Here is a 55,688-nt window from a genome sequence, read left to right on the forward strand (position 1 = left end):
AGGGCTTCGAGCTGGAGGCCGACAACAACCTGACTTGGCGCCCGCTGACCTGGCGGCCTCTGCCGGTGGTTTTGGCGCACCCGGCCGATCCTTGGGGCTGCGGCAACTATCGGGTGATCAGGCCTTTGCGCGCGATGCAGCGCGACGCGCTAGTCGATGGCATGCTCTCCGAAGGCTTGTTGCAGGTGGTCGAACTGGAACGCTACAACCCTGACGTGATCGTGCTGCAGCGGCAGATCGGCGACGAGCGCCTGGAAGCGATGCGGCGCATCAAGCAGTTCTCCTCGGCCTTCACCGTCTATGAACTGGACGACTATCTGCCCAACCTGCCGATCAAGAGCGTGCACCGTGAGCACATGCCCAGGGATATTCTCAAGTCCCTGCGCCGTGGCCTGAGCTTCGTCGATCGCTTCGTCGTCTCCACCGCGCCGCTGGCTGAGGCCTTTGCCGGGCTGCATGACGACATACGCGTGGTGGAGAACCGTTTGCCGCTCGAGTGGTGGCAGGGCCTGCATGCCAAACGCAGGCGTGGTCGCAAGCCGCGTGTGGGTTGGGCCGGTGGTATAAGTCATACCGGAGATCTGGAACTGATCGCGGATGTGGTCAAGGAACTGGCAGAGGAGGTGGAGTGGGTCTTTTTCGGCATGTGCCCAGCCGCCATCCGCCCCTACGTGCATGAAGTGCATGCCGGGGTCGAGATCGACACCTACCCGGCCGCATTGGCGCGGCTGGATCTGGATCTGGCTGTAGCGCCGGTGGAGCAGAACCTGTTCAACGAGTGCAAGAGCAATCTGCGTCTGCTCGAGTACGGCGCCTGTGGTTTTCCGGTGGTCTGCAGTGATCTGGAGTGCTACAAGGGCGACCTGCCCGTGACCCGGGTGAAGAACCGTTTCCGCGATTGGGTCGAAGCCATCCGCATGCATATCAACGACCTCGACGCGACCGCCGAGGCGGGGGATCGTTTGCGTGCAGCAGTCCATCGCGACTGGATGCTCGAAGGTGCAGGCCTGCAGCGCTGGCGCGACGCCTGGATGCCGGACTGAGCGAGGGGGGTGAACGCCGTCGGGCCAGACCAATGGCTTGACGGATTTCAGTCAATAACCTTGGCAGGTCAGGTTTTTTGGGCTAAGTGCCTGAACGGGAAGAATAAAAAAAAGCTGAAAAAAGTCCCTAAAGCTCTCCAGGCAGACGCCGATAAAGAGATCGAATGCGAACTCTCTGGGCGTCTGAGCAAGCAGGCCCGAGCTCGCAAGCTCAGACAATCGGTACTCAAGGTCATCTGGAGGCAATACCATGGCCCTTACAGTCAACACTAACGTTGCGTCCCTCAACACTCAGCGTAACCTTAACGCCTCGGCCAAAGGCCTGGACACTTCCCTCCAGCGTCTGTCCACCGGTGCCCGTATCAACAGCGCCAAGGACGATGCGGCCGGTCTGCAGATCGCCAACCGTCTGACCAGCCAGATCAATGGCCTGGGCGTTGCGACCCGTAACGCTAACGATGGTATCTCCCTGGCGCAGACCGCTGAAGGTGCCCTGCAACAGTCCACCGGCATCCTGCAGCGTATGCGTGACCTGGCCCTGCAATCGGCCAACGGCTCCAACGGCGCTGTCGAGCGTGCCGCGCTGCAAGGCGAAGTGTCCCAGCTGCAGCAGGAATTGAACCGTATCTCCGAAACCACCAGCTTCGGTGGCCGCAAAATCCTCGATGGCAGCTTCGGTTCGCAAAGCTTCCAGGTCGGTGCCAACGCCTACGAGACCATCAGCGTTTCCATCGGCTCGGCAGCCACTGATCGTATCGGCGTCAACCGTGTCACCACTTCCGGTGGTGCAGCCGGCGCCATCACCAGTGGCGCCAGCGGCGCGGCAGCCTTCGGCACCACCGCCTACTCGGATGCGTCCTTCGAGATCGCTTCGAAGTTCACCACCAATGCTGCCAGCGGCAAGGTGACCATCACTGGTCCGGCCAGTGGTGCTGCCGCCAGCGAGATTGCCCGTGCCGTCAACGCCAAGAGCGACGAAACCGGTGTGACCGCCAACGCTCGTACCGTTGCCGAACTGGGCAGTATCTCGGCCAGTGGCACCATCTCCTTCGAGCTCTATGGCGCCAACAGCAGCACCAAGTCGACCGACAAGACCGTCATCTCCGCAGTTGTGACCGACACCACGCAACTGGGTGCACTGGCTGACGCCATCAACAAGGAAACCGGCAAGACGGGTATCTCGGCCGTCTCCAAAGGCGACAAGATCGAACTGGTCAGCTCCCGCGGCGATGCCATCGCCATCAAGAACTACCAGGGCGGCAGCGGTGCCACCGCTACCCTGCAGGCGAAGAACTTCGAGGGCGACGAGAACGTGGGGACTGCGGCTACCATCAACGGTGGTGCGGGTGCCCGTGCTGATGGTCAGGTTCAGCTCGAGGCAGCCGATGCCTTCGAGGTCACTGGCATGACCGCCGGTCTGGGTTCGGACAAGTTCAGTACTCTGGATTCGGTGAAGGACGTCGACATCAGTACAGCTGGGGGGGCACAGACCGCTCTGGGTATCATCAACGGCGCGATCTCCAACATCGACAGCCAGCGTGCCCAGCTCGGTGCCGTGCAGAACCGCTTCGATAACACCATCTCCAACCTGCAGAACATCTCGGAGAACTCCTCGGCTGCCCGTGGTCGGATTCGCGACACTGACTTCGCTGCCGAAACCTCGGAGCTGACCAAGAACCAGATTCTGCAGCAGGCTGGTACTGCTATCCTGGCCCAGGCCAACCAGTTGCCGCAGGCTGTGCTCAGTCTCCTGGGCTAAGGTCGAAGGCGCTAAACTACGGGGGGAAGGGCTTGGCTCTTCTCCCCGTTACCTCATTGTGAGGATTATTTTATGGACGTCGGTTCGGTCAAACCTACAGTAAATCCTTTGCTTGCGCGTGACGCTGGCTTGTCGGCTGCGACGGATCCGCGCCAGAAACCCGTCGGCAGCAGTGCAGGTATCGTTGCCCCGTCTACTCAGCGCGTGAATGAAACGACTCAGGTCGATGCGCGTATCGTCGAGCCCACTCAGGAAGCGAGTCGCGAAGAGGTCGAGGATGCGGTGGCTACCATCCAGGAGTTCGTGCAGTCGGTGCGACGCAGTATCAACTTCGCGGTCGACGACGGCTCTGGTCGTGTAGTGGTCAAGGTGACCGACGCCGGATCGGGTGACGTGATCCGACAGATTCCATCGGAAGAGGCGCTCAAACTGGCAGAGAACCTGTCGGAAGTGCGCAGCTTGCTGTTCAAGGCTGAGGCATAAGCAGTAAACCTTGGCATGGGTTTTGACTCTTACTCTTCCACTGGACGAGTGAAGTCGAATTATTGACGAGGTAACGTGAAATGGCGGGTATTTCAGGAATCAGTTCGGGCATCGACATTGACACAATCGTCAAGACGTTGGTTCAAGCCGAACAAGCCCCCAAGACCAACCAGCTCGATAAGCTCGAGAAGCAGACCACCACGCGCATCTCTGCCATCGGTACATTGACCGGGGCGCTGAATACCTTCAAGAGCGCCATAGATTCCCTGAACAAGACCTCCTTGTTCGAGTCGCGCACGGCCAGCGTTTCCAACAGCAGTATGGTCAAGGCCACGGCGACCTCTACCGCGCCTGCCGGCAGCTACAACCTACAGGTGCAGCAGTTGGCGAGCAGTAGCAAGGTGGCCCTGCAAGCCGTATCCGGTGGGACGAAAGCGACCTTCGGTGGCGGTACGCTGGAAATTTCTGCCGGTTCGAGCAGCATCAGCGTCGAAGTCACAGAGGCCAACAACACCCTGGCCGGCATTCGTGACTCGATCAACGAGGCCGGCAAGAGCAGCGGCATCAGTGCCACCATCATTACCGATGACTCCGGTTCGCGCCTGGTGCTGAGCTCTACCAAGACCGGGCAGGGCAACGACGTCAAAGTGACAGTGCCCACGGCGCCCGCTGGTGCCGTCAGTGGTGACAATGCGCTGTCTACTTTGGCCTTCACTGCAGCGGCCGATCCTGATAATGTCGGTGCCTTTCTCAAGCCTAACTCCAGTACGGGGGCTGGTGGGGTGATCACCCAGGCCAAGTCCGCCAAGCTGACCATAGACGGTCTGCAGTTGGAGCGAGACAGCAACACCATCAAGGATGCCTTGGAAGGGGTTACCCTCGATCTGCTCGCCGCGCAGAGCAGTGGTGATCTGACCGATGGTAAGACCATCAGCCTGACCGTAGGGGTCGACAAAGGCAGCGTGAAAAGCAGCCTGCAAAAGTTCGTCGATGCCTATAACACCTTGATTTCCACCACCTCCCAGCTCACTGCCTATGTCCCTGTCGATGGCTCGGCCCCGGTTACCGGCCCGCTGTTCGGCGATACCTCGGTACGCAGTCTGCTGTCCGGCCTGCGTAACGAGCTGGTGAACTCGTCAAGCGCTGATGGTGGCATCCAGGCTCTGGCCGAACTGGGCATTACCACGGGTAAGGATGGCAAGCTGTCTTTGAATGACAGCCAATTGACGGCGGCACTGGACAAAAATTTCGATCAAGTCGGCGCCTACCTCACCGGTGACAATGGGTTGATGGGGCGTCTATCGAGTTTCACCACCACGTATGTCGCCACAGATGGGGTGCTCAAGCAGCGCAACGATGCGTTGCAGGCCACCAAACTGGATGTCGACAAGCAGCGCAAGACGCTCAATCAGCGTATCGAGAGCCTGCAAACCCGCCTCTACTCACAGTACAACGCCATGGACTCACTGGTGGGGCAGCTAAAACGCACCAGCGATAGTCTCGGTGGCATGCTTGCCAACCTGCCTGGCTTTGTCAAAAAGGATTGAATCATGAGTAAAACCCCCATCGATGCCTACAAGCAGGTCAAGACCAGCCAGGAGGTATCGCCTTATCGCACCGTGCAACTCTTGCTCGAGGGCGCGCTGCAGCGTGTGATGCTTGCCAGGCAGGCGCAGGTCGAGGGCGATACGGAAATTCGTGGCCTGGCCGTGGGCAGCACCATCACCATTCTCGGCGTGCTTCAGGCGGCGCTGGACAAGGAGCTAGGTGGTGAAATCGCCGAGAACCTCGATGCTCTCTATGATTACATGACCCGTCGCTTGGCCGGGGTGGCTCTGGACAAGACCCCGCGCACCCTTGATGAGGTCGAATCCCTGCTGGGTCAGATCAAGGGCGCTTGGGACGCCATCGGCCCGGAAGTGGAGCCAACTGAGGTAGGCTGATTTTCGCTAAAGCTTTCAGTACCTTGGCCGATATCTGAAGTATCAGCCCACAGGTAGAGCGAGAGCGATTATGAATGCCATGGCGGCCCTCAAGCAGTACCAGACCGTCAATACTCAGGCCCAGGCCATCGAAGCCAGCCCTCATCGTCTGATCCAGATGTTGATGGAGGGTGGCCTGGCACGTATTGCCCAGGCGCGTGGCGCCATGGAGCGCGAGCAGACGGCGCTCAAGGGGGAGTTGATCGGCAAGAGCATTGCCATCATTTGCGGGTTGCGTGAGAGCCTGGATTATCAGCAAGGTGGCGAAGTGGCCAGTAATCTCGATAATCTCTACGAATACATGATCAACCGCCTGACCGAGGCGAACATCAGCAACGAGCCCGCTATTCTCGAAGAGGTTTCCGGTTTGCTGCGTAACGTCAAGGCAGGCTGGGATGCCATCGCTCAATAAGCCTGGTGTCGGAGGAGAAAGGCAATGAATTCATCCGTCCAGCGTTTGCAGGCCACAGGTGTGGCGCTACGCGATGCCCTGGCCAATCAGGACTGGAGCGCTATTGGCGAACTGGATCTGCAATGCCGCATGGCGGTGGATGCCGCCATGGTCGAGGGTGTGCAGGATGAAGAGCAATTGCGCTCTAATCTGCAGCAACTGCTCGATCTGTATCGTGAGCTGGTGAGTGTGTGTCAGGCCGAGCAGCAGCGTCTGGCTGGCGAGTTATTGCAACTCAACCATTCTCATCAGGGCGCCAAGGTCTATCAACTGTTCGGTTGATTGGCTATCGAGGAATCAGGGCTTGCCGACATTGTGAGCCCATCCTTTCTTCTGTGCTTCTACGGTGCTATGCGGTTTTTCATCGCTTTCCCTTTCCCGATAATGTAAACAGCTGCTTAGCTATTGTCAGATGCGGGCAAAAAAACACGCCATAAAATTGACTGCGTCCAAAATATTGACTTTACTAGTGGCCAATTGCTGGTTGCCGCTCGGTCTATGGCGGGCCATCCCCTTCACTCCTCGGGTCAGACATACACAAGATGTGGCGTGAAACCAAGATTCTCCTGATTGATGACAATGCCGCGCGCCGCCATGAGCTGGCGATCATTCTGAATTTTCTCGGGGAAGAACACCTCAGTTGCAGCAGCGAGGAGTGGAAGCAGACAGTTGCCCCGCTCGAGTCCAGCCGTGACGTACTCAGCGTTCTGCTGGGGGAAGTTCGTAGCAAGGGCGGCGCACTGGAGCTGACCAAGCAGATCGCTGCCTGGGACGAGTTTTTGCCGCTTTTGACCATCGGTGATGCTGCAGCTGCCAGCGAATGGCCGGAAGACCTGCGGCGTCGCGTGCTGGCCAGCCTGGAAATGCCGCTGAGCTACAACAAACTGCTCGACTCGCTACACCGTGCCCAGGTCTATCGAGAGATGTACGATCAGGCGCGCGATCGTGGCCGTCAGCGCGAGCCCAATCTGTTCCGCAGCCTGGTCGGTACCAGCCGCGCCATTGGGCAGGTTCGGCAGATGATGCAACAGGTGGCGGATACCGAAGCCAGTGTGTTGATCCTGGGGGAGTCGGGTACCGGTAAGGAGGTGGTGGCGCGCAACCTGCACTATCACTCCAAGCGCCGTGAAGCTCCTTTCGTGCCGGTCAACTGCGGTGCCATTCCTGCTGAGCTGCTGGAAAGCGAGCTGTTCGGTCACGAGAAGGGCGCCTTCACCGGTGCCATCACCAGCCGGGCAGGGCGCTTCGAGCTGGCCAACGGCGGCACGCTGTTCCTGGATGAAATCGGCGACATGCCGCTGCCGATGCAGGTCAAGTTGCTGCGTGTGCTGCAGGAGCGCACCTTCGAGCGCGTCGGCAGCAACAAGACGCAAACTGCCGACGTGCGCATCATTGCCGCCACGCACAAGAATCTGGAGAAGATGATCGAGGATGGCAGTTTCCGTGAGGATCTGTATTACCGCCTCAACGTCTTCCCGATTGAAATGGCGCCGCTGCGTGAGCGCATCGAAGACATTCCGCTGCTGATGAACGAGCTGATCTCGCGCATGGAGCACGAGAAGCGCGGCTCCATTCGTTTCAACTCTGCGGCCATCATGTCGCTGTGTCGCCATGACTGGGCAGGCAACGTGCGTGAGCTGGCCAACCTCGTCGAGCGCATGGCGATCATGCATCCCTATGGGGTGATCGGTGTGGGTGAGTTGCCGAAGAAGTTCCGCCATGTCGACGATGAGGACGAGCACCTCGCGGCAAGCCTGCGTGACGAAATGGAGGAGCGTGCAGCCATCATGGCCGGCCTGCCGGGCCTGGACACGCCGGCTATGTTGCCGCCTGAAGGGCTCGACCTGAAGGACTATCTGGGCAACCTGGAGCAAGGGCTGATTCAGCAGGCGCTGGATGATGCGGGTGGTGTGGTGGCGCGTGCCGCTGAGCGCTTGCGCATTCGCCGTACCACGCTCGTGGAGAAAATGCGCAAGTACGGCATGAGCCGCCGCGAGGAAGACGGTTCCGACGACGATTGATCGTCAACTCAACTGTTTTTCACGCGGTATCTCGTTGAAATGAAGCCGGGGCTTTGACGCAGCTACCGGCTTTATTTTTTAAGTGATTGAAAAATAAAGACAAAAAAGTAGGCATGGGGATTGCTAAGTCTCTTGCAACCGACCGTCTTCTGACGGTGCAGTGCGAGAGATGAAGATGAACGCAAGTGTCAGCCCCGGCGAAAATACCGAGCAGCCTTCCGCGCCGCTCGAGCAGGCCAGTCGTGCAGGTCTGGAACAGGCTTTCGCTCTGTTCAACCAGATGTCCAGTCAGCTCAGCGAGTCCTACAGCATGCTCGAGGCGCGCGTCAGCGAGCTGAAAGGGCAGTTGGCGCTGGTGAGCGCTCAGCGTATGCAGGAGCTGGCAGAGAAGGAGCGCCTGGCGCACCGCCTGCAAAGCCTGCTGGATCTGTTGCCTGGCGGGGTGATCGTCATCGATGGCCAGGGGGTGGTGCGTGAGGCCAACCCGGTGGCCAGGTCGATGCTGGGGCTGCCGCTGGTAGGCATGCTCTGGCGTCAGGTTATTGCACGTAACTTCGCGCCTCGCGAAGACGATGGTCACGAAATATCCATGAAGGACGGGCGCCGCTTGTCCATTGCGACCCGCTCCCTGCATGGCGAGCCAGGCCAACTCATATTGCTCACCGATCTGACGGAAACCCGTCGCCTGCAGGATCAGCTGGCGCGTCACGAACGTCTGTCAGCGTTGGGGCGGATGGTGGCGTCTTTGGCTCACCAGATCCGAACGCCACTATCGGCCGCACTTCTTTACGCCAGTCATCTCAACGACCAGATACTCGATACCGCACAGCAACAGCGCTTTGCCGGGCGTCTCAAGGAGCGTCTGCACGAGCTGGAAAACCAGGTGCGCGACATGCTGGTCTTCGCTCGCGGCGAATTGCCGCTGCCGGATCGTTTATCGCCGTCCGCATTCTTCGACGCTGTGCGTGCCGCTGCAGAGCCCCATGTCCTGGGCATGAACGTGCGCTGGCAGTGTGAGGCCCGTATCGGTGAATTGCTGTGCAACCGCGATACGTTGGTCGGCACGGTGATCAACCTCATCGAGAATGCAATCCAGGCCGGCGGGCGAGAGGTGCGTCTGAAGGTTCATCTCTATCGTCGTGAAAACCAGTTGCGCCTGTGCGTCAGCGACAACGGCCCTGGGATGGATGCCTCCACACTGGCACGTCTGGGGGAGCCGTTCTTCACCACCAAAACCACCGGTACCGGCCTTGGCCTGGCCGTGGTCAAGGCGGTCGCCAAGGCCCACCAAGGGCGCCTATTGCTGCATTCTCGGCCGGGTCTCGGAACCTGCGCCATCGTTTCCCTGCCGCTGCTCGATGCGGCGCCAAACCCGATTCAGGAGTAACCCATGGCTGCCAAAGTCCTGTTGGTTGAAGACGATCGCGCGCTGCGTGAGGCCCTGGCCGATACTCTGTCGCTCGGTGGTCATGATTACCGTGCGGTGGATTGTGCCGAGTCGGCGCTGTTGGCGCTGAAAGAGGAAGCTTTCAGTCTGGTGGTCAGCGACGTGAACATGCCGGGAATGGATGGTCACCAGTTGCTGGCGCAGATTCGAGCACGCTACCCACAATTGCCGGTACTGCTGATGACCGCCTACGGCGCCGTCGAGCGTGCAGTCGATGCGATTCGTCAAGGGGCTGCTGATTACCTGGTCAAGCCGTTCGAGCCGCGTGCCTTGCTCGAGCTGGTGGCTCGCCATGCGCTGGGGCGCCTCGGTGGCGGCGAGCAGGACGGCCCGGTGGCTGTGGAGCCGGCCAGTCGGCAACTGCTGGAACTGGCTGCGCGGGTGGCGCAGAGTGATTCGACGGTGATGATCACCGGCGAGTCGGGTACCGGCAAGGAGGTACTGGCGCGCTATATCCATCAGCGCTCACCCCGTGCCGATGGCCCTTTCATTGCCATCAACTGTGCGGCGATCCCCGATAACATGCTCGAAGCCACGCTGTTCGGTCATGAGAAGGGTGCCTTCACCGGTGCGGTGACGGCACAACCCGGTAAGTTCGAGCTCGCGGACGGTGGCACCATTCTCCTCGACGAGATTTCCGAAATGCCGCTTGGGCTGCAGGCCAAGTTGCTGCGTGTTCTGCAGGAGCGAGAGGTCGAACGCGTGGGCGCGCGCAAGCCGCTCAGCCTCGATATCCGCGTGCTGGCGACGAGCAACCGCGATCTGGCCGGCGAAGTGGCGGCAGGGCGCTTCCGCGAGGATCTGTATTACCGTTTGTCCGTCTTTCCGTTGGCGTGGCGACCGCTGCGCGAGCGACCTGCCGATATTCCGCCGTTGGCTGAGCGCTTGCTGGCTCGGCACGTCAAAAAAATGAATCACGCGCCGGTCAGGCTGTCCGAGGCGGCCGTCCGCTGCCTGGTGCAGCATGGTTGGCCGGGAAATGTGCGGGAGTTGGATAACGCGATCCAGCGTGCCTTGATTCTGCAGCAGGGTGGGCAGATTCAACCTGAGGATCTGTGCCTCGATACGGCCATTGGGCAGGCTGTGCAAATTTCTCTGCCACGTCTGGCCGTGGTGCCTGCAGCGCCTGTATCGGTCGCCGACGCCGTGCCAGCAGGAGGAGAGGCAGGAGCCTTGGGTGAAGATCTGCGGCGGCGTGAATTCCAGGTGATCATCGACACGCTGCGATCCGAGCGTGGTCGCCGCAAGGAGGCTGCCGAGCGCCTGGGCATCAGCCCGCGCACCCTGCGTTACAAGCTTGCGCAGATGCGTGATGCCGGCATGGATGTGGAGGCTTACCTCTACGCCAGTTGATTCAGCCCGGGTAAACCTCATCTTCGCCGGCAGACCAGGCGGCTTATTGGCGCCTGGTTCGTCGTGCATGAGCGAACTCCTTGGCGCTGCTTGCGAGCGCAGTGCCAAGCCTCATCGCGGCTGAAGCCGCTCCTGCCGGCGAGGTATCCAGGCGTTCACTGCGGGCATGCTGTTGCCTGTTGCCTGTTGCCTGTTGCCTGCTGCTTGTCGCGTGAAGCCTGCAGTCGCTCTTTTGGCACCCTTGTTGCAGATACCCCTACAAGGCACCGCTAGCGTCAAAAAGCGGGCAGTGGAGGAAGTCATGAGTCAAGGTGTCCAATTCAATCGCTTGATGCTGGAAATGCGTTCCATGCAGGCCGAGGCCATGGCCCGGCAGAAGCCCGTCGTCAGCGAACCGGTGCAGGGCATGCCGAGTTTCTCGGACATGCTTGGGCAGGCGGTAGGCAAGGTCAACGAGACTCAACAAGCCTCCAACAAGCTGGCCACCGCCTTCGAAATGGGGCAGAGCGGCGTCGACCTTACGGATGTGATGATCGCGTCGCAGAAAGCCAGCGTATCCTTTCAAGCCGTGACCCAGGTGCGTAACAAGCTGGTTCAGGCGTATCAAGACATCATGCAGATGCCGGTCTGAGGATTGATCCATGGCTGAAGCCGCAGTAGCAAACGTACCGGCCAAGACCGAGACGGCAGAAGCGAAGAAGCCGTTACTCGGCTTGAGCTTTTTGGAAAACCTCTCCGAAATGTCGGTGTTGCGTCAGCTCGGTCTGTTGGTCGGCCTGGCTGCCAGCGTGGCCATCGGTTTCGCCGTGGTGCTGTGGTCGCAGCAGCCTGACTATCGCCCGCTCTATGGCAGCCTCAATGGCATGGACGCCAGTCAGGTGGTCGACGTGCTGAGCAACGCCGGCATCAACTACACCGTCGAACCCAACTCCGGTGCGCTGCTGGTCAAGGCCGAAGACATGGCCAATGCCCGTATGCGCCTGGCTGCTGCTGGCGTGGCGCCAACCGACAGCAATGTCGGCTTCGAGATTCTTGACCGTGAGCAGGGGCTGGGTACCAGCCAGTTCATGGAGGCCACCCGTTATCGCCGCGGCCTGGAAGGCGAGCTGGCGCGGACCATCTCCAGCCTCAACAACGTCAAGGGCGCGCGCGTGCACCTGGCCATGCCCAAGGCATCGGTATTCGTCCGTGACGAGCGCAAGCCCAGTGCCTCGGTGCTGGTCGAGTTGTATCCGGGGCGTGCGCTGGAGCCGAGCCAGGTCATGGCCATCGTCAACCTGATCGCCACCAGCGTGCCGGAACTGGACAAGAGCCAGGTTACGGTCGTCGATCAGAAGGGCAACCTGCTGTCCGATCAGCAGGAGCTTTCCGAGCTGACCATGGCCGGCAAGCAGTTCGACTACACCCGTCGCATGGAAAGCCTGTTCACTCAACGCGTGCACAACATCCTGCAACCGGTGCTGGGCTCCGGCCGCTACAAGGCCGAGGTGTCGGCGGACGTCGATTTCAGCGCGGTGGAATCCACCTCCGAGATGTTCAACCCGGATCAGCCAGCGCTGCGCAGCGAACAGCAGGTCAACGAGCAGCGTCAGAGCAGTTTGCCGCCGCAAGGTGTGCCGGGCGCACTGTCCAACCAGCCGCCTGGTCCGGCCGCGGCTCCGCAACAGGCCGCTGGTGCTGCCGCACCGGCAGGCCCGATTGCTGCAGGCCAGCCGCTGGTCGATGCCAACGGTCAGCAGATCATGGATCCGGCGACCGGTCAGCCGATGCTGGCGCCGTATCCGGCGGACAAGCGCGAGCAGTCGACGCGCAACTTCGAGCTGGATCGCTCGGTCAGCTACACCAAGCAGCAACAGGGTCGCCTGCGTCGCCTGTCGGTCGCGGTGGTGGTGGACGATCAGGTGCGTATCGACCCGGCTACCGGCGAAACCACCCGTGTACCCTGGAGCGCCGACGATCTGGCGCGCTTCACCCGCCTCGTGCAGGATTCGGTCGGTTTCGACGCCAGCCGTGGCGACAGCGTCAGCGTGATCAACACGGCCTTCAGTGCGCTGCAGGGTGAAGAGATTCCGGATATCCCGTTCTACACCCAGCCCTGGTTCTGGGACATCGTCAAGCAGGTGCTCGGCGTGTTGTTCATCCTGGTGTTGGTGTTCGGCGTGCTGCGCCCGGTGCTCAACAACATCACCGGCGCCGGTAAAGGCAAAGGCCTGGGCGAGGGCGGCGATGTCGAGCTTGGCCGCATGGCCGGCCTGGATGGCGAGCTGTCGGATGATCGCGTCAGCCTCGGCGGGCCGCAAAGCATCATGTTGCCCAGCCCCACCGAGGGGTATGATGCACAACTGAATGCCATCAAGGGCCTGGTCGCCGAAGACCCGGGTCGGGTCGCCCAGGTGGTGAAAGAGTGGATCAACGCCGATGAGTGACAATCGTACCGCTACCAAGCTGACCAAGGTCGACAAGGCCGCCATCCTTCTGCTCTCGCTGGGCGAGACCGACGCGGCGCAGGTGCTGCGTCACCTTGGGCCCAAGGAAGTGCAGAAGGTCGGTCTGGCCATGGCCGGCATGCGCAATATCCATCGCGAGCAGGTCGAGCAGGTGATGGCCGAGTTCGTCGATATCGTCGGCGACCAGACCAGCCTGGGCGTCGGCTCCGACGGCTATATCCGCAAGATGCTCACCGCCGCGCTGGGTGAGGACAAGGCCGGCAACCTGATCGACCGTATCCTGCTCGGTGGCAGCACCAGTGGCCTGGATAGCCTCAAGTGGATGGAGCCGCGTGCCGTGGCCGACGTGATCCGCTACGAGCACCCGCAGATCCAGGCCATCGTGGTGGCGTACCTCGACCCGGATCAGGCCGGCGAGGTGCTCAGCCATTTCGATCACAAGGTACGCCTGGACATCATCCTGCGCGTGTCCTCGCTCAACACCGTGCAGCCTTCGGCGCTCAAGGAACTCAACCAGATTCTCGAGAAGCAGTTCTCCGGCAGCGCCAACACCTCGCGCGCCACCATGGGCGGCGTCAAACGCGCGGCGGACATCATGAACTTCCTCGACAGTTCGGTTGAAGGCCAGTTGATGGACTCGATCCGCGAAGTGGACGAAGACCTCTCGACGCAGATCGAGGATCTGATGTTCGTCTTCGACAACCTGGCAGACGTCGACGACCGTGGCATCCAGGCACTGATGCGCGAAGTGTCGTCCGAAGTGCTGGTGCTGGCGCTCAAGGGTGCCGACGATGCGATCAAGGACAAGGTGTTCAAGAACATGTCCAAACGTGCTGCCGAACTGTTGCGCGACGACCTGGAGGCCAAGGGGCCGGTGCGTGTCAGCGACGTCGAAGGTGCGCAGAAGGAAATCCTCACTATTGCTCGTCGTATGGCCGAGGCCGGCGAGATCGTGCTCGGCGGCAAGGGCGGCGAGGAGATGGTGTAAGCCATGGTGGCCAAGGAGCCGGAAAGCGAGCTGATCCGCGCCAAGGATCTGGCCGTGTTCGACCGCTGGGCTTTGCCCAGTTTCGACGAACCTGGCGCGCCTGGCGACGAGTCGGTCGGGGAGGTGGTCGCCGAGCCTTCCAGTGAGCCCGTACCGGTGGAAGAGCCTGCGCAATCGGAAGAGGTTGCACTGGAGGACGTCAAGCCGCTGACGCTCGATGAGCTCGAAGCGATCCGCCAGGACGCCTACAACGAAGGCTTCGCAGCTGGCGAGAAGGACGGCTTCCATGCCGGCCAGATCAAGGCCAAGCAAGAGAGCGATGCAGCGTTGGCGGTCAAGGTCGGCAGCCTGGAAAAACTCATGCAGCAATTGCTCGAGCCTGTCGCCGAGCAGGATCAGCAGCTCGAAGTGGCGCTGGTACGCCTGGTCAGCCACATGGTGCGTGAGGTGGTGCAGCGTGAGCTGAACACTGATTCCAGCCAGATTCGCCAGGTGCTGCGCGAGGCGCTCAAGTTGCTACCGATGGGCGCCGAGAGCGTGCGTATTCAGGTCAATCCGCAGGATTTCGAGACCATCAAGGCCTTGCGTGAGCGTCACGAGGAAAGCTGGAAAATCCTTGAGGACGACAGCCTGTTGCCCGGTGGCTGCCGCATCGAGTCCGAACACAGCCTGATCGACGCGACCGTCGAGACCCGCCTGGCGCAATCGCTCAAGCAGCTGTTCGAGCAGCAGCACGCGCAAGTCTCTCAGCCACCGGAAGCGGATATCGGCCTGGATCTGGATGCCGTCGATGCGTCTTGAGCGGATCAGTTTCTCCAGGCGCCTGGCGGGCTACGTCGATGCAATCAACCTGCCCAGCCAGCCAGTGGTGGAAGGGCGCCTGTTGCGCATGGTCGGCCTGACTCTGGAGGCCGAAGGCCTGCGTGCCGCCATTGGCAGCCGCTGCCTGGTGATCAACAGTGACAGCTATCACCCGGTGCAGGTCGAAGCCGAGGTGATGGGCTTTTCCGGTGGCAAGATCTATCTGATGCCGGTCGGCAGTCTCGCCGGGATTGCGCCCGGTGCGCGTGTGGTGCCGTTGCCGGATACCGGGCGCCTGCCGATGGGCATGTCGATGCTCGGGCGCGTGCTCGATGGCGCCGGCCGTGCGCTTGATGGCAAGGGCGGCATGAAAGCCGAGGATTGGGTGCCGATGGACGGCCCGGCGATCAACCCGCTCAACCGTGACCCGATCAGTCAGCCACTGGATGTCGGCATCTGCAGCATCAATGGCCTGCTCACCGTCGGCCGGGGCCAACGTCTGGGGCTGTTCGCCGGTACCGGCGTCGGCAAGTCGGTGCTACTGGGCATGATGACCCGTTTCACCGAGGCCGAAATCATCGTGGTCGGTCTGATCGGCGAGCGTGGCCGCGAGGTGAAGGAGTTCATCGACGAGATCCTCGGCGAAGAAGGTCTCAAACGTTCAGTGGTGGTGGCCTCGCCGGCGGACGATGCGCCGCTGATGCGCTTGCGCGCCGCACAGTACTGCACACGCATCGCCGAATACTTCCGTGACAAGGGCAAGAGCGTCCTGCTGCTGATGGACTCGCTGACGCGCTATGCCCAGGCGCAGCGCGAGATCGCTCTGGCCATCGGTGAACCGCCGGCGACCAAGGGCTATCCACCTTCGGTGTTCGCCAGGCTGCCCAAGCTGGTCGAGCGTGCCGGTAATGCCGAGGCCGGCGGCGGCTCGATCACCGCGTTCTACACAGTGTTGTCCGAAGGCGATGATCAGCAGGATCCCATCGCCGACGCGGCGCGTGGTGTGCTCGATGGGCACTTCGTGCTATCGCGCCGGCTCGCGGAGGAGGGTCATTACCCGGCCATCGACATCGAAGCGTCGATCAGCCGGGTGATGCCGCAGGTGGTGCCGCCCGAGCAGCTCAAGCAGGCGCAGCGCTTCAAGCAGTTGTGGTCGCGCTACCAGCAGAGTCGTGACCTGATCAGCGTCGGTGCCTATGTGCCGGGGGGCGATGCCGATACGGATCTGGCCATCGCCCGTCAACCGCAAATGGCGCATTATCTGCGGCAAGGGTTGGGTGAAAGCATGGGCATGGCGCAGAGTCGTGAGCAACTGGCGGCAGTGCTGGGGCAGTGATGTGGTGTCGTTACTCCAAGCCCGCGCATGATGAGGCGCCCGCCCCATGAGCCTTAGCCGTGCCAAACGCCTGCAGCCAGTGGTGGAGATGGCCGAGAAGGCCGAACGGGAGGCGGCTCGACAGCTTGGCCACTGCCAGGGGCTGGTCAGCCAGGCCGAAGCCAAACTGGGCGAGCTGGAGCGTTTTCGCGGCGACTACCAGCAGCAATGGATCAGCGAGGGCAGCAAGGGCGTCTCCGGGCAGTGGCTGATGAACTACCAGCGCTTTCTGTCACAGCTGGAAGGGGCCATTGGCCAGCAAATGCAGAGCCTGGATTGGCATCGGGCCAACCTGGAAAAGGTGCGGGCACTGTGGCAGCAACGCTACGCGCGCCTGGAAGGCTTGCGCAAGCTCGTGCAGCGCTACCGCGACGAAGCCCGTATGGCCGAGGACAAGCGCGAGCAGAAGCTGCTGGACGAACTCGCCCAGCGTCTCATCGATCGCGGCGAGCCCTGACGGATACGCTCCCCTGAGTCGGCTCGCCGTGCGGCTGGGAGGCGCTCAAGCGCCGGCGTTAGATTGCAGTTGCCGACGGACGGTATCGGGTGCTACACCTTGTCATGCTGCATTCGCTCCTCGCTGGGCAAAGCGGCTAAGCTGGGTGCATATCGACTAAGGAGCAAGGCATGGCCATCACCTCGCAGGCATCCGCCGACGGGCAAGAGCTGACCATCGTGATTAGCGGGCGTTTCGACTTCGCCTCGCATCAGGAATTTCGTGACGCCTACGAGCGCGTCGCCATCACCCCACGGCGTTATCTGGTCGACCTGCAGGACACCAGCTATCTCGACAGTTCGGCGCTCGGCATGCTCCTGCTGCTGCGTGACCATGCCGGCGGGGATTCGGCGCAGATCCGTCTGATCAACTGCAGCAGTGATGTGCGCAAGATCCTGGCGATCTCCAACTTCGAGCAACTGTTCCAGATCAACTGATCATGGCCGACAGGCTGTCGATCCTGATCGCGGAGGACAACTCGGCGGACCGCATGCTCCTGTCGACCATCGTCAGTCGTCAGGGGCATCGCGTATTGACCGCCAGTAACGGCCTGGAAGCCGTGGCGCTGTTCGAACAGGAGCGCCCGCACCTGGTACTGATGGACGCCCTGATGCCGGTTATGGATGGCTTCGAGGCGGCGCGGCGGATCAAACAGCAGGCCGGCGATGCGCTGGTGCCGATCATCTTCCTCACCTCCCTCAGCGAAAACGAGGCACTGGTACGCTGCCTCGAGGCTGGGGGCGACGACTTCCTGGCCAAGCCTTACAACCGGGTGATACTCGAGGCCAAGATCAAGGCCATGGATCGCCTGCGTCGCCTGCAGGCGACCGTACTGCACCAGCGTGACGTGATCGCCCAGCACAACGAGCACCTGTTGCGCGAGCAGCGTGTGGCCAAGGAGGTGTTCGACCGTGTCGCCCATTCCGGCTGCCTGAACGCATCGAACATTCGCTACCTGCAATCGCCCTATGCCTTGTTCAATGGCGATCTGCTGCTGGCCGCCTACACGCCGTCCGGTGGCATGCACGTCATGCTCGGCGATTTCACCGGCCATGGCCTGCCGGCAGCCATCGGCGCCATGCCGTTGGCCGAGGTGTTCTACGGCATGACGGCCAAGGGGCATGCGCTGGCCGAGATCCTTCGCGAGATCAACGCCAAGCTCAAGCGCATCCTGCCGTTGGGGGTGTTCTGCTGTGCCACGCTGCTCAACATCAACAGCAAGCGTGGCTTGCTCGAGGTCTGGAACGGTGGCTTGCCGGATGGCTATCTGCTGCACGACGACGGCCGCGCTCGTCAGGCACTGGTGTCGCGCCACTTGCCGCTGGGAATCCTCGAGCCTGCTGCGTTCAGCGATCGCTGCGAGGTCTACCCGTTGCAGCGTGGCGATCGCGTCCTGCTGCTCAGCGACGGTGTACTGGAGGCGCGCAACGCCCAGGGCCATCTGTTCGGCGAAAGTCGACTGCTCGAGGTGCTGGATTGCAACCAGCAGCCGCGTGTGCTGTTCGATGAGATCCAGCAGGCTCTGGTGGCCTTTCGCGGTGAGCAGGAAGACGATGTCAGCATGCTCCAGGTCGGCTTCGAGGACGAGGGCGAGGTGCTGCATACGCTGGCCTTCGCCGACGCTGGGCACAGCAATCCGCAGGACTGGTCGGCGAGCTTCGAGTTTCGCGCGCACAGCCTGCGGCATTTCAACCCCTTGCCCTACCTGTTGCAGTTGCTGATGGACATCAAGGCCCTGCGGCCGCGTGGCGGAGAGATCTATACCGTCCTGGCCGAGCTGTACTCCAACGCGTTGGAGCACGGTGTGATCGGTCTGGACTCGGCACTCAAGCGCGATGCCAAGGGGTTCTCCGAGTATTACCGCGAGCGCCGCTTGCGTCTGGCGCAGCTGCAGGACGGCTATGTGCGTTTTCATCTCCAGTTGTGCCCCCAAGAGCGAGGCGGATGCCTCATGATCCGTGTCGAGGATAGCGGGCCGGGTTTCGATGCTCAGGCGTTGACCAGCACGCCTGCTGACTTCAGTGGGCGTGGCCTGGCACTGGTGCGAGAGTTGAGCGATGCCTGCCACTGCGAGGGTGAGCAGCCGGGCGTAAGCGTGGAGTTTTGCTGGTCTACTGAGGCATAATCCGTCGGCTGTCGTTCAGGGAGTGACCCAGTAGTGCCCGACATCCACCTCGATGATGCCGTCCTGGCCGCCTTGCAGGACGTCATGGAAGATGAATATCCGGTCTTGCTCGATACCTTCGTGGCAGACTCCGAAGAGCGCCTGCGCCTCATCCAGCAAGCCGAACTAGAGGCCGACGCCCAGGCCCTGCGCCTGGCTGCGCACAGCTTCAAGGGCAGTTGCAGCAACATGGGGGCGACTCTACTGGCCAGCCTGTGCAAGCAGTTGGAAGACGCCGGGCGTCGTGAGGCGCTGGAGCTGGCTCCCGAACTGATCGAACAGATCGAGCGCGAATTTGCCATCGTGCGCATCCTGCTCAAGACCGAACGTCAGCGCTATCGCATCTGATCCTCCATGCAGGCCGATTTAAGTCGGTCTTTCTTTGTCCCACCAAGTTGGCCCGTCCTTTGCTCTGGTACCGTCACGACCCATCAGACGGAGAGCGTCCATGTCCGCGATGCCCGATCTACTCCTCAAGCCCGCGCCTGAGGTAAAGAGCAATGCGAAGCCACCGGCGAAAGCGCCGGAGCCCAGCAAGAACGAGCCTTCCGGCTTTGCCCAGGTGTATGCCAAGGAGCGCCAGACCCAGTCCAGCGAGCGTCCGGGGGAGGCCAAGAAAGCGACTGAATCACGTGGTGGCGAGAAGAATGACGAGGCCGAAGCGGCAGTGTCGACCGATGCCGAAAAGCCCGAGATTGCCGCCGACGGCAAGACCTTGCCGGCCGATGAGCCGGCGCAGGAGGAACTGGATCCCTTGCTGGCCATGGCCATGAGCGGCATGCAGCCTCAGCCGGCACAGGCAGCGGTGAGCGAGGAGGGGCAGGACGCGGCGCTCACTGCAGTGGCTGAGATAACTGCCCAGGTCGAGGGGGAAGCGTCGGTCGAGGGCGAAACGTCGGAGGCGATGCTGGGCACAGTGCAATTGCCAGCCGAAACCCAGGCCAAAGCTCAGTTCAAGCCCGAAGCCGCCAATGATGCCAAGGCTTCCGCAGATACGAAAAGCGCGGATTTCGCCGAAGCCATGATGAACATGGGCAAGAAAACCGAGAGTACCGACGCCAGCAAGGAGTCCAGCGTGGACATCGGTCTGGAGAAGGTATCCGGCGAGGCGCTGGAGAGTCTCAAGGAAAGTACGCAGCCCAACCGACCCGATCAGTTCGTCAGTAAGCTCAACGCCCTCACTCAGGCGATCAATCAGCAGAGTGGCGCTGTGCAGCGCGCTCCGCTGGTTCCCGGTCAGCCGGTCGCCATGCAGCAAAACGGCTGGACGGAAGCGGTAGTCGACAAGGTGATGTGGATGTCCAGTCAGAACCTCAAGTCGGCAGAGATTCAACTCGATCCTGCCGAACTTGGGCGCCTGGAGGTGCGTGTGCACCTGTCTCAGGATTCTGCCCAGGTTACCTTCGCCAGCCCCCACGCTGGGGTGCGTGACGCGCTGGAGGGGCAGATGCATCGCCTGCGGGACATGTTCACCCAGCAGGGAATGAGCCTGGCCGATGCCAACGTATCCGACCAGTCGCTCAATCGCGGCTGGCAGGGGCAGGAGCAAGGTGAGGCGGGGCGTGGCGGCTCCGGCCGTGGCAATGGCCTGGCAGGTGGTGTCGAGGAGGGGGGGCTGGCTGTGAACCAGGACGTTCGCAGTGAGCGCCTGAGCATGGGGCGAGGATTGGTCGATTATTACGCCTGAAGTGCGATTGGCGTGTAGCCTCCGCTAGACTGAGATTCGCCCGAGCGTTCAAAAGACGCTCGGGCGAATGCATTTTGGGTGACAGACAAGGGCTGGCACTGTTAAATCCGCAGCCCAAGGTTGGACAATGCCGTTGATAGGCTGGCATAACACTTGCTCCTAACCCTTTGATCGCGGAAAGAACCTAGGCACTGACGGATTATTGGCATGGCTAAGAAAGAAGCAGCAGCGGGGGCAGAGGGACAACCTGCCGGCAAGAGCAAGCTCAAGCTCATCATTCTCATTGTCGTCGGCCTGCTGCTGGCCGTGGGTCTGTCCATCGGCGGCACTTGGTTCATTCTCAGCAAGAACGACAAGACTGAAGAGCCCAAGCACGAGGAGGCTGCCGATGCAGCGCCGGTGCACAAGGCCGCGGTCTATCAGGACTTGCAGCCGGCCTTCGTGGTCAACTTCAACGTCCAGGGGCGCACACGCTACCTGCAGGTGAGCATGGCGCTGATGGGGCGCGATGCGGCCGGCATGGAAAAACTCAAGGTGCATGTTCCGGTACTGCGCAATCGCCTGGTGATGTTGCTCTCGGGCCAGGACTTCACCGCCCTGCAAACGCCGCTGGGCAAGGAGATGCTCCTGCAGCAGGCCCTGGCCAGCGTGCAGGAACTGGCGCAGAAGGAAACCGGCAGCACTGTGGTTGAGCAGGTGCTGTTCACCAATTTCGTATTGCAGTAAGCGGGAGTCATCATGGCCGTTCAGGATCTGCTTTCCCAGGACGAGATCGACGCGCTACTCCATGGCGTGGACGACGGCCTGGTCGAGACCGAGGACGCCGCCGAGCCGGGTAGCGTCAAACAGTACGACCTGACCAGCCAGGATCGCATCGTCCGTGGGCGCATGCCGACCCTGGAGATGATCAACGAGCGTTTCGCCCGTTATACCCGCATCAGCATGTTCAATCTGCTGCGCCGTTCGGCAGACGTCGCAGTAGGTGGTGTGCAGGTGATGAAGTTTGGCGAGTACGTGCATTCGCTGTACGTGCCCACCAGCCTCAACCTGGTGAAGATGAAGCCACTGCGCGGCACGGGCCTGTTCATCCTCGATGCCAAACTGGTGTTCAAGCTGGTGGACAACTTCTTCGGCGGTGACGGTCGTCATGCCAAGATCGAAGGGCGTGAATTCACCCCGACCGAGCTGCGCGTGGTGCGCATGGTGCTTGATCAGGCCTTCGTCGACATGCGCGAGGCCTGGCATGCGGTCATGGATATTCATTTCGAGTACGTCAACTCCGAGGTCAACCCGGCGTTGGCGAATATCGTCAGCCCCAGCGAAGTGGTGGTGGTGTCCACCTTCCATATCGAACTGGACGGCGGCGGTGGCGACCTGCACATCACCATGCCGTATTCGATGATCGAGCCGATCCGCGAGATGCTCGATGCCGGTTTCCAGTCCGATGTCGACGATCAGGACGAACGCTGGGTCAAGGCGCTGCGTGAAGACATCCTCGATGTCAGCGTGCCGCTGGCCGCGACCGTGGCGCGGCGGCAGTTGCGGCTGCGCGACATCCTGCATATGCAGCCCGGTGACGTGATCCCGGTCGATCTACCGGAAAACGTGGTGATGCGTGCCAATGGCGTGCCCACCTTCAAGGTCAAGCTGGGGGCACACAAGGGCAACCTGGCATTGCAGGTGCTCGAGCCGATCGAACGCCAGCGCTGAAGCACCATTGGATTGCTTGGCCTGCGCTCGACGCGACAGGCCTGATTCATCACAGATTTCGAACAGGTAACAGGAGCCAGGCGAGGAACTACCATGGCAGACGAAGAAAATACTTCCCCCGAAGAGCAGGCGCTGGCCGACGAGTGGGCTGCAGCGCTGGCCGAGGCCGGTGATGCCGACCAGGATGACATCGATGCCATGCTCGCTGCGCAGGAGCAGCCCAAACCCGCCGCTCCGCGCGCGCCGATGGAGGAGTTCGGCAATGCGCCACCTCCAAGCACCGGCTTGCCGGCCGGCCTGGAGGGGCCGAACCTGGATGTGATTCTCGACATCCCGGTGTCCATCTCCATGGAGGTTGGCAACACCGATATCACCATCCGCAACCTGCTGCAGCTCAACCAGGGCTCGGTGATCGAACTCGATCGCCTGGCTGGTGAGCCGCTCGACGTGCTGGTCAACGGCACGCTGATCGCCCATGGTGAGGTGGTGGTGGTCAACGAGAAGTTCGGCATTCGCCTGACCGACGTCATCAGCCCCAGCGAACGCATCAAGAAACTGCGCTGATCATGACTCGATATCTTTTTCTCCTGCTGAGTCTGCCATTGTCTGCCTTGGCTGCGGAAACGACGGCCAGCCCGACGCCCATGGCGGGCAGTAACCTGGCCGGGCAGCTTGGCCAGATGCTTCTGGGCTTGTTGTTGGTGATCGGCCTGATTTTCGCACTCGCCTGGTTGCTGCGTCGGGTGCAGCAATTGACGCCGCGAACCGGGCAGGTGATCAAGCTGCTGGCGACCCAGCCGCTGGGTCCGCGTGATCGTCTGGTACTGGTGCAGGTCGGCAACGAGCAGATCCTGCTGGGCCTTTCTGCCGGGCGCATCGCCCCGCTGCACGTCCTCAAGGAACCGGTGCATCTTGCCGATGCCGAGCCGGCCACGCCGGAATTTGCCCAGCGCCTGATGGAGTTGCTGGGCAAGGATCAGAAGGACAAGTCCTGATGCTGCGTTTGTTGCTGGTATTGCTGCTCAGCGTGTCCGCTTCGCTGGCGCTCGCCGCCGATCCGCCCAGCGGCGGTACCTTGATTCAGCAGGGCGATGGCCCGTTGTCGATTCCGGCCATCACGCTGTCCACGGACGCGCAAGGCCAGCAGGAGTACTCGGTCAGCCTGCAGATACTGCTGATCATGACGGCGTTGAGCTTCATCCCCGCGTTCGTCATGCTGATGACCAGCTTCACCCGCATCATCATCGTCTTCTCCATCCTGCGTCAGGCGCTGGGGCTGCAGAGCACACCGTCGAACCAGATTCTGGTGGGGCTGGCGCTGTTCCTGACGCTGTTCATCATGGCGCCGGTGTTCGACCGGATCAACAGCAGCGCCCTGCAGCCCTACCTGAACGAGGAGATCGTCGCTCAGGAGGCGATCAAGCGCGCCGAGGTACCGATACGCGACTTCATGCTGGCGCAGACGCGGGAGAGCGATCTGGCGCTGTTCGTGCGCCTGTCCAAGCGTACCGACCTCAATGGTGTCGAGGACGTGCCGCTGACCATCCTGGTGCCGGCCTTCGTCACCTCCGAGCTGAAGACCGCGTTCCAGATAGGCTTCATGATCTTCATCCCGTTTTTGATCATCGACATGGTGGTGGCCAGTATCCTCATGGCGATGGGTATGATGATGCTCTCGCCGCTGATCATCTCCCTGCCGTTCAAGATCATGCTGTTCGTTCTGGTCGATGGTTGGGCGCTGATCATGGGCACCCTGGCGGCCAGTTTCGGCACGATATAGCGAGGCTCGCATGACTCCCGAGGTAGCGGTTGACCTGTTTCGCGAAGCGCTCTGGCTGATCGTGCTGATCGTCGGTCTGGCGGTGATTCCGAGTCTTGTCGTCGGCCTGATCGTGGCGATGTTCCAGGCCGCTACGCAGATCAACGAACAGACCTTGAGTTTTCTGCCGCGTCTGATCGTCATGCTGGTCACACTGATCTGGTCCGGGCCCTGGCTGGTCAGCCAGCTGATGGAGTACACCCAGAATTTGATCCAGAACATTCCGTACCTCATAGGTTGAGGGGCAGCTGCGATGCTGGAGTTGAGCAACGCGCAGATCAGCGGCTGGATCGCCCAGTTCATGTTCCCGTTGTTTCGCATCGCCTCCATGCTGATGGTCATGCCGATCATCGGTACGCAACTGGTGCCGACCCGTGTGCGCCTGTATCTGGCGCTGGCCATCAGTGTCGTGCTGGTACCCACCCTGCCGCCGATGCCGCAGGTGGATGCGCTGAGCCTGCGTAGCCTGTTGCTGATCGCCGAGCAGGTGATGATCGGAGTCATGCTCGGTTTCATCCTGCAGTTGTTCTTTCATGTCTTCACCGTCGCCGGACAGATCATCGCCATGCAGATGGGTTTGGGCTTCGCCTCCATGGTCGACCCCACCAACGGTGTGTCGGTGCCGGTGCTGGGGCAGTTCATGCTGATGCTGGTGACCCTGCTATTTCTGGCCATCAATGGCCATCTGGTGGTGCTGGAGGTGCTCGCCGAAAGCTTCGTCACCCTGCCGCCAGGGCAGGGTCTGATGGTGCAGCATTACTGGGAACTGGCCGGCAAGCTCAGTTGGGTGATCGGCGCCGGGTTGTTGTTGACCCTGCCTGCTGTCACCGCGCTGCTGGTGATCAACCTGGCCTTCGGCGTGATGACGCGCGCCGCGCCGCAGCTGAACATCTTCTCCATCGGCTTTCCGCTGACCCTGGCCATGGGCCTGGTTATCTTCTGGATCAGCCTTTCCGACTTCGGCAGCCTGTTCCAGGCCATTGCCAGCGACGCCCTACAGCAACTGGGCGAATTTGCCCAAACGAGGTAGCCATGGCGGAAAGCGAAAGTGGCGCCGACAAGAGCGAGGAACCCACAGGCAAGCGGCTCGAAGAGTCGCGAAAAAAGGGCCAGATCGCACGCTCCAAGGAACTCAACACTTTGGCGGTCACCTTTGCCGGCACGGCGGCACTGATCTTCTTCGGCGCGCAGATTGGTGCTGCCTTGCTAGACCTGATGCGTGGCACCTTCAGCCTGCCGCGTGAGGCGGTGATGCGCGAAGACAGCATGGCGCTCTACCTGCTGGCCTATGGCAAGCAGACCCTTATGGCCCTGCAGCCGTTCTTCATCGTCTTGCTGATCGCGTCGGTGATTGGCCCGATTGGCCTGGGCGGCTGGTTGTTCTCCTCGGAGGCGCTGCTGCCCAAAGGTAGTCGGATGAACCCCTTGGCGGGCCTCAAACGCATGTTCTCGGTACAGGCGCTGGCTGAGCTGCTCAAGGCCTTTGCCAAGTTTCTGGTGATCCTTGCGGTGGCCTTGCTGGTGCTGGCCACGGATCAGGATGATCTGTTGGCCATCGCCAACGAGCCGGTCGAGTCGGCCATCCTGCACAGTCTGAACGTGGTGGGTTGGAGCGCCTTCTGGTTGTCCTGTGGGCTGATCCTGATTGCCGCCGTTGATGTGCCGTTCCAGCTCTGGAGTCACAAGCAGAAGCTGATGATGACCAAGCAGGAGGTCAAGGACGAGTACAAGGATTCCGAGGGCAAGCCTGAGGTCAAGGGACGCATTCGCCAGTTGCAGCGTGAGATGGCCGAGCGCCGCATGATGCAGGCGGTGCCGCAGGCTGACGTGGTGATCACCAACCCGACCCACTTCGCCGTAGCGCTGAAATACGATCAGGACAAGGGTGGGGCGCCGATATTGCTGGCCAAGGGCAACGATTTCCTCGCCCTGAAGATCCGCGAGATCGCCCAGGAACACAAGGTCATGGTGCTCGAGTCGGCAGCCCTGGCTCGGGCGGTCTATTACTCCACTGAGCTGGATCACGAGATCCCTGCCGGTCTTTACCTGGCGGTGGCGCAGGTGCTGGCTTATGTCTACCAGATTCGCCAGTTTCAGGCTGGCAAGGGCAAGCGTCCTGGCCCGCTGTCTGATCTGCCCATCCCGCCGGATCTGCGTCGCGACGAGTGATGCAGCGGCTCGTGTAGCCGCCCTGGCACAGGTTTTTTCACTGCCTTTGTTCTGTGTCTGCAGTTCTGGAACGCTTCTTGCCATAACCCCTTCAGGACGCGGTATTGCGTCAAAAGATTGAATGAATTGGGGTAAGGCCGTGGCAGTAGATCGCGCTCAGTTGATCGGTGACGTACGCAGCAACCTGGCCGGGTTGCGGCATGGCAATCTGGGCATTCCGCTGCTGCTGCTGGTGATGCTCGGCATGGTCATGCTGCCGGTGCCGGCGTTTCTGCTCGATGTGCTGTTCACCTTCAGCATCGCGCTGTCGATCGTAGTGCTGCTGGTCAGTATCTACGCCCTGCGGCCGCTGGATTTCGCCGTGTTCCCCACCATCCTGCTCGCCGCCACGCTGCTACGCCTGGCGCTGAACGTGGCTTCGACTCGGGTGGTGCTGCTCAATGGTCATGAGGGCCACGGTGCGGCGGGGCAGGTGATCCAGGCCTTCGGCGAGGTGGTGATTGGCGGTAACTACGTCGTCGGTATCGTGGTCTTCGCCATCCTCATGATCATCAACTTCGTGGTGGTCACCAAGGGCGCCGGACGTATCTCCGAGGTGAGCGCGCGCTTCACCCTCGATGCCATGCCTGGCAAGCAGATGGCCATCGACGCCGACCTCAACGCCGGCCTGATCGATCAGGTCGAAGCCAAGAAACGTCGCAGCGAAGTGGCCCAGGAGGCTGACTTCTACGGTTCCATGGATGGTGCCAGCAAGTTCGTACGCGGCGACGCCGTTGCTGGTCTGCTGATCCTGTTCATCAACCTCATCGGCGGTGTTGCCATCGGCGTGCTGCAGCACCAATTGGCGTTCGCCGATGCCGGTAAGGTCTACACCCTGCTGACCATCGGCGACGGTTTGGTGGCGCAGATTCCTTCCCTGCTGCTGTCGACTGCCGCTGCGGTGATGGTCACCCGCGTTTCTACTTCCGAGGACATGGGGGCGCAGGTCAACCGGCAGATGTTTGCTTCGCCCAAGGCTTTGGCAGTGGCTGCGGCCATCCTGATTGCCATGGGCCTGGTGCCGGGCATGCCGCATTTTTCCTTCCTCAGCCTGGGTTTCATCGCTGCGGGTGGCGCTTACTGGATCGCGCACAAGAACCGCAAGGTCAAGGAAGAGGAAGTCAAGGAAGTGCAGCGCCAGCAGGAGCTGCTGCCGGCGCAGAAGGCCCAGGAGGTCAAGGAGCTGGGTTGGGACGATGTGACGCCAGTGGACATGGTGGGTCTGGAGGTGGGCTACCGCCTGATTCCGCTGGTCGACCGCAACCAGGGTGGTCAACTGCTGGCGCGGATCAAGGGTGTTCGCAAGAAGCTGTCGCAGGAGATGGGCTTTCTCATGCCGTCGGTGCATATCCGCGACAACCTCGACCTGGCACCCAATGCCTACCGTTTGACGCTCATGGGTGTCAGCGTGGCCGAGGCTGAGGTCTACCCGGATCGCGAGCTGGCGATCAACCCCGGTCAGGTGTTCGGCCCGCTCAATGGCATTGCCGCCAAGGATCCGGCGTTCGGCCTGGAGGCGGTATGGATCGATCCCAGTCAGCGTGACCAGGCGCAATCGCTCGGTTACACCGTGGTCGATGCCAGCACCGTGGTCGCCACCCACCTGAATCAGATCCTGCACAAGCACGCTCATGAGCTGCTCGGGCACGAGGAAGTACAGCAGCTCATGCAACTGCTGGCCAAGAGTTCGCCGAAGCTGGCCGAAGAGCTGGTGCCTGGGCTGGTGTCGCTGTCGACGCTGCTCAAGGTATTGCAGGCGCTGCTGCAGGAACAGGTGCCGGTGCGCGACATCCGCACCATCGCCGAGGCCATCGCCAACGTCGCGCCAAAGAGTCAAGATCCCGCCGCCATGGTCGCAGCCGTTCGCGTGTCGCTGGCTCGCGCCATCGTGCAAAGCATCGTGGGACTAGAGCCGGAGCTGCCTGTGATCACCCTTGAACCAAGGTTGGAACAGATATTGCTGAACAGTCTGCAGAAGGCCGGTCAGGGTAGCGAGGATGGCATCCTCCTCGAACCAGGTATGGCCGAGAAGCTGCAGCGTTCCCTGGTGGAAGCGGCGCAGCGCCAGGAAATGCTCGGCAAACCGGTGATCCTGCTGGTGGCCGGTCCGATCCGGGCGATGTTGTCGCGCTTCGCGCGGCTGGCGGTACCCAGCATGTACGTGCTGGCCTACCAGGAAATTCCGGACAACAAGCAGGTCACCATAGTCGCCACTGTGGGCCAGAACTGAGGTAAAGGGTCATGCAGGTCAAACGTTTCTTCGCTGCTGATATGCGGACCGCCATGAAACTGGTGCGTGACGAACTGGGCGCTGACGCGGCCATCATCGGCAACCGCCGCGTGGCCGGTGGTGTCGAGCTGACCGCCGCGCTCGACTATCAGGTGGCGCCAGCGCCGGTTCGACCGAATCCGGCTCTGGAGGCCGAGCTGCGCAAGACTCAGGCGCGCATCGCCAATGCCCAGGCGGAGCTGGCGACCCGTGCCGAACAGGACTCGTCGAAAGACCGTCAACTTTTCGCCAATGACTCGCTGGTGGCGCCGGAATTGCCGGCGACCCCGGTCAAGCCGCAGCGCCCCGTCGAGAAGCCGGTGGCTGCCGCGCCCAGTGTCGATCCGCGTGCGCTCGATGCCATGCGCTTCGAGCTGCATGGCCTGCGTGAACTGATCGAAGTACAGCTGGGCTCCATCGCCTGGGGGCAAATGCAGAGCCGTCGCCCGCAGCAGGCCAACCTGTGGCGCCGCTTGCAGCGTATGGGCCTGTCGGCCGAGCTGTCGCAGGCGTTGCTCGACCGCGTGGCGGGCGTCGCCGAGCCTCGTCAGGCCTGGCGCATGCTCCTGGCGCACCTGGCCCATGCGATCAAGACGCCCAAGGTCGAGCCGTTGGAAGAGGGCGGGGTGATTGCCCTGGTCGGCCCTGCCGGCATGGGCAAGACCACCACGCTGGCCAAGCTGGCCGCGCGTTACGTGCTTAAGTACGGTGCTCAGCAGGTCGCTCTGGTGAGTATGGACAGCTTCCGTATCGGCGCCCAGGAACAGCTCAAGACCCTGGGGCGCATCCTCGGCGTCTCGGTGACTCAGATCGATCCGGGGCAGTCGCTGCTGCAAGCCCTGGCGCCCCTGGCCAAGAAACGTGTCGTACTGATCGATACGGCGGGGTTGCCCGCCAACGATCCGGCCCTGCGTCTGCAGCTCGAGAGCCTGTCTGCGCGCGGCCTGAAAGCCAAGAATTATCTGGTGCTGGCCGCTACCAGTCAGAGCCAGGTGCTCAAGGCGGCCTACCATAGTTACAAGCGTTGCGGCCTTTCCGGCTGCATACTGACGAAGCTGGACGAGGCCGTGAGTCTGGGTGAGGTTTTGGGTCTGGCTATAGGCCAGCATCTGCCGGTAGCCTATGTCACGGACGGGCCGCGGATTCCGGATGATCTGCACGTTCCGCGTAGCCACCAGCTGGTCAGCCGCGCGGTGGGATTGCAGGCGCCGGAAGAGCCTAGCGAGGACGCCATGGCGCAATTGTTCGCCGGTCTCTATCAAGGAACCGCGCGGCGCGTCGGCTGAAGCGCTAAAGTGTTGCAAACCCTGCGTTTTTTGCAGGGGCGAACGGCCGGTTGGCCAAGTCGAAGTTAGACAAGGTATTGAGAGAACATGGGTATGCATCCCGTACAGGTGATCGCGGTAACCGGCGGCAAGGGCGGTGTCGGTAAGACCAACGTGTCGGTGAATCTGTCCATGGCCCTCGCCGATCTGGGGCGCCGGGTGATGTTGATGGACGCCGACCTTGGGCTCGCCAACGTCGATGTGCTGCTGGGGCTGAGCCCCAAGCGCACCCTGGCCGACGTGATCGCTGGTGAGTGTGACCTGCGTGACGTCCTGCTGCAGGGGCCGGGCGGTATCCGCATCGTGCCGGCCGCATCGGGCACGCAGAGCATGGTCAACCTATCGCCCATGCAGCATGCCGGCCTGATCCAGGCATTCAGCGATATCAGCGAAAACCTCGACGTGTTGGTGATCGACACTGCAGCCGGCATCGGCGATGCGGTCGTCAGCTTCGTGCGGGCGGCGCAGGAGATTCTCGTCGTGGTCTGCGACGAGCCGACCTCGATCACCGACGCCTACGCGCTGATCAAGCTGCTCAACCGCGACCATGGCATCAGCCGCTTCCGCGTGCTGGCCAACATGGCGCACAGCCCGCAGGAAGGTCGCAATCTCTTTGCTAAGCTGACCAAGGTGACGGATCGTTTTCTCGATGTCGCCCTGCAGTACGTCGGCGCGGTGCCCTACGACGAATGCGTACGCAAGGCGGTGCAGAAGCAGCGCGCCGTCTATGAAGCCTTCCCGCGCTCCAAATGCGCACTGGCGTTCAAGGCAATCGCTCAGAAGGTCGATACCTGGCCGCTGCCGGCCAACCCGCGCGGCCATCTGGAGTTCTTCGTCGAGCGCCTGGTGAAGCAACCGACAGCAGACTCGGCCGTATGACAGCAGCCTCTGGACTTCGTATGTACAACAAGGCTCGTGCGCAGGACTCCCAGCACCAGTTGATCGAGCGCTATGCGCCGCTGGTCAAGCGCATTGCCTATCACTTGCTGGCGCGTCTGCCAGCCAGCGTGCAGGTGGACGATCTGATTCAGGCCGGGATGATCGGCCTGCTCGAAGCCTCGCGCAAATACGACTCCAGCAAGGGTGCAAGCTTCGAAACATTCGCCGGTATTCGCATCCGCGGTGCCATGCTCGACGAGGTGCGCAAAGGCGATTGGGCACCGCGTTCGGTGCACCGCAACAGCCGGATGGTCAGCGATGCGATACGTACCGTTGAAGCGAGAACGGGGCGTGACGCTAAAGATCACGAGGTTGCTGCCGAACTCCAATTGAGTCTGGAAGATTACTACGGCATTCTTGGCGACACTTTGGGTAGCCGCCTGTTCAGTTTCGACGACCTATTGCAGGACGGTGAACATGGCGGACTGCACGAAGACGCCGGGCACACCCACCTCGAACCTTCGCGGGATCTCGAAGATGAACGCTTTCAAGCGGCATTGGCCGAGGCCATTGCCGGCCTGCCGGAGCGCGAGCGTCTGGTGCTGGCGCTGTATTACGATGAAGAACTGAACCTGAAGGAAATCGGTGAAGTACTGGGGGTCAGCGAATCGCGCGTCAGTCAGTTGCACAGTCAGTGCGCGGCGCGTCTGCGTTCGCGGCTGAGTGAATGGCGCGCTGGCTGAGTCGCAGCGTACTCGCAGGCAGAAACGGTTTCACGATTAAAGGACGTAGTTGCAAACGCAATACGTTTGGGACTGTACGGAGGTCGACTTGGACAAGAACATGAAAATCCTCATCGTTGACGATTTTTCGACGATGCGACGGATCATCAAGAACCTCTTGCGAGACTTGGGTTTCACCAATACCGCCGAGGCCGATGACGGCACTTCAGCGTTGCCGATGCTGCAGAGCGGCAGCTTCGACTTTCTGGTCACCGACTGGAACATGCCCGGTATGACCGGCATCGACCTGCTGCGTGCGGTACGTGCGGATGAGCGCCTCAAGCACCTGCCGGTGCTGATGGTCACCGCCGAAGCCAAGCGTGACCAGATCATCGAAGCGGCTCAGGCCGGCGTGAATGGCTATGTGGTCAAGCCCTTCACTGCGCAGGTGCTGAAGGAAAAGATCGAGAAGATCTTCGAGCGGGTCAACGGCTGATGTCGGCCGCGAGGGTGCTATGGAACACGATGATTCCACATTGGGCGATCTTGAAACGTCCCTGAAAACCAATGCCCGCGAACTGGTCGATAGCCTCGAAAAAGGTAACTTCGGCAACGCGGTGCAACTGATCAATGAGCTCAACAAGGTTCGTGATCGTGGTTTGTATCACGAGGTCGGCAAGCTGACCCGTGAGCTGCACAACGCTATTGTCAATTTTCAGCTCGACCCGCGCATGCCTCATGCCAAGGAGCTGTCGCAGATATCCGACGCCACCGAGCGTCTGAACTACGTCGTCACCCAGACCGAGAAAGCGGCCAACCGCACCATGGATCTGGTGGAGCAGAGTGCGCCACTGGTCAATGACCTGGCCGATGAGGCGCAGAGCCTCAGCGCCGAGTGGGGTCGTTTCATGCGCCGGGAAATCGGCGCAGAGGGTTTTCGTGAGCTGGCCAAGCGCATCGAGTTGTTCCTTGCGCGTAGCGAGCGTGACAGCAGCAAGCTGTCCAACCACCTCAACGACATTCTGTTGGCGCAGGATTACCAGGATCTGACCGGTCAGGTGATCAAGCGGGTGACGCAGTTGGTCACCGAGGTGGAAAGCAACCTGCTTAAATTAGTCCTAATGGCCAGTTCGGTAGACCGCTTCGCGGGTATCGAACATGACCACGATGCATTGCGTGCCGAACAACAGCAGCAAAAATCGCCGTCGACGGGTGAAGGTCCGCAGATTCATGCCGATAAGCGTGATGACGTCGCCTCCAATCAGGACGATGTCGACGACCTGCTATCCAGTCTTGGATTCTAAGGAGCACCCCACATGAGCTTCGGCGCCGATGAAGAGATCCTCCAGGATTTCCTGGTAGAGGCCGGCGAGATTCTCGAACAGTTGTCCGAGCAGTTGGTCGAGCTGGAAAGCCGACCGGACGACATGAACCTGCTGAACGCCATCTTTCGCGGTTTCCACACCGTCAAGGGCGGAGCAGGCTTCCTTCAGCTCAACGAGCTGGTGGAGTGCTGTCATATTGCCGAGAACGTGTTCGACATCCTTCGCAAGGGCGAGCGTCGCGTTGACGCTGAACTGATGGACGTTGTGCTCGAGGCGCTGGATGCGGTCAACAGCATGTTTGGCCAGGTTCGGGAACGCTCCGAGCCTACGCCGGCATCGCCCGAGCTGCTGGCAGCCCTGGCACGCCTGGCCGAGCCAGCAGGTGCGCAACCCGAGCCGGTTGCCGAGCCTGTAGCGGTGCAGGCCGCGCCGGAGCCTGAACCCGAACCGGTTGCCACGCCTGCTGCAAGTGCTGCGTCCTCCGACATCACCGATAGCGAGTTCGAGCAACTGCTCGATGCGCTGGGCGATACGCCGCCGGCTGCTGCCGAAGCCAGCGCCGGCAGTGACGATATCACCGACGATGAATTCGAAGCGCTGCTCGATCAACTGCATGGCAAAGGTCAGTTCGCCGCGCCAGCCGCATCGGCACCGGCCCCTGCAGCTCCTGCTGCTGCCGCGCCCGCCGCACCTGCCGGTGACGATATCACCGACGACGAATTCGAAGCTTTGCTCGATCAGTTGCACGGCAAGGGCCAGTTCGCCGCGCCGGCTTCGCCTGCCGCGCCTGTAGCGGCCGCGCCAGCCGCCGCCCCGAGTGCCCCGGCCGGTGACGACATCACGGATGACGAGTTCGAATCGCTACTCGATGAGTTGCACGGCAAGGGCAAATTCGTAGCGCCGGCTCCAACTGCCGCTCCGGCCGCAGCGGCAGCACCGGCTCCTGCGGCGGCCAAGCCTACGCCTCAGCCAGCTGCTGTGCCGGCGGCCAAGCCCGAACCCGCTGCGCCGCGTGCTGCTGCGCCAGCTCCTGCTGCGGCGGAGAAGGCGCCTGCCAGCGAAGCCGAAACCACCGTACGGGTCGATACCGCACGCCTCGACGAGATCATGAACATGGTCGGCGAGCTGGTACTGGTGCGTAACCGCCTGGTGCGCCTGGGCCTCAATAGCGGCGACGAGGCCATGTCCAAGGCGGTGTCGAACCTCGACGTGGTCACGGCGGATCTGCAGACTTCGGTGATGAAGACCCGCATGCAGCCGATCAAGAAGGTCTTCGGCCGCTTCCCGCGCCTGGTTCGCGACCTGGCGCGCAATCTGAAGAAAGAGATCAACCTCGAGCTGGTGGGCGAAGAAACCGACCTCGACAAGAACCTGGTCGAGGCGCTGGCCGACCCGCTGGTGCACTTGGTGCGCAACGCGGTCGACCACGGCGTGGAGACCCCGGAAGAACGCGAGAAGGCCGGTAAGGCTCGCGCAGGTAGGGTGGTGCTGTCTGCCGAGCAGGAAGGTGACCACATCCTCTTGTCCATCACCGATGACGGCAAGGGCATGGATGCCGACATCCTGCGCGCCAAGGCGGTGGAGAAGGGCTTGCTGGACAAGGATGCAGCCGAACGTCTGAATGAGTTCGAATGCTACAACCTGATCTTCGCCCCGGGCTTTTCGACCAAGACCGAAATTTCCGACGTGTCCGGTCGCGGTGTCGGCATGGACGTGGTCAAGACCAAGATTTCCCAGCTCAACGGCACGGTCAACGTGTTCTCGCAGAAGGGCCAGGGCTCGAAGATCGTCATCAAGGTCCCGCTGACCTTGGCGATCATGCCGACGCTGATGGTTATGCTGGAGAATCAGGCCTTCGCGTTCCCGCTGGTCAACGTCAACGAGATCTTCCACCTCGATCTGTCGCGCACCAACGTGGTCGATGGCCAGGAAGTGGTGATCGTGCGCGACAAGGCGCTGCCGCTGTTCTATCTCAAGCGTTGGTTGGTGCCGCAGGCGTTCATGGAGGAGCAGCGTGAAGGGCATGTGGTGATCCTCACCGTAGGCAGTCAACGCATCGGTTTTGTCGTCGATCAATTGGTCGGTCAGGAAGAAGTGGTAATCAAGCCACTTGGCAAGATGTTGCAGGGCACCCCGGGGATGTCCGGGGCGACCATCACCGGCGACGGTCGCATCGCGCTGATTCTCGACGTACCGAGCATGCTCAAGCGCTACGCTCGACGTTTCTGATGGTTTTGCGGCACGGGCCGATGCCCGTGCCGTCTAGGAGTGTTTATGGCAGTCAAGGTCTTGGTAGTAGACGACTCCGGCTTCTTTCGCCGGCGTGTTTCGGAAATTCTGTCTGCCGATTCCAGCATTCAGGTGGTCGGGACGGCCACCAACGGACGGGAAGCCATCGATCAGGCGCTGGCGCTCAAGCCAGACGTGATCACCATGGATTACGAGATGCCGATGATGGATGGCATCACGGCTGTACGTAACATCATGCAGCGTTGCCCGACGCCTGTGCTGATGTTCTCCTCACTCACCCATGAAGGCGCACGTGTCACCCTGGATGCGCTGGATGCCGGGGCGGTGGATTTCCTGCCGAAGAATTTCGAGGACATCTCGCGTAACCCGGAGAAGGTCAAGCAACTGCTGTGTGAAAAGGTGCATTCCATTGCACGCAGCAACCGTCGCTTCAGTTCTGCGGTTGCCACACCGGCACCGGCTGTCACTAGCCCGACGCCTGCGCCAAGTCGCAGCGCTACGCCTGTTCGCACGCCGGCGCCGGCCGCTCCTGCGCGTACTGTGTCGGCTGCAGGTGGTGCCTCCAGTGCCAGTAGTAATTCGCCGGCACCACGCCGCAAGGCCTACAAGCTGGTCGCCATTGGTACTTCCACCGGTGGCCCGGTTGCATTGCAGCGCGTGCTGACCCAACTGCCGGCCAACTTTCCGGCGCCGATCGTGCTGATCCAGCACATGCCGGCAGCCTTCACCAAGGCCTTTGCCGAGCGCCTGGACAAGCTCTGCCGCATCCAGGTCAAGGAAGCCGAGGACGGCGACATCCTGCGCCCAGGTCTGGCGCTGCTGGCTCCTGGCGGTAAGCAGATGATGGTGGACGGTCGCGGTGCGGTGAAGATCCTGCCTGGTGACGAGCGTCTCAACTACAAGCCCTGTGTCGACATCACCTTCGGCTCTGCCGCCAAGTCGTTCAACGACAAGGTGCTGGCTGTGGTGCTCACCGGCATGGGCGCCGATGGCCGTGAAGGTGCACGCCTGCTCAAGCAGAACGGCAGCCAGGTATGGGCCCAGGACGAAGCCAGCTGCGTGATCTACGGCATGCCGATGGCAGTGGTGAAGGCTGATCTGGCCGATGCGGTCTATTCGCTCGACGACATCGGCCGACATCTGGCCGAGGCCTGTCAGTGATGAAACCTGAGCCGGGCGGTCATGCATGGATGTCCTGAGTCTAATCGGCGTCATTCTGGCGTTCGTCGCCATTCTCGGGGGCAACTATCTCGAAGGCGGACAAGCCTCGGCGCTGCTCAATGGTCCGGCAGCGCTGATCGTGCTCGGCGGTACGCTCGGCGCGGCTTTCCTGCAGACGCCGATCAGCACGTTCAAGCGTTCTGTGGGCGTGTTGCGCTGGATCTTCTTCCCGCCACGCATCGATCTGGTCGGTGGTATCAACCGGGTCGTCGGCTGGAGCATGGTGGCGCGCAAGGAGGGCTTGCTCGGTCTGGAGTCGGTGGCTGACGCCGAGCCTGACGCCTATGCGCGCAAGGGGCTGCAGTTGCTGGTCGATGGCGCTGAGCCGGAATCCATCCGTAGCATCCTCGAGGTCGATCTCTACACCCAGGAAGCCCGTGATATTCAGGCTGCCAAGGTGTTCGAGAGCATGGGCGGTTATGCGCCGACCATCGGCATCATCGGTGCGGTGATGGGCCTGATCCACGTGATGGGCAATCTGGCCGACCCCAGCATGCTGGGTAGTGGCATCGCCGTGGCCTTCGTCGCCACCATCTACGGTGTCGGGTTCGCCAACCTGTTGCTGCTGCCGGCTGGCAACAAGCTCAAGTCCATTGCGTTGCGCCAGTCGCGCTACCGGGAAATGCTGCTCGAGGGCATTCTCTCCATCGCCGAGGGTGAGAACCCGCGTTCCATCGAATTGAAGCTGCAAGGCTTCATGGATTGATGGAGGCACTATGGCCCGCAGACGGCATCAGGAAGAGCACGAGAATCACGAGCGCTGGCTGGTGTCCTACGCGGATTTCATCACGCTGCTGTTCGCCTTCTTCGTGGTGATGTACTCCATCTCCTCGATCAACGAGGGCAAGTACAAGATTCTCTCGGACACCCTGACGGGCGTGTTCAACCAGCCGGATCGTTCGATCAAACCCATTCCTATCGGTGAGGAACGCCCGCGTACCGGCGATCCCGAACGGGCGACGATGAACGAGGACGACAAGGATGTGACCGACAGTACGCTGCGCAGCATTGCCTCCAGCGTGCGTGATGCCTTCGGTGACCTGATCCAGAGTGATCAGTTGAATATTCGCGGCAACGAGATGTGGATCGAGCTCGAACTCAGTTCCAGCCTGCTGTTCCCCAGCGGCGATGCCTTGCCGAACAATCAGGCATTCGACATCATCGAGAAGGTCGCCAAGATTCTGGCACCCTATGAAAATCCGGTGAAGGTGGAAGGGTTCACCGACAACCTGCCGATCCAGACGCCCCAGTATCCGACCAACTGGGAGCTGTCCTCGGCGCGAGCGGCAAGCATCGTGCGCATGCTCGCCATGGACGGGGTCAATCCTGTCCGTCTGTCTGCGGTGGGCTATGGTGAATTTCAGCCGGTTGCGGACAATTCGACAGCCGAAGGGCGTGCCCGTAATCGTCGGGTGGTGTTGGTGATCTCGCGTGACCTGGACAATCGCCGTAACAGCGGTAGTACCGCTGCAAGCCAAGGCGGAGCTGGCACGCAACCTGCAAAAGCGCCAGAGCAGGGGGCCGCACAACCGTGAACCGTCAAATCCCAGTCGCGCCGTTGCGGCGGTCGACAGCCATTCTCGGTCTGCATGCGTCACGCCGGGAGGATGAGAAAAGATGAAAGTCTGGGCAGTAGCCAATCAGAAAGGTGGTGTCGGCAAGACCACCACGTCCATCGCACTGGCGGGTCTGCTGGCGGATGCCGGCAAGCGTGTCGTCGTCGTCGACCTCGATCCGCACGGATCCATGACCAGCTATTTCGGCCATGACCCGGATACGCTGGAGCACAGCTGTTTCGACCTGTTCCTGCATCAGGGCAACGTGCCGCAGGGGCTGCCGAAGCAATTGCTGCATGGCACCAGCCACGAGAACATTTCCCTGTTGCCCTCGAGCACTGCGCTGGCGACGCTGGAGCGTCAGTCGCCGGGGCAGAGCGGCCTGGGCCTGGTGATCGCCAAAAGCCTGGCGCAGCTGTGGGAGGATTTCGATCACGCGGTCATCGACAGTCCGCCGCTGCTCGGCGTGCTCATGGTCAATGCCCTGGCGGCGAGTCAGCAACTGGTGATCCCGGTTCAAACCGAGTTCCTCGCGGTCAAGGGGCTGGAGCGCATGATCACCACGCTGACCATGATCAATCGTTCGCGCAAGCAGGCGCTGCCATACACCATCGTGCCGACGCTGTTCGACCGCCGCACCCAGGCCTCGATGAGCACCCTGAAAGTCTTGCGCAATACTTACCCCGATCATCTCTGGCCGGCCTATATTCCGGTCGATACGCGCTTGCGCGATGCCAGTCGGGCAGGGCGCACGCCTTCGCAGTTCGACGCGGGCAGCCGTGGCGTGATCGCCTACCGCGCCTTGCTCAAGCATCTGCTGAGCCATCAGCCCGCCGCGCAGGTAGCCTGATATGCGCGTCTGTGTTGAACTGCACTCAAGTCGAGCCACATTCCTGCCGATAGGCTGTACAGGCCTTGATCACGGTGTTCACCCATGAGTCGTAACCTCGCTACTGCCACGCGCTCCCAACTGGCCCTGCAGTCCTATCTGGACGGCCTGCTGCAGGAAGCGGCTGCTGAGCTCGAACAGTCCGTCGATATCGATGAGTTCGAGGCTGCCGTACTCGAGGAGCAGGTGCGTGATGCGCGCCTGGTTCAGCCGGTTGCGATGCCGGTGGTGGCCGCGCCGCAGGTGCAGGTCACTGCCCCTGAAGTGATCGTGCCGACTCCGGTGATCGAAGAGGCGCCGCCGCTGGTGGCACCGGTTGCCGAGATCACGCCGCTGCAGACCGCCCTCGATGCTGACGGGCGTCCCGGCTGGGCTGAGGAGCCATTCGAATGCCTGTTGTTCGACGTTGCCGGGCTGACGCTGGCGGTTCCGTTGATTTGCCTGGGTTCCATCTACCCGCTGGAAGGGCAGGAGCTGACGCCGCTGTTCGGCCAGCCCGACTGGTTCCTCGGCATCCTGCCCAGCCAGGCCGGTAACCTCAAGGTGCTGGATACCGCGCGCTGGGTCATGCCCGATCGTTACCGTGACGACTTCCGTGAAGGCCTGCAGTACGTGATTTCCGTGCAGGGCTACGAGTGGGGGTTGGCAGTGCATCAGGTCAGTCGCTCCATCCGCCTTGACCCCAGTGAGGTCAAGTGGCGCAGCCAGCGCACGCAACGCCCCTGGCTGGCGGGTACGGTGATCGAACACATGTGTGCGCTGCTCGATGTGGCGGCGCTTGCCGAACTGATTGCCAGTGGGGGTGCCAAGCACCTCAATGGCGGAAAACTGCATTAAGAATTGGTGGGCTCGTGCCAACGGGCTCTATAGTTGATGACAAGCGGGTGTAATCCGCGCGTGCCGCACTGAGCGGTTTTTGACGAGGCTAGGGACATGAAGAAAAGTTCTGCACAAGGTGCCGAAGATCCGATTCTGCAGTGGGTGACCTTTCGCCTGGACAACGAGACCTATGGCATCAACGTGATGCAGGTACAGGAAGTCCTGCGCTACACCGAGATCGCACCGGTTCCGGGGGCTCCGAGCTATGTGCTGGGCATCATCAACCTGCGCGGTAACGTGGTCACGGTGATCGACACGCGCCAGCGTTTCGGCCTGGGCTCCGCGCCGGTGACCGACAACACCCGTATCGTCATCATCGAGGCGGACAAGCAAGTGGTCGGCATCCTGGTCGACAGCGTCGCCGAGGTCGTTTACCTGCGCCAATCCGAGATCGAAACGGCGCCGAACGTCGGTAACGACGAGACGGCCAAGTTCATCCAGGGCGTTTGCAACAAGAACGGCGAACTGCTGATCCTGGTCGAGCTCGACAAGATGATGTCCGAGGAAGAGTGGTCGGAGCTGGAGAGCATCTGAGCCATGTCCGAGTTTGCCATGCTTGCTGCGGCCCTGGCCTTCGTGGCGCTGCTGTGCGTGGCATTGGGCATCGTCTGCAACGGCCTGTACCGCAATCAGCAGCGGCTGTTGGCGGAGCAGGCCAGGCGTGACGCCGCGCGCGATGCGCGGATTCGCGAGCTGGGCAAACGCCTCGATGCCTACCTGACCGGTAGCATTCGCATGGGCGAGGAGTTGCACGAACTGCGTCGTATCGTGGCGCCGTTACCGGACAAGGTCAGTCAGATCGAGCAGCGCGATCCCAACAGCCTGTCCTTCACCCAGGCTGCGCGCCTGGTGGGCATGGGGGCCAGTGTCGATGACCTGACCCAGTCCTGTGGCCTGAGCAAGGCCGAAGCTGAACTGATCAGCCGCCTGCATCAACCTCGCGCCAGTCAATCGAATTGAAGCTGCCTGCAGGCGCTTCGATGTCCTTGCCGACAGTCAGTTCCGCAGCCTATTGCGCCCGGTTTGCTTCGCTCAGTGGCTCGGCCCGCGAAGAAGAGGAAGGCTTGGCGTCACGTCACGCTCGCCGTCTTCCTTGAATCCCGGTGGCCGCTTGCCCTGCAGGTACCAGGCGAAGGCGATGATCTCGGCGATGCAGCGATACAGCGCTTCGGGAATGGCATCGCCCAGCTCCAGCCGGGCCAGTAAACGTACCAGCTCGGCGTTTTCGTAGATCGGTACTTCGTATTCGCGGGCGATGGCCAGGATCGCCTCGGCCAGCTCGTCATCGCCCTTGGCGCTGAGCACTGGCGCGCTCTGCCCGTCATAGGTGAGGGCAATGGCCTGGCGTGCTTCGGGCTGTGACTTGCGGCTCATGCGGTTTCATCCACCCAGCGTTGTTCCAGTGAGGTCTTCGGCCCTTGCGGCGGCATGCCCTGGCTGCAGGCCAGTTCGCCGACTTCGAGCCCGGCGGCTTGCAGACGTTCGCGCAGGTGACCCAGTTCGGCATTGATCAGCGCGGTGGTATCGGCGCGTTCGGCCCATAGCTGGCTGGATAGGCTGCCGCGCAGCAATTGCGCGCGAACCTGCAGTGGGCCCAGGTGAGGCAGATCGAAGGCCAGGTCGATGCGCCATAGCGGCTCCTTCTGCTCGTGCTTGTCCGACTTGGCATTCTGTTCCTCGTGCTGCAGCTTGATCTGCAATGGCAGGATTTCCTGCTGGTGGCGCATCGGCAGTTCCAGTTGCCAGGTGGTCACCAGGTTGCCGTTGGCGTCGACCTGGGTTTGCGCCAGGCTCGACAGCTGATGCGTCTGTAGTCGTGAGATGGCGGCAGCAGCGAGCTTGAGCAAGGCCTCCAGATCGACCTCGCCTTCTTCCATGTTCTGCAGCAGGCGCGAGGGCAGGGGGAAGCTGAGGGCTTGCTGACGCGCCGAGCTGCCTGTGCTGTTGATGCCCAGCATCTGGCGGGCCAGGGCAGGCAGGTTCTGACTGATCGCGCCTTGCAGCCCGGCCAGCGTACCGGCGCCACCCGGCAATTGCGGCAGCAACTGTGCAACCAGTCGTAGCAGGTTGGCTTTCAGATCCTGTGGCAGGCCACTGGTTTGCCCGTGCAGCAGCTTGGCTTCGAACAGCAGGCCGCTGCCCTCCATCGCTTTGGCCAGACCTTTGGCTGTGCTGAGCTGGCCGCTGTCAGGCAAGGCGCCCAGGAGTTTGTCGATGCTGTCCTGCACCGCATCGTCACCACCTGCAAGGCCTTGCAGGCCCTTGAACAGCCCTTCCAGAGACGCCTGACGATTCTGTTGTGCGGCCAGTTGCTGACCCAGCACCAGTTGATCGAGGCGGCCGCTCAGTGGCAGGAAGGCCAGGCTCTGGCTGCCCTGTACCTGAGCGCTGAGCAGGCTGCCGACCGGCAGTGGCATGGCGCTGTCGATGGCCAGCTTGCTGCCGGCCAGCGGCGTATTGAGCAGGTTGACCACCAGGCGGTAGAGCTGTTGCGTCGCTTGCATCGGTAGGGCATCGCGACTGATCACCTTGCCCTGCACCAGCGTGCCCGGAGGGAGTTGCTGCAGATCGAGGCTCGTCAGCGCCTTATCGCCTCCGGCTTGCAGCGCCAGAGCCAGGCGTGTGTCGGACAGCGCCGTGACCACCAGGGTGCTGCCCTGCGCCAGCGGGCGTGGGCTCTCGGCCTGCAGGGTGGTCTGCTTGCCGCCTTCGAGCGTCAGTTTCAGTAGCAGTTGGAACGTCTGCGCCTGCTCGCGTACGGCCACCACTTCGGCCTTGGCGCTTTCCCCGGCGGCCAGCATGCCCTCCAGTGGCTGCAGCAGGCGTACGGCCAGATCCGCCGCCGTCGCCGTGCTACGGCTCACCGGAATGGCGGGGGGAAGTGGGCGTGGGCTGCTGATCTCGCTCATGGGCTCTCATTTAGCTGACGGTGTACGGCTTCGCCAGTACACCCTACGACCGATTTGCCTGCGGCAGATTCACACCCTGTCGAAAATGCCGACTGCGGGTGTCGTTCTCTGACATGTATAATGCCGCCCCGTTGCGCATCGCGCTTCCGGCACGCGTCAGTATAGCGGCCGAACCATCGCCGACTTGAACCCTGCCAGGTATCGATGACCCGTTCCGTTCCTCTTCTCGAAGCCGTGGCGCTCTCTTGTGAGCGGGACTGGCGCATGCTTTTCGAGCATCTGGCGTTCCGTCTCGACCGCGGTGACATGCTGCAGATCAGCGGCCCCAACGGCAGCGGCAAGACCAGCCTACTGCGGCTGATCGCCGGGCTGCGTCAGCCGACCGCCGGAGACATTCTGTTGCAGGGGCGGGCACTGGCCGAACAACGCGGCGAGCTGGCGCGCAATCTGTTGTGGATTGGCCATGCGGCCGGCATCAAGAGCTTGCTGACAGCGGAGGAGAATCTCGCCTGGCTCTGCGCTCTGCATCGTCCGGCCAGCCGTGAGGCGATCTGGCAGGCGCTGGAAGCCGTCGGCCTGCGTGGTTTCGAGGATGTGCCCTGTCACACCCTGTCCGCTGGCCAGCAGCGCCGTGTCGCCCTGGCGCGTCTGTATCTGGCCGACACGCCGCCGCTGTGGGTGCTCGACGAGCCCTTCACCGCATTGGACAAGCACGGCGTGGCGCAGCTCGAAGCGCACCTGGCCAGCCATTGCGAACGTGGCGGCGTGGTGGTGCTGACCACTCACCACAGCTTGCAGCACAAGCCGGCCACCTACCGCGAACTCGACTTGGGGCAGCACGCCGCATGAGCAACGTCTTCACTCAATTGCTCAGCCGCGAAATGCGCCTGCTGGCCCGGCGCCCTTCTGATCTGGCCAACCCGCTGGTGTTCTTCGCCATCGTCATCGCTCTGTTTCCCCTGGCGGTCGGGCCAGAGACGCAATTGTTGCAAACCCTTTCTCCCGGTCTGGTCTGGGTCGCTGCGCTGTTGGCCGTGCTGCTCTCGCTGGACGGGCTTTTCCGCAGTGATTTCGAGGACGGCTCGCTGGAACAGTGGGTCCTTTCGTCGCACCCCCTGCCTCTTCTGGTGTTGGCCAAGGTGCTGGCACACTGGCTGTTCAGCGGCCTGGCGCTGGTCTTGCTGGCGCCCTTGCTGGCTCTAATGCTCGGTTTGCCCGGGCGTTGCCTGCCGGTGCTGCTGATCTCCCTGCTGCTCGGCACCCCGGTGCTGAGCCTGCTGGGCGCGGTGGGCGCGGCGCTCACCGTCGGTCTCAAGCGCGGTGGCCTGCTGCTGGCGCTGCTGATTCTGCCGCTGTACATCCCGGTGCTGATTCTCGGCAGCGGAGCATTGCAGGCGGCCCTGCAAGGATTGCCGGCGAGCGGCCACCTGTTGTGGCTTGCGAGCCTCACTGCCCTGGCGGTGACCCTGACACCTTTTGCGATTGCCGCCGGCCTGACCATCAGCGTCGGCGAATAAGAACGAACCGTGATGTAGCCCGGATGCAATCCGGGAGTTCTCGATAGCCTCCCGGATTGCATCCGGGCTACGTGTAGATGATGAGCGATCTGAATGAACTGGACGTGGTTTCACAAGTGGGGTTCGCCCAAGTGGTTCTATGAGATGAGTGGCCGCTGGCTGCCCTGGCTCAGCATCGCCGCCGTGCTGCTGATCGTCGCCGGCCTGGTCTGGGGGCTGGCCTTCGCACCGCCGGACTACCAGCAGGGCAACAGCTTTCGCATCATCTACATCCACGTGCCGGCTGCATTCCTGGCCCAGTCGATCTACGTCATGCTTGCCGTCGCCGGCCTGGTCGGCCTGGTATGGAAGATGAAGCTGGCCGATGTCGCCCTGCAGCAGGCCGCGCCCATCGGCGCCTGGATGACCTTCATCGCGCTGATCACCGGTGCCATCTGGGGCAAGCCGACCTGGGGCACTTACTGGGTGTGGGACGCGCGCCTGACCTCCATGCTGATTCTGCTGTTCCTCTATTTCGGCGTCATCGCCCTGGGCAACGCCATCAGCAACCGCGACAGCGCCGCCAAGGCCTGCGCCGTGCTGGCCATCGTCGGTGTGGTCAACATTCCGATCATCAAGTACTCGGTGGAGTGGTGGAACTCGCTGCACCAGAGCGCCACTTTCAAACTTACCGAGAAGCCCGCCATGCCCGTTGAAATGTGGCTGCCGCTGCTGCTCGGAGTCGTGGGCTTCTACTGCTTCTTCGGCGCCGTGCTGCTCTATCGCATGCGCCTGGAAGTGCTCAAGCGCGAAGCGCGCAGCAGTTGGGTGAAGACCGAAGTGGAGAAACTGGTGGAGGGCCGGGCATGAGCTTTTCCTCGTTCGCCGAGTTCCTCGCCATGGGCACCCACGGGGTCTATGTGTGGAGCGCCTATGGCATCAGCCTGGTGGTTCTGCTGCTGAACGTGGTGTTGCCGATTCTGGCGCGCCGCCGTTACCTGCAAGACGAGGCGCGTCGTTTGCGCCGGGAGAAGTCCAAGTGAATCCGGTTCGCAAGAAACGCCTGTACATCGTCCTCGCCATTCTCTGTGGTGTGGGTGTCGCCGTGGCGCTGGCGCTCAGTGCGCTGCAGCAGAACATCAACCTGTTCTACACACCCACGCAGATCGCCAATGGCGAGGCGCCGGAAGGCACCCGTATTCGCGCTGGCGGTCTGGTGGAGGAGGGCTCGGTGAAGCGCTCGGCCGATTCGCTGGAGGTGGACTTCGTGGTTACCGACGGCGCCCATGAGGTGACCATCCGCTACCACGGCATCCTCCCGGATCTGTTCCGCGAAGGGCAGGGCATCGTCGCTCTCGGCCGGGTCAACGAGCAGGGCGTGCTGGTGGCCGACGAGGTGCTGGCCAAGCACGATGAAAACTACATGCCGCCGGAAGTGATGCAGGCGCTGGAAAAGAGCGGAATGAAGCAGCAACACGATGCCGCGACTGCCGGCAAGCAGGGTTATAAGCAGGAGAACGCGCAATGATTCCTGAACTCGGCCACCTGGCGATGATCCTGGCCCTGTGCCTGGCCGCCGTCCAGGCCACGCTGCCGCTGATCGGCGCCTGGCGTGGTGATCACCAGTGGATGAGCCTGGCACAGCCGGCGGCCTGGGGGCAGTTCGCCTTCCTGGCGTTCTCCTTCGCCTGCCTGACTTACGCCTTCATGGTCGACGATTTCTCTGTCGCCTACGTAGCCAGCAACTCCAACACGGCGTTGCCCTGGTACTACAAGTTCAGCGCCGTGTGGGGCGCACACGAAGGCTCGTTGCTGTTGTGGGCGCTGATCCTCGGTGGCTGGACCTTCGCCGTGGCGATCTTCTCGCGCCACCTGCCGGAAGAGATGCTGGCCCGTGTGCTGGCGGTGATGGGCATGATCAGCGTCGGCTTCCTGCTGTTCCTGATCATTACCTCCAACCCCTTTGCGCGGCTGCTGCCCAACGTGCCGGTCGACGGCCGTGACCTCAACCCGTTGCTGCAGGACTTCGGCCTGATCGTTCATCCGCCGATGCTGTACATGGGCTATGTCGGCTTCTCCGTGGCCTTCGCCTTCGCCATCGCCGCATTGCTCGGCGGCAAGTTGGACGCCGCCTGGGCACGCTGGTCCCGGCCTTGGACCATCGTTGCCTGGGCCTTCCTCGGCATCGGCATTGCCCTGGGCTCCTGGTGGGCCTACTACGAACTGGGCTGGGGCGGCTGGTGGTTCTGGGATCCGGTGGAGAACGCCTCGTTCATGCCCTGGCTGGTGGGTACCGCACTGATCCACTCGCTGGCGGTGACCGAGAAGCGTGGCGTGTTCAAAAGCTGGACCGTGCTGCTGGCCATCGCCGCCTTCTCCCTCAGCCTGCTCGGCACCTTCCTGGTTCGCTCCGGCGTGCTGACCTCGGTGCATGCCTTCGCCACCGACCCGGAGCGTGGCGTGTTCATCCTCGCCTTCCTGCTGGTGGTAGTCGGCGGCTCGCTGGCGCTGTTCGCCCTGCGTGCGCCGGTGGTGCGTAGCCAGGTCGGCTTCGGCTTGTGGTCGCGCGAGACGCTGCTGCTGGTCAATAACATCGTGTTGGTGGTGTCCGCCGCGATGATCCTGCTCGGCACCCTCTACCCGCTGGTGCTCGACGCCCTGACCGGCGCCAAGCTGTCAGTCGGCCCGCCTTACTTCAACGCTCTGTTCCTGCCGCTGATGGGCCTGCTGATGGCGGTGATCGCCGTCGGTGTGCTGGTGCGCTGGAAGGACACTCCGCTGAAATGGCTGGTCGGCATGCTGACCCCTGTACTGGTGGCCAGCGTGGTGCTGGCGCTGATCGCCACTTTCCTGCATGGCGACTTCCACTGGGCGGTGCTGGCCGTCTGCCTGCTGGCCTTCTGGGTGGTTCTGGCCGGCGTGCGCGACGTGCTCGACAAGACCCGTCATAAAGGCTTGCTCAAGGGCCTGCCAAGCCTGGGTCGCAGCTACTGGGGCATGCAACTGGCGCACTTCGGCTTCGCCTTCTGCGCCCTCGGCGTGGTGCTGACCAGCCTGGGCAGCTATGAGCGCGACCTGCGCATGGCCCCGGGCGATTCGGTGGAGCTGGGCGGCTATCGCTTCCAGTTCGATGGAGCCGAGCACTTCGAAGGCCCCAACTTCATTTCCGACAAGGGCACGGTGCGCGTCTTCGACGGCGAGCGGCAGATCAAGGTACTGCACCCGGAAAAACGCCTGTACACCGTGCAGCAGGCGACCATGACCGAGGCGGGCATCGATGCCGGCTTCACCCGTGACCTCTTCGTCGCCCTCGGCGAGCCGCTGGAGCAGGGGGCCTGGGCCGTGCGCATCCATATCAAGCCCTTCGTCCGCTGGATCTGGCTCGGTGGCTTGCTGATGGCCTTCGGTGGCCTGCTCGCCGCTGCCGACAAGCGCTACCGCATCAAGGTCAGAACCCGCGTGCGCGAAGCGTTGGGCATGGAGGCTACCGCATGAGACGTCTGTTATTGCTGTTACCGCTGCTGGCGTTCCTGGCGGTCGCCGTGTTCCTCTATCGCGGGCTGTTCCTCGATCCGTCCGAGTTGCCGTCGGCATTGATCGGCAAGCCGTTCCCGGCGTTCAGTCTGCCGTCGGTGACCGAACCATCGCGCACCCTGACCCAGGACGACCTCAAGGGCAAGCCAGCCCTGGTCAACGTCTGGGGCACCTGGTGCCCGGCCTGTCGCCATGAGCATCCGGTGCTGAACAAGCTGGCCGAAGCCGGCGTGGTGATCCATGGCATCAACTACAAGGACGAGCGTGAGCCCGCGCAAAAATGGCTGCGCGATCTTCACAACCCCTACCAGCTCAATATCGAGGACGCCAAGGGCACGCTCGGTCTGGATCTGGGTGTGTACGGCGCGCCGGAAACCTTCTTCATCGACGCCAAGGGCATCATCCGCCACAAGTACGTCGGTGCTATCGACGAGCGCATCTGGCGCGAACAGCTGGCCCCGGTCTACCAGCAACTGGTCGACGAGGCTCAGCCATGAAGCGTCTGTTGATCGCCACCGGTCTGGCGCTGGGACTGTTGGCCAGCGCCCACGCCGCCATCGACACCTACGAGTTCGCCAACGAGGCGGAGCGCGAGCGTTATCGCACCCTGGTCGAGGAGCTGCGTTGCCCCAAATGCCAGAACCAGAACATCGCCGACTCCAATGCGCCGATCGCCATGGATCTGCGCAACGAGGTTTACCAGATGCTCGAAGCCGGTAAGAGCGATGCGCAGATCATCGACTTCCTGGTGGCACGCTACGGTGATTTCGTCCTCTACAACCCGCCTGTAACCAGCCGCACCCTGCTGCTCTGGTATGGCCCGGCCGGCCTGCTGGTGATTGGCTTTGGCGTGCTCGGGGTGATCGTCCTGCGCCGCCGTGGCCAGAAGGCACGCCCGGACAATGGCCTCAGCACTGACGAACAGCAGCGCCTTGCCGCACTGCTCGAACAAGCCTCTCAGGACAAGAAAGACCGATGATCGATTTCTGGTTGCCCGCCGGGCTGCTGTTGCTCACTGCCCTGGCGTTCCTGCTGATCCCCGTGCTGCGCGTGCGCAAGCTGCAGGCCGAGGAAGACCGTACCGCCCTCAACGTCACCCTGTATCAGGAACGCCTGCAGGAGCTGCAAACGCAGCATCAGCGCGGTGTGCTCGATGACGCGCAGCTGGAAGCCGGCCGCGCCGAAGCGGCTCGCGAACTGCTCACCGATACCGAAGGCGTGCAGCGCCGCAGCAGCGTACTGGGCGGCAAGATTCCGCTGTTGGCTGCGATTCTGGTGCCAGTGCTTGGTGTGGGGCTGTATATGCACTGGGGCGCGCTGGAGCCATTGCAGCAGGCGCGCGAGATGGCGGCGCAACAACCGCAGAGCATCGGCGAAATGACCGCCCGCCTGGAGCGTGCGGTACAGGAGCAGCCGGAGTCCGCCGAAGCCTGGTACTTCCTCGGCCGTACCTACATGGCTCAGGATCGCGCAACCGACGCCGCCAACGCCTTCGAGAAAGCGGTGGGCCTGGCAGGCCGTGCGCCCGAGCTGCTCGGACAGTGGGCCCAGGCCCTGTACTTCGCCAACGGCAAGCAGTGGAATGCGCAGTTGCAGGCGCTGACCGACGAGGCCCTGAAAACCGATGCTCAGGAGGTCACCAGCCTCGGCCTGCTTGGCATCGCTGCCTACGAAAGCCAGCGTTATGCCGATGCGGTGCGTTACTGGGAACGTCTGGTTGCCGTATTGCCCGAGCAGGATCCGTCGCGTGCCGCCATCGCTGGTGGCATCGAGCGTGCCCGTCAGCAGATGGGCGAGGGTGAGCAGGCCAGCGCCACCACCGAGCCTGCGGCCAAGGTGTATGCCCTGGAGGTCAGCGTCTCGCTGGCGCCCGAGGTGCAGGCGCAGGTGCAGCCGGACGATGCCGTATTCATCTTCGCCCGTGCCCTCAGTGGCCCGCCGATGCCGCTGGCGGTCAAGCGCCTGAAGGTGTCCGAGCTGCCGGCGCAGGTCAGCCTGTCCGATGTCGATGCGATGATGCCGGAGCTGAAACTGTCGCGCTTCGAGCAGGTGCAACTGGTGGCGCGCGTCTCGCATGCCGGCAATGCCACCCAGGGCGAATGGATCGGCAAGCTTGGCCCGGTGTCGAACACCGCGCGTGAGGTTCAGGCAGTGGTGATCGACAGCCGCGACGGCCAGGCGCAATGAAGCGCCTGGCGCTGCTCTGCGTGCTTGGCTTCGGCCTCAGCGGCTGCGTGCTGCAGCAGCCAGCTTCGTCAGTCGCTGAACTGCCGCCGGTGCAGCAACCTGCGCACCCGCGCTACGCGCCGCCACCCGGCGTGAAAAGCCACTGGAGCCCGGCGCTGGGCGTCTATGTGGTCGAGGGCGCGCGTGATCTGTACTACCGCGAACGCATCTTCTATCGCTTCGAGGGTGGCTGGGGTTGGTCACCACAGGCCGGTGGGCCGTGGCGTGAAACCGATAGCAGCGGCATCCCACCGAGCTTGTTTCGGCACTACCAGAACCGTTGAGGGGTAGGGCGGGTACAACTCGCCGCCTAGGTTCTGGCGGGTTTCACCCGCCCTCCATGAAAAACGGCGCCCACGGGCGCCGTTTTTCGTGGAGGGGTCAATGCGCCCAGATCAGTCCTACCAGCAGATAGCTGAGCAGCGTTACCAGCAGCACGCCGAACAGATTGAGGGCGAAGCCGGCCTTGATCATCGACTGAATCTTCATATGCCCGGTGCCGAACACGATGGCATTCGGCGGCGTCGCCACCGGCATCATGAAGGCGCAACTGGCGGCGATGGCAGCAGGAATCGCCAGCAGCTCGGCGGGCATGCCCTGCGACACTGCGAGCGCGCCGAGCAGCGGCAGGAAGGCAGCAGCAGTGGCGGTGTTGGAGGTCACCTCGGTGAGGAAGATGATCACCAGCACCACCAGCCCGATCATCGCCAGGATGGGCAGCGCGCCGAGGCTGCCGAGGCCCTGGGCGATCCACTCGGCCAGCCCGGTGCTGCGGATCACCGCGGCCAGTGCCAGGCCACCACCGAACAACAGCAGTACGCCCCAGGGCAGTTTGCCGGCGCTTTCCCAGTCCATCAGAAACACGCGCTTGCCGGCGTCCACGGGGATGATGAACAGGGCCAGCGCAGCGGCGATAGCGATGCTGGTGTCGTTCACCCCCGGCACTTGGTCGGCGATCAGCGGCTGGAAGACCCAGGCCAGGGCGGTGGTCACGAACACCAGCGCCACCAGTTTTTCGCCACGGCTGAGCGGGCCGAGTTCGGCCAGTTCCTGGCGAATCAGCGCATGGCTGTCGTGGCCGTTGAGGGCGAAGCCGCCACGGGTCAGCCACCACCAGGTGAACACCAGCATCAGGCTCGCCACCGGCAGGCCGATCAGCATCCACTGGCCGAAGCCGATTTCCACGTCGTAGTTCTCTGCCAGGAACGCTGCGAGCAGGGCATTGGGCGGTGTGCCGATCAGCGTGGCGATGCCACCGATGCTGGCGGCATAGGCGATGGCCAGTAGCAGCGCGGTGGCGAAGCGTTCGCGCTCCACCGAGCTGGTGCCTTGCTCGCCGGCCAGCAGGCCGACGACCGAGAGGCCGATGGGCAACATCATGATGGTGGTGGCCGTGTTGCTCACCCACATGCTGAGAAAGGCCGTGGCCAACATGAAGCCGGCTACCTGGCGAGTGGGTTTGCTGCCCACCGCGAGCAGCGTCATCAGCGCGATGCGCTTGTGCAGGTTCCAGCGCTCCATCGCCAGGCCGATGACGAAGCCGCCGAGGAACAGGTAGATGGTCGGGTTGGCATAAGGTGCGGTCGCCGCGTTGAGGCTGTCGATGCCCAGCGCCGGGATCAGCAGGATCGGCAGCAGCGAGGTGGCGGGAATCGGGATGGCTTCGGTCGACCACCAGGTGGCCATCAGCAAGGTCAGCCCGACGGTGGCCCAGGCAGCCTCGGACAGGCCGCCCGGTGGCTCGGTGAGCAGGCACAGCAGCAATAGCGCTGGGCCAAGAATGAGGCCTGTCCAGGCGGCTTTGGCGGGGGCAGTGGAGGTTTCGGCCATGGGCTCCGTTCCAGTCAAAAAGGCGGTTTTATAGCTCGTTGAGCGCCTTTAAGACCACGCCATGGCCCATCGGTTTTGCTTCATTCTGTGTCGTGCGGCCGAGCCGGGCTCAGACGTTGTCCTCGCCATGGCGCTTGAACAGCGGGCTACCGCAGCGGTTGCAGAAGGCCGCACTGTGCTCGTGGCGTGGCTTGTGGCAGTGCGGGCAGTCGTGAACCATCTGCTCCTCCTGGCGCATCGCCGTGGCCAGTTCGGCGGTGAAAATACCGGTAGGCACGGCGATGATCGAATAACCGGTGATCATCACCATCGTGGCCAGCATCTGTCCTACGGGCGTCTGCGGAGTGATGTCGCCAAAGCCCACGGTGGTCAGTGTTACCACTGCCCAGTAGATGCTGATGGGGATGCTGGTGAAGCCATTGGCCGGGCCTTCGACCACGTACATCAGGGCGCCGAACACCGTGACCAGGGTCGAGACTGTGACCAGGAATACGATGATCTTCTGCTTGCTGCCGCGCAGCGCCACCAGCAGGAAATTGGCCTGAGTCAGGTACTGGCGCAGCTTGAGGATGCGGAAGATACGCACCATGCGAATGACCCGGACGATCATCAGGTATTGCGCATCGACGAATATCAACGCCAGGAAGGCCGGTAATACGGCGAGCAGATCGACCAGGCCGAAAAAGCTGAAGGCGTAGCGCAGTGGTTTGGGCGAGCAATACAGGCGCAGGCCGTATTCGATGGCGAACAGCGCGGTGAACCCCCACTCCAGTGCGCTGAACAAGCCGGCATGCTGAGTGTGAAAGCGCTCGATGCTGTCGAGCATCACCACCACCAGACTGGTGAGGATGGCCAGCAGCAGCCAGTTGTCGAAGCGCTGCCCGGCACGGGTGCTGGTCTCGAAGATGATGATGTACAGGCGCTGGCGCCAGGTCTGGCCCTTGTCCACGGCATGGTTCTCCTGATGGTGCGAGGGGCAAGCCTAGGCAGGACGACGCTGCAAGGGCAAGTGATCGGAGCCGGAAGAGGGGGAGGTGGCGATACGGGCTGATCCCTGTATGACGATGCCCTTCGGGGCAGGAAATGCGCTCCGGCATTGCGAAAATTTGACAATCCTCCAGCCGTTTCATAATTTCAGTGTCTCGCAAACGTTTGCGTGACGATAAAAACGACAATAACCACGGAGTGCTCCCTCATGTCCGGTTTCCGTCCTGCCCGTCTGTGCGCCGCCATTGCCCTTGGCGCCGCTGCCCTTGTCAGTTTCTCCAGTGCCCATGCCGCCGAAGGCGAGCCGCCTCGCGTCGCGCTGGTGATGAAGTCCCTGGCCAACGAGTTCTTCCGCACCATGGAAGATGGCGCCAAGGCCTACCAGAAAGAACACCCCGATCAGTTCGAGCTGATCGCCAACGGCATCAAGGATGAGACCGATACCTCGGCGCAGATTCGCATCGTCGAGCAGATGATCGTCGCCAAGGTCGATGCCCTGGTCATCGCACCGGCTGATTCCAAGGCGCTGGTGCCGGTGATCAAGAAAGCCAGCGATGCCGGTATCAAGGTGGTCAACATCGATAACCGCCTCGACCCGGATGTGGTCAAGAGCAAAGGTCTGGACGTGCCCTTCGTAGGCCCGGACAACCGCAAGGGCGCGCGCCTGGTCGGTGAATACCTGGCCAAGGAAAAACTCAAGGCTGGTGACGAAGTCGGCATCATCGAAGGCGTGTCCACCACCACCAACGCCCAGCAGCGTACCGCTGGCTTCAAGGATGCGATGGAAGCGGCCGGTATGAAGATCGTCGGCGTGCAGTCCGGCAACTGGGAAATCGACCGTGGCAACGCCGTGGCCTCGGCCATGCTCAACGAGTACCCGAACCTCAAGGCGCTGCTGGCCGGCAACGACAGCATGGCTCTCGGCGCCGTATCGGCGGTGCGTGCCGCTGGCAAGAAGGATCAGGTGCAGGTGGTCGGTTACGACAACATCAACGCCATCAAGCCGATGCTCAAGGACGGTCGCGTACTCGCCACCGCCGACCAGTTCGCGGCTCGCCAGGCGGTGTTCGGTATCGAAGCGGCGCTCAAGCTGGTCAAGGGTGAGCCTACCGGTGCCAAAGACGGCGTGATCGAAACCCCCGTCGAACTCGTGACCAAGCCGTGATCCATGCGGTAACCGGCGGCGAGACCGTTCTCGCCGCTCGCGATATCGGCAAGACCTACGTCCAGCCTGTGCTGGGCGGGGTCGAGCTGGAGCTGCGCGCCGGTGAAGTGCTGGCGCTGACCGGCGAGAACGGCGCCGGCAAAAGTACCCTCTCGAAGATTTTCTGTGGGCTGGAGCAACCGACCACGGGCTCTTTGAGCTTTCTCGGCCAGCCCTATGCACCGGCCAGCCGCCGCGAGGCCGAGCGCCTTGGCGTGCGCATGGTATTGCAGGAGCTCAACCTGCTGCCGACGCTGACCGTGGCCGAGAACCTGTTTCTCGACAACCTGCCCAGCCGCGGCGGCTGGATTGCCCGTGGCCGCCTGCGCGAAATGGCGCGCGAGGCCATGGCGCGGGTCGGCCTGGAGGCCATCGACCCGGATACGCCGGTGGCAGCGCTGGGCGTCGGCCACCAGCAGATGGTGGAGATCGCCCGCAATCTGATTGGCGAGTGCCGCGTGCTGGTGCTCGACGAGCCGACAGCCATGCTCACCGCCCGCGAGGTCGATCTGCTGTTCGAGCAGATCCAGCGCCTGCGCGACGCCGGTGTGGCCATCGTCTATATCTCCCATCGCCTGGAAGAGCTGGCCAAGGTGGCGCAGCGCGTTGCCGTGCTGCGCGACGGCCAACTGGTGGCGGTGGAGCCCATCGACCGCTACTCAAGCGACGAGCTGGTCACCCTGATGGTCGGCCGTGAGGTTGGCGAAGCCATCGACTTGGGCGAGCGGCAGATCGGCGCGCCGCTACTGCAGATCAAGAATCTGAGCCGCCGTGGCAAGGTCGACGACGTGTCGTTCAGCGTACGCGCTGGCGAGATCTACGGCATTTCCGGGCTGATCGGCGCCGGCCGTACCGAGCTATTGCGCCTGATCTACGGCGCCGACCGCGCTGACAGTGGCGAGGTGGCCATCGGCAATCCGCTGGTGCCGGTGCAGGTGCGTTCGCCCGCCGAAGCGGTGCGCAACGGTATCGCGCTGATCACCGAAGACCGCAAGGGTGAAGGCCTGCTGCTAGGCCAGCCAATCGCCGCCAACCTGGCGCTGGGCAATATGCCGACGGTGTCCAGGCACGGCCTGATGCGCCCGGCGGCCGAACAGGCTCTGGCGCAGCGGCAGATCGATGCCATGCGCATTCGCTGCAATGGCGCGCACCAGGCGGTGGGCGAGCTGTCCGGCGGCAACCAGCAGAAGGTGGTGATCGGCCGCTGGCTGGAGCGCGACTGCCAGGTGCTGCTGTTCGACGAGCCGACCCGCGGCATCGATGTGGGCGCCAAGTTCGAAATCTACGGCCTGCTCGGTGAGCTGGCACGCCAGGGCAAGGCCCTGGTGGTGGTGTCCAGCGACCTGCGTGAGCTGATGCTGATCTGCGACCGCATCGGCGTGATGTCGGCCGGACGCCTGATTGAAACCTTCGACCGCGATGACTGGAGCCAGGATCGCCTGCTGGCTGCCGCCTTCGCCGGCTATCGCAGCCGTGATGCCTTGCTTGGCGAGGCTGTTCCCCCGTTACAGGAGCTTTCCCGATGACCACTTCGTCCGCCACCGCCAGCAAGCGCAGTGGCACGCACCAGGGCCTGGGCACTTATCTCGGCCTGGCCGGTGCACTGCTGGCGATGATCGTGCTGTTCTCTTCGCTGAGCAGCCATTTTCTCTCCTACGCGACCTTCACCACCCTGGCCAACCAGATTCCGGATCTGATGGTGCTGGCAGTGGGCATGACCCTGGTGCTGATCATCGGTGGCATCGACCTGTCGGTGGGTTCGGTACTGGCGCTCGCTGCTGCCGTGGTCAGCGTCGCCACTCTCGGCTTCGGTTGGGGCATCCTGCCGGCCGCGCTGCTGGGCATGGCCTGCGCGGCACTGGCCGGCAGCGTCACCGGGATCATCACCGTGGCCTGGGGTATTCCGTCGTTCATCGTCTCCCTCGGCGTGTTGGAGATGGCGCGCGGCCTGGC

The 55,688-nt window shown here is 62.4% G+C and carries 59 protein-coding genes (2 of these 59 cut by a window edge); 55 read left to right on the forward strand and 4 right to left on the reverse strand.

The features are described from left to right. From ACODS1_RS15975 to ACODS1_RS16180, 42 genes are all read left to right on the forward strand, one after another. Positions 1–1,043, forward strand: the final stretch of a protein-coding gene (locus ACODS1_RS15975; RefSeq protein WP_489086440.1) for a glycosyltransferase. 2,764 nt of this gene lie to the left of the window's left edge; 1,043 of the gene's 3,807 nt are visible here — the last part of the coding sequence; its start codon lies beyond the left edge, outside the window; it ends in the stop codon at positions 1,041–1,043. Positions 1,044–1,293: 250 nt separating this feature from the next. After that, positions 1,294–2,802, forward strand: coding sequence for a flagellin (locus ACODS1_RS15980; protein ID WP_489086441.1), 1,509 nt, complete (start codon positions 1,294–1,296; stop codon positions 2,800–2,802). Between the two features lie 72 nt (positions 2,803–2,874). After that, complete coding sequence (locus ACODS1_RS15985) at positions 2,875–3,285, forward strand: flagellar protein FlaG (RefSeq protein ID WP_489086442.1); 411 nt, start codon at positions 2,875–2,877, stop codon at positions 3,283–3,285. Positions 3,286–3,365: 80 nt separating this feature from the next. Beyond that, positions 3,366–4,832, forward strand: a complete 1,467-nt coding sequence (fliD, locus tag ACODS1_RS15990) for a flagellar filament capping protein FliD (RefSeq protein ID WP_489086443.1) — start codon at positions 3,366–3,368, stop codon at positions 4,830–4,832. Between the two features lie 3 nt (positions 4,833–4,835). After that, positions 4,836–5,228 carry a flagellar export chaperone FliS gene (gene fliS / locus ACODS1_RS15995; protein ID WP_489086444.1) on the forward strand — a complete coding sequence of 131 codons (393 nt, stop codon included), beginning with the start codon at positions 4,836–4,838 and terminating at the stop codon, positions 5,226–5,228. Positions 5,229–5,298: 70 nt separating this feature from the next. Next, a complete protein-coding gene (gene fliS / locus ACODS1_RS16000) occupies positions 5,299–5,679 on the forward strand; it encodes a flagellar export chaperone FliS (RefSeq protein WP_489086445.1) in 381 nt (126 codons plus the stop codon). Between the two features lie 24 nt (positions 5,680–5,703). Beyond that, positions 5,704–6,000: a flagellar protein FliT gene (gene fliT, locus ACODS1_RS16005; RefSeq protein WP_489086446.1), complete on the forward strand. Its 297-nt coding sequence runs from the start codon at positions 5,704–5,706 to the stop codon at positions 5,998–6,000. Positions 6,001–6,260: 260 nt separating this feature from the next. Then, positions 6,261–7,739, forward strand: coding sequence for a sigma-54 dependent transcriptional regulator (locus ACODS1_RS16010; RefSeq protein WP_489086447.1), 1,479 nt, complete (start codon positions 6,261–6,263; stop codon positions 7,737–7,739). 175 nt (positions 7,740–7,914) lie between these two features. Then, positions 7,915–9,126: a sensor histidine kinase gene (locus ACODS1_RS16015; protein WP_489086448.1), complete on the forward strand. Its 1,212-nt coding sequence runs from the start codon at positions 7,915–7,917 to the stop codon at positions 9,124–9,126. A gap of 3 nt (positions 9,127–9,129) precedes the next feature. Next, positions 9,130–10,539 (forward strand): sigma-54-dependent response regulator transcription factor FleR, encoded by a 1,410-nt coding sequence (fleR, locus tag ACODS1_RS16020; RefSeq protein ID WP_489086449.1) that lies wholly within the window; start codon positions 9,130–9,132, stop codon positions 10,537–10,539. A 301-nt stretch (positions 10,540–10,840) separates the two neighbouring features. Then, positions 10,841–11,170, forward strand: a complete 330-nt coding sequence (gene fliE, locus ACODS1_RS16025) for a flagellar hook-basal body complex protein FliE (RefSeq protein WP_489086450.1) — start codon at positions 10,841–10,843, stop codon at positions 11,168–11,170. A gap of 10 nt (positions 11,171–11,180) precedes the next feature. Continuing rightward, entirely contained in the window at positions 11,181–12,965 is a 1,785-nt protein-coding gene (gene fliF / locus ACODS1_RS16030; RefSeq protein WP_489086451.1) for a flagellar basal-body MS-ring/collar protein FliF, read from the forward strand. Continuing rightward, positions 12,958–13,974 carry a flagellar motor switch protein FliG gene (fliG, locus tag ACODS1_RS16035; RefSeq protein WP_322978271.1) on the forward strand — a complete coding sequence of 339 codons (1,017 nt, stop codon included), beginning with the start codon at positions 12,958–12,960 and terminating at the stop codon, positions 13,972–13,974. The genes fliF and fliG overlap by 8 nt, the downstream gene beginning before the upstream one ends. A gap of 3 nt (positions 13,975–13,977) precedes the next feature. Then, entirely contained in the window at positions 13,978–14,775 is a 798-nt protein-coding gene (gene fliH / locus ACODS1_RS16040) for a flagellar assembly protein FliH (RefSeq protein ID WP_489086452.1), read from the forward strand. Continuing rightward, entirely contained in the window at positions 14,765–16,111 is a 1,347-nt protein-coding gene (fliI, locus tag ACODS1_RS16045) for a flagellar protein export ATPase FliI (RefSeq protein WP_489086453.1), read from the forward strand. The genes fliH and fliI overlap by 11 nt, the downstream gene beginning before the upstream one ends. Positions 16,112–16,157: 46 nt before the next feature. Continuing rightward, positions 16,158–16,607, forward strand: a complete 450-nt coding sequence (gene fliJ, locus ACODS1_RS16050) for a flagellar export protein FliJ (RefSeq protein WP_489086454.1) — start codon at positions 16,158–16,160, stop codon at positions 16,605–16,607. 170 nt (positions 16,608–16,777) lie between these two features. Next, on the forward strand, positions 16,778–17,083 hold the full coding sequence (locus tag ACODS1_RS16055; RefSeq protein WP_489086455.1) for an STAS domain-containing protein: 306 nt from the start codon (positions 16,778–16,780) through the stop codon (positions 17,081–17,083). A 2-nt stretch (positions 17,084–17,085) separates the two neighbouring features. Further along, positions 17,086–18,771, forward strand: a complete 1,686-nt coding sequence (locus ACODS1_RS16060) for a SpoIIE family protein phosphatase (RefSeq protein WP_489086456.1) — start codon at positions 17,086–17,088, stop codon at positions 18,769–18,771. 33 nt (positions 18,772–18,804) lie between these two features. Continuing rightward, positions 18,805–19,158, forward strand: a complete 354-nt coding sequence (locus ACODS1_RS16065; RefSeq protein ID WP_489086457.1) for an Hpt domain-containing protein — start codon at positions 18,805–18,807, stop codon at positions 19,156–19,158. A 100-nt stretch (positions 19,159–19,258) separates the two neighbouring features. Then, on the forward strand, positions 19,259–20,497 hold the full coding sequence (locus ACODS1_RS16070; protein ID WP_489086458.1) for a flagellar hook-length control protein FliK: 1,239 nt from the start codon (positions 19,259–19,261) through the stop codon (positions 20,495–20,497). Between the two features lie 207 nt (positions 20,498–20,704). Next, complete coding sequence (gene fliL / locus ACODS1_RS16075; RefSeq protein ID WP_489086459.1) at positions 20,705–21,223, forward strand: flagellar basal body-associated protein FliL; 519 nt, start codon at positions 20,705–20,707, stop codon at positions 21,221–21,223. Positions 21,224–21,235: 12 nt separating this feature from the next. Beyond that, complete coding sequence (gene fliM, locus ACODS1_RS16080) at positions 21,236–22,207, forward strand: flagellar motor switch protein FliM (RefSeq protein ID WP_489086460.1); 972 nt, start codon at positions 21,236–21,238, stop codon at positions 22,205–22,207. 93 nt (positions 22,208–22,300) lie between these two features. Then, the gene (gene fliN / locus ACODS1_RS16085) at positions 22,301–22,771 is read left to right on the forward strand and encodes a flagellar motor switch protein FliN (protein ID WP_322978262.1); all 471 of its coding nucleotides are present in this window, start codon (positions 22,301–22,303) and stop codon (positions 22,769–22,771) included. A 2-nt stretch (positions 22,772–22,773) separates the two neighbouring features. Continuing rightward, positions 22,774–23,202 carry a flagellar biosynthetic protein FliO gene (gene fliO, locus ACODS1_RS16090; protein ID WP_322978261.1) on the forward strand — a complete coding sequence of 143 codons (429 nt, stop codon included), beginning with the start codon at positions 22,774–22,776 and terminating at the stop codon, positions 23,200–23,202. Next, on the forward strand, positions 23,202–23,987 hold the full coding sequence (gene fliP / locus ACODS1_RS16095) for a flagellar type III secretion system pore protein FliP (RefSeq protein WP_489086461.1): 786 nt from the start codon (positions 23,202–23,204) through the stop codon (positions 23,985–23,987). The genes fliO and fliP overlap by 1 nt, the downstream gene beginning before the upstream one ends. A gap of 10 nt (positions 23,988–23,997) precedes the next feature. After that, complete coding sequence (gene fliQ / locus ACODS1_RS16100) at positions 23,998–24,267, forward strand: flagellar biosynthesis protein FliQ (protein WP_489086462.1); 270 nt, start codon at positions 23,998–24,000, stop codon at positions 24,265–24,267. Between the two features lie 12 nt (positions 24,268–24,279). Then, positions 24,280–25,056 carry a flagellar biosynthetic protein FliR gene (gene fliR, locus ACODS1_RS16105; RefSeq protein WP_489086463.1) on the forward strand — a complete coding sequence of 259 codons (777 nt, stop codon included), beginning with the start codon at positions 24,280–24,282 and terminating at the stop codon, positions 25,054–25,056. 2 nt (positions 25,057–25,058) lie between these two features. Next, positions 25,059–26,195, forward strand: coding sequence for a flagellar biosynthesis protein FlhB (flhB, locus tag ACODS1_RS16110; protein ID WP_489086464.1), 1,137 nt, complete (start codon positions 25,059–25,061; stop codon positions 26,193–26,195). A 121-nt stretch (positions 26,196–26,316) separates the two neighbouring features. Continuing rightward, positions 26,317–28,464, forward strand: coding sequence for a flagellar biosynthesis protein FlhA (flhA, locus tag ACODS1_RS16115; RefSeq protein WP_489086465.1), 2,148 nt, complete (start codon positions 26,317–26,319; stop codon positions 28,462–28,464). A gap of 11 nt (positions 28,465–28,475) precedes the next feature. Next, positions 28,476–29,789, forward strand: a complete 1,314-nt coding sequence (gene flhF, locus ACODS1_RS16120) for a flagellar biosynthesis GTPase FlhF (protein ID WP_489086466.1) — start codon at positions 28,476–28,478, stop codon at positions 29,787–29,789. Positions 29,790–29,876: 87 nt separating this feature from the next. Next, positions 29,877–30,707 carry a flagellar synthesis regulator FleN gene (fleN, locus tag ACODS1_RS16125; RefSeq protein WP_322978254.1) on the forward strand — a complete coding sequence of 277 codons (831 nt, stop codon included), beginning with the start codon at positions 29,877–29,879 and terminating at the stop codon, positions 30,705–30,707. After that, positions 30,704–31,450, forward strand: a complete 747-nt coding sequence (gene fliA / locus ACODS1_RS16130) for an RNA polymerase sigma factor FliA (RefSeq protein WP_322978253.1) — start codon at positions 30,704–30,706, stop codon at positions 31,448–31,450. Before fleN ends, fliA begins: the two co-directional genes overlap by 4 nt. A gap of 100 nt (positions 31,451–31,550) precedes the next feature. Next, complete coding sequence (locus ACODS1_RS16135; RefSeq protein ID WP_169968482.1) at positions 31,551–31,925, forward strand: chemotaxis response regulator CheY; 375 nt, start codon at positions 31,551–31,553, stop codon at positions 31,923–31,925. A 19-nt stretch (positions 31,926–31,944) separates the two neighbouring features. Continuing rightward, positions 31,945–32,733, forward strand: a complete 789-nt coding sequence (locus ACODS1_RS16140; protein WP_322978252.1) for a protein phosphatase CheZ — start codon at positions 31,945–31,947, stop codon at positions 32,731–32,733. 12 nt (positions 32,734–32,745) lie between these two features. Next, positions 32,746–34,983, forward strand: coding sequence for a chemotaxis protein CheA (locus tag ACODS1_RS16145; RefSeq protein ID WP_489086467.1), 2,238 nt, complete (start codon positions 32,746–32,748; stop codon positions 34,981–34,983). A 45-nt stretch (positions 34,984–35,028) separates the two neighbouring features. Further along, on the forward strand, positions 35,029–36,165 hold the full coding sequence (locus ACODS1_RS16150) for a protein-glutamate methylesterase/protein-glutamine glutaminase (RefSeq protein ID WP_489086468.1): 1,137 nt from the start codon (positions 35,029–35,031) through the stop codon (positions 36,163–36,165). 25 nt (positions 36,166–36,190) lie between these two features. Then, entirely contained in the window at positions 36,191–36,931 is a 741-nt protein-coding gene (locus ACODS1_RS16155) for a flagellar motor protein (RefSeq protein ID WP_322978249.1), read from the forward strand. A gap of 10 nt (positions 36,932–36,941) precedes the next feature. After that, positions 36,942–37,760, forward strand: a complete 819-nt coding sequence (motD, locus tag ACODS1_RS16160) for a flagellar motor protein MotD (protein WP_322978248.1) — start codon at positions 36,942–36,944, stop codon at positions 37,758–37,760. Between the two features lie 82 nt (positions 37,761–37,842). Next, positions 37,843–38,631: a ParA family protein gene (locus ACODS1_RS16165; RefSeq protein WP_322978247.1), complete on the forward strand. Its 789-nt coding sequence runs from the start codon at positions 37,843–37,845 to the stop codon at positions 38,629–38,631. A gap of 84 nt (positions 38,632–38,715) precedes the next feature. Next, the gene (locus tag ACODS1_RS16170; RefSeq protein WP_322978246.1) at positions 38,716–39,507 is read left to right on the forward strand and encodes a CheW domain-containing protein; all 792 of its coding nucleotides are present in this window, start codon (positions 38,716–38,718) and stop codon (positions 39,505–39,507) included. A 96-nt stretch (positions 39,508–39,603) separates the two neighbouring features. Beyond that, complete coding sequence (locus ACODS1_RS16175; protein WP_322978245.1) at positions 39,604–40,083, forward strand: chemotaxis protein CheW; 480 nt, start codon at positions 39,604–39,606, stop codon at positions 40,081–40,083. Between the two features lie 3 nt (positions 40,084–40,086). Beyond that, positions 40,087–40,509 carry a DUF2802 domain-containing protein gene (locus ACODS1_RS16180; RefSeq protein WP_322978244.1) on the forward strand — a complete coding sequence of 141 codons (423 nt, stop codon included), beginning with the start codon at positions 40,087–40,089 and terminating at the stop codon, positions 40,507–40,509. 72 nt (positions 40,510–40,581) lie between these two features. On the opposite strand, the gene ACODS1_RS16185 is transcribed toward ACODS1_RS16180, so the two are convergent. Then, complete coding sequence (locus ACODS1_RS16185) at positions 40,582–40,923, reverse strand: EscU/YscU/HrcU family type III secretion system export apparatus switch protein (RefSeq protein ID WP_322978243.1); 342 nt, start codon at positions 40,921–40,923, stop codon at positions 40,582–40,584. Beyond that, a complete protein-coding gene (gene fliK, locus ACODS1_RS16190; protein ID WP_489086469.1) occupies positions 40,920–42,458 on the reverse strand; it encodes a flagellar hook-length control protein FliK in 1,539 nt (512 codons plus the stop codon). Before fliK ends, ACODS1_RS16185 begins: the two co-directional genes overlap by 4 nt. Positions 42,459–42,662: 204 nt before the next feature. Here fliK and ccmA point away from each other — a divergent pair, with 204 nt between their 5' ends. The 10 genes from ccmA (at position 42,663) to ACODS1_RS16240 (ending at position 49,998) form a co-directional block, all read left to right on the forward strand. After that, entirely contained in the window at positions 42,663–43,307 is a 645-nt protein-coding gene (gene ccmA, locus ACODS1_RS16195) for a cytochrome c biogenesis heme-transporting ATPase CcmA (protein WP_489086470.1), read from the forward strand. Beyond that, the gene (ccmB, locus tag ACODS1_RS16200) at positions 43,304–43,975 is read left to right on the forward strand and encodes a heme exporter protein CcmB (RefSeq protein WP_268178220.1); all 672 of its coding nucleotides are present in this window, start codon (positions 43,304–43,306) and stop codon (positions 43,973–43,975) included. The genes ccmA and ccmB overlap by 4 nt, the downstream gene beginning before the upstream one ends. Before the next feature lie 93 nt (positions 43,976–44,068). Then, positions 44,069–44,824, forward strand: coding sequence for a heme ABC transporter permease (locus ACODS1_RS16205; RefSeq protein ID WP_322978240.1), 756 nt, complete (start codon positions 44,069–44,071; stop codon positions 44,822–44,824). Next, positions 44,821–44,997, forward strand: coding sequence for a heme exporter protein CcmD (gene ccmD / locus ACODS1_RS16210; RefSeq protein ID WP_322978239.1), 177 nt, complete (start codon positions 44,821–44,823; stop codon positions 44,995–44,997). Before ACODS1_RS16205 ends, ccmD begins: the two co-directional genes overlap by 4 nt. Beyond that, positions 44,994–45,482, forward strand: coding sequence for a cytochrome c maturation protein CcmE (gene ccmE / locus ACODS1_RS16215; RefSeq protein ID WP_489086471.1), 489 nt, complete (start codon positions 44,994–44,996; stop codon positions 45,480–45,482). The genes ccmD and ccmE overlap by 4 nt, the downstream gene beginning before the upstream one ends. Then, the gene (locus ACODS1_RS16220; RefSeq protein WP_489086472.1) at positions 45,479–47,449 is read left to right on the forward strand and encodes a heme lyase CcmF/NrfE family subunit; all 1,971 of its coding nucleotides are present in this window, start codon (positions 45,479–45,481) and stop codon (positions 47,447–47,449) included. The genes ccmE and ACODS1_RS16220 overlap by 4 nt, the downstream gene beginning before the upstream one ends. Next, on the forward strand, positions 47,446–47,985 hold the full coding sequence (locus tag ACODS1_RS16225) for a DsbE family thiol:disulfide interchange protein (protein WP_322978236.1): 540 nt from the start codon (positions 47,446–47,448) through the stop codon (positions 47,983–47,985). The genes ACODS1_RS16220 and ACODS1_RS16225 overlap by 4 nt, the downstream gene beginning before the upstream one ends. After that, positions 47,982–48,467: a cytochrome c-type biogenesis protein gene (locus ACODS1_RS16230; protein ID WP_489086473.1), complete on the forward strand. Its 486-nt coding sequence runs from the start codon at positions 47,982–47,984 to the stop codon at positions 48,465–48,467. Before ACODS1_RS16225 ends, ACODS1_RS16230 begins: the two co-directional genes overlap by 4 nt. Continuing rightward, positions 48,464–49,675, forward strand: a complete 1,212-nt coding sequence (ccmI, locus tag ACODS1_RS16235) for a c-type cytochrome biogenesis protein CcmI (RefSeq protein WP_489086474.1) — start codon at positions 48,464–48,466, stop codon at positions 49,673–49,675. Before ACODS1_RS16230 ends, ccmI begins: the two co-directional genes overlap by 4 nt. After that, complete coding sequence (locus ACODS1_RS16240; RefSeq protein WP_489086475.1) at positions 49,672–49,998, forward strand: hypothetical protein; 327 nt, start codon at positions 49,672–49,674, stop codon at positions 49,996–49,998. The genes ccmI and ACODS1_RS16240 overlap by 4 nt, the downstream gene beginning before the upstream one ends. Before the next feature lie 97 nt (positions 49,999–50,095). On the opposite strand, the gene ACODS1_RS16245 is transcribed toward ACODS1_RS16240, so the two are convergent. Beyond that, entirely contained in the window at positions 50,096–51,544 is a 1,449-nt protein-coding gene (locus tag ACODS1_RS16245; protein ID WP_489086476.1) for an SLC13 family permease, read from the reverse strand. Positions 51,545–51,653: 109 nt separating this feature from the next. Beyond that, on the reverse strand, positions 51,654–52,493 hold the full coding sequence (locus tag ACODS1_RS16250; RefSeq protein ID WP_489086477.1) for an ion transporter: 840 nt from the start codon (positions 52,491–52,493) through the stop codon (positions 51,654–51,656). A 246-nt stretch (positions 52,494–52,739) separates the two neighbouring features. Here ACODS1_RS16250 and ACODS1_RS16255 point away from each other — a divergent pair, with 246 nt between their 5' ends. The 3 genes in view from ACODS1_RS16255 to ACODS1_RS16265 are tightly spaced (each overlapping or abutting the next) and all read left to right on the forward strand, a layout consistent with a single transcriptional unit that may run on beyond the window. Continuing rightward, on the forward strand, positions 52,740–53,696 hold the full coding sequence (locus tag ACODS1_RS16255; RefSeq protein WP_489086478.1) for a sugar ABC transporter substrate-binding protein: 957 nt from the start codon (positions 52,740–52,742) through the stop codon (positions 53,694–53,696). Continuing rightward, entirely contained in the window at positions 53,696–55,261 is a 1,566-nt protein-coding gene (locus tag ACODS1_RS16260) for a sugar ABC transporter ATP-binding protein (protein ID WP_489086486.1), read from the forward strand. Before ACODS1_RS16255 ends, ACODS1_RS16260 begins: the two co-directional genes overlap by 1 nt. Next, positions 55,258–55,688, forward strand: the beginning of a protein-coding gene (locus tag ACODS1_RS16265; protein ID WP_489086479.1) for an ABC transporter permease. The gene runs 550 nt beyond the window's last position; 431 of the gene's 981 nt are visible here — the first part of the coding sequence; its start codon is at positions 55,258–55,260; the stop codon falls past the right edge of the window. The genes ACODS1_RS16260 and ACODS1_RS16265 overlap by 4 nt, the downstream gene beginning before the upstream one ends.

Source organism: Pseudomonas sp. FG29, assembly GCF_057809355.1.

Bases quoted from the DNA above. Each gene is read 5' to 3' on its own strand.
- ACODS1_RS15980 (WP_489086441.1), top strand. From the start codon at position 1,294: ATGGCCCTTACAGTCAACACTAACGTTGCGTCCCTCAACACTCAGCGT.
- ACODS1_RS15985 (WP_489086442.1), top strand. From the start codon at position 2,875: ATGGACGTCGGTTCGGTCAAACCTACAGTAAATCCTTTGCTTGCGCGT.
- fliD (WP_489086443.1), top strand. From the start codon at position 3,366: ATGGCGGGTATTTCAGGAATCAGTTCGGGCATCGACATTGACACAATC.
- fliS (WP_489086444.1), top strand. From the start codon at position 4,836: ATGAGTAAAACCCCCATCGATGCCTACAAGCAGGTCAAGACCAGCCAG.
- fliS (WP_489086445.1), top strand. From the start codon at position 5,299: ATGAATGCCATGGCGGCCCTCAAGCAGTACCAGACCGTCAATACTCAG.
- fliT (WP_489086446.1), top strand. From the start codon at position 5,704: ATGAATTCATCCGTCCAGCGTTTGCAGGCCACAGGTGTGGCGCTACGC.
- ACODS1_RS16010 (WP_489086447.1), top strand. From the start codon at position 6,261: ATGTGGCGTGAAACCAAGATTCTCCTGATTGATGACAATGCCGCGCGC.
- ACODS1_RS16015 (WP_489086448.1), top strand. From the start codon at position 7,915: ATGAACGCAAGTGTCAGCCCCGGCGAAAATACCGAGCAGCCTTCCGCG.
- fleR (WP_489086449.1), top strand. From the start codon at position 9,130: ATGGCTGCCAAAGTCCTGTTGGTTGAAGACGATCGCGCGCTGCGTGAG.
- fliE (WP_489086450.1), top strand. From the start codon at position 10,841: ATGAGTCAAGGTGTCCAATTCAATCGCTTGATGCTGGAAATGCGTTCC.
- fliF (WP_489086451.1), top strand. From the start codon at position 11,181: ATGGCTGAAGCCGCAGTAGCAAACGTACCGGCCAAGACCGAGACGGCA.
- fliG (WP_322978271.1), top strand. From the start codon at position 12,958: ATGAGTGACAATCGTACCGCTACCAAGCTGACCAAGGTCGACAAGGCC.
- fliH (WP_489086452.1), top strand. From the start codon at position 13,978: ATGGTGGCCAAGGAGCCGGAAAGCGAGCTGATCCGCGCCAAGGATCTG.
- fliI (WP_489086453.1), top strand. From the start codon at position 14,765: ATGCGTCTTGAGCGGATCAGTTTCTCCAGGCGCCTGGCGGGCTACGTC.
- fliJ (WP_489086454.1), top strand. From the start codon at position 16,158: ATGAGCCTTAGCCGTGCCAAACGCCTGCAGCCAGTGGTGGAGATGGCC.
- ACODS1_RS16055 (WP_489086455.1), top strand. From the start codon at position 16,778: ATGGCCATCACCTCGCAGGCATCCGCCGACGGGCAAGAGCTGACCATC.
- ACODS1_RS16060 (WP_489086456.1), top strand. From the start codon at position 17,086: ATGGCCGACAGGCTGTCGATCCTGATCGCGGAGGACAACTCGGCGGAC.
- ACODS1_RS16070 (WP_489086458.1), top strand. From the start codon at position 19,259: ATGTCCGCGATGCCCGATCTACTCCTCAAGCCCGCGCCTGAGGTAAAG.
- fliL (WP_489086459.1), top strand. From the start codon at position 20,705: ATGGCTAAGAAAGAAGCAGCAGCGGGGGCAGAGGGACAACCTGCCGGC.
- fliM (WP_489086460.1), top strand. From the start codon at position 21,236: ATGGCCGTTCAGGATCTGCTTTCCCAGGACGAGATCGACGCGCTACTC.
- fliN (WP_322978262.1), top strand. From the start codon at position 22,301: ATGGCAGACGAAGAAAATACTTCCCCCGAAGAGCAGGCGCTGGCCGAC.
- fliO (WP_322978261.1), top strand. From the start codon at position 22,774: ATGACTCGATATCTTTTTCTCCTGCTGAGTCTGCCATTGTCTGCCTTG.
- fliP (WP_489086461.1), top strand. From the start codon at position 23,202: ATGCTGCGTTTGTTGCTGGTATTGCTGCTCAGCGTGTCCGCTTCGCTG.
- fliQ (WP_489086462.1), top strand. From the start codon at position 23,998: ATGACTCCCGAGGTAGCGGTTGACCTGTTTCGCGAAGCGCTCTGGCTG.
- fliR (WP_489086463.1), top strand. From the start codon at position 24,280: ATGCTGGAGTTGAGCAACGCGCAGATCAGCGGCTGGATCGCCCAGTTC.
- flhB (WP_489086464.1), top strand. From the start codon at position 25,059: ATGGCGGAAAGCGAAAGTGGCGCCGACAAGAGCGAGGAACCCACAGGC.
- flhA (WP_489086465.1), top strand. From the start codon at position 26,317: ATGAATTGGGGTAAGGCCGTGGCAGTAGATCGCGCTCAGTTGATCGGT.
- flhF (WP_489086466.1), top strand. From the start codon at position 28,476: ATGCAGGTCAAACGTTTCTTCGCTGCTGATATGCGGACCGCCATGAAA.
- fleN (WP_322978254.1), top strand. From the start codon at position 29,877: ATGGGTATGCATCCCGTACAGGTGATCGCGGTAACCGGCGGCAAGGGC.
- fliA (WP_322978253.1), top strand. From the start codon at position 30,704: ATGACAGCAGCCTCTGGACTTCGTATGTACAACAAGGCTCGTGCGCAG.
- ACODS1_RS16135 (WP_169968482.1), top strand. From the start codon at position 31,551: ATGAAAATCCTCATCGTTGACGATTTTTCGACGATGCGACGGATCATC.
- ACODS1_RS16140 (WP_322978252.1), top strand. From the start codon at position 31,945: ATGGAACACGATGATTCCACATTGGGCGATCTTGAAACGTCCCTGAAA.
- ACODS1_RS16145 (WP_489086467.1), top strand. From the start codon at position 32,746: ATGAGCTTCGGCGCCGATGAAGAGATCCTCCAGGATTTCCTGGTAGAG.
- ACODS1_RS16150 (WP_489086468.1), top strand. From the start codon at position 35,029: ATGGCAGTCAAGGTCTTGGTAGTAGACGACTCCGGCTTCTTTCGCCGG.
- ACODS1_RS16155 (WP_322978249.1), top strand. From the start codon at position 36,191: ATGGATGTCCTGAGTCTAATCGGCGTCATTCTGGCGTTCGTCGCCATT.
- motD (WP_322978248.1), top strand. From the start codon at position 36,942: ATGGCCCGCAGACGGCATCAGGAAGAGCACGAGAATCACGAGCGCTGG.
- ACODS1_RS16165 (WP_322978247.1), top strand. From the start codon at position 37,843: ATGAAAGTCTGGGCAGTAGCCAATCAGAAAGGTGGTGTCGGCAAGACC.
- ACODS1_RS16170 (WP_322978246.1), top strand. From the start codon at position 38,716: ATGAGTCGTAACCTCGCTACTGCCACGCGCTCCCAACTGGCCCTGCAG.
- ACODS1_RS16175 (WP_322978245.1), top strand. From the start codon at position 39,604: ATGAAGAAAAGTTCTGCACAAGGTGCCGAAGATCCGATTCTGCAGTGG.
- ACODS1_RS16180 (WP_322978244.1), top strand. From the start codon at position 40,087: ATGTCCGAGTTTGCCATGCTTGCTGCGGCCCTGGCCTTCGTGGCGCTG.
- ACODS1_RS16185 (WP_322978243.1), bottom strand. From the start codon at position 40,923: ATGAGCCGCAAGTCACAGCCCGAAGCACGCCAGGCCATTGCCCTCACC.
- fliK (WP_489086469.1), bottom strand. From the start codon at position 42,458: ATGAGCGAGATCAGCAGCCCACGCCCACTTCCCCCCGCCATTCCGGTG.
- ccmA (WP_489086470.1), top strand. From the start codon at position 42,663: ATGACCCGTTCCGTTCCTCTTCTCGAAGCCGTGGCGCTCTCTTGTGAG.
- ccmB (WP_268178220.1), top strand. From the start codon at position 43,304: ATGAGCAACGTCTTCACTCAATTGCTCAGCCGCGAAATGCGCCTGCTG.
- ACODS1_RS16205 (WP_322978240.1), top strand. From the start codon at position 44,069: ATGAACTGGACGTGGTTTCACAAGTGGGGTTCGCCCAAGTGGTTCTAT.
- ccmD (WP_322978239.1), top strand. From the start codon at position 44,821: ATGAGCTTTTCCTCGTTCGCCGAGTTCCTCGCCATGGGCACCCACGGG.
- ACODS1_RS16220 (WP_489086472.1), top strand. From the start codon at position 45,479: ATGATTCCTGAACTCGGCCACCTGGCGATGATCCTGGCCCTGTGCCTG.
- ACODS1_RS16225 (WP_322978236.1), top strand. From the start codon at position 47,446: ATGAGACGTCTGTTATTGCTGTTACCGCTGCTGGCGTTCCTGGCGGTC.
- ACODS1_RS16230 (WP_489086473.1), top strand. From the start codon at position 47,982: ATGAAGCGTCTGTTGATCGCCACCGGTCTGGCGCTGGGACTGTTGGCC.
- ccmI (WP_489086474.1), top strand. From the start codon at position 48,464: ATGATCGATTTCTGGTTGCCCGCCGGGCTGCTGTTGCTCACTGCCCTG.
- ACODS1_RS16240 (WP_489086475.1), top strand. From the start codon at position 49,672: ATGAAGCGCCTGGCGCTGCTCTGCGTGCTTGGCTTCGGCCTCAGCGGC.
- ACODS1_RS16245 (WP_489086476.1), bottom strand. From the start codon at position 51,544: ATGGCCGAAACCTCCACTGCCCCCGCCAAAGCCGCCTGGACAGGCCTC.
- ACODS1_RS16255 (WP_489086478.1), top strand. From the start codon at position 52,740: ATGTCCGGTTTCCGTCCTGCCCGTCTGTGCGCCGCCATTGCCCTTGGC.